Annotated in this window: 50 protein-coding genes (2 of these 50 running past the window's edge); 37 read left to right on the top strand and 13 right to left on the bottom strand. The window is 71.5% G+C overall.

The window, feature by feature from the left end; all coding sequences use genetic code 11:
• The 6 genes from uvrB to aroQ all read left to right on the top strand — a co-directional run.
• Positions 1-145, top strand: partial view of an excinuclease ABC subunit UvrB gene (gene uvrB, locus AB852_RS21055; RefSeq protein WP_073790862.1) — the 3' portion only. Its footprint begins 1985 nt before the window's first position; 145 of the gene's 2130 nt are visible here — the last part of the coding sequence; its start codon lies beyond the left edge, outside the window; the stop codon is at positions 143-145.
• 215 nt (positions 146-360) lie between these two features.
• Positions 361-990 carry a TerD family protein gene (locus AB852_RS21050; protein ID WP_073790859.1) on the top strand — a complete coding sequence of 210 codons (630 nt, stop codon included), beginning with the start codon at positions 361-363 and terminating at the stop codon, positions 988-990.
• 115 nt (positions 991-1105) lie between these two features.
• A complete protein-coding gene (locus AB852_RS21045) occupies positions 1106-3202 on the top strand; it encodes a TerD family protein (RefSeq protein WP_073790856.1) in 2097 nt (698 codons plus the stop codon).
• A gap of 310 nt (positions 3203-3512) precedes the next feature.
• Complete coding sequence (locus AB852_RS21040) at positions 3513-4499, top strand: TerC family protein (RefSeq protein ID WP_073790854.1); 987 nt, start codon at positions 3513-3515, stop codon at positions 4497-4499.
• A gap of 223 nt (positions 4500-4722) precedes the next feature.
• Complete coding sequence (locus AB852_RS21035; RefSeq protein ID WP_073790852.1) at positions 4723-5823, top strand: calcium:cation antiporter; 1101 nt, start codon at positions 4723-4725, stop codon at positions 5821-5823.
• A gap of 154 nt (positions 5824-5977) precedes the next feature.
• Entirely contained in the window at positions 5978-6445 is a 468-nt protein-coding gene (gene aroQ / locus AB852_RS21030) for a type II 3-dehydroquinate dehydratase (RefSeq protein ID WP_073790850.1), read from the top strand.
• A gap of 7 nt (positions 6446-6452) precedes the next feature.
• On the opposite strand, the gene AB852_RS21025 is transcribed toward aroQ, so the two are convergent.
• Positions 6453-7109, bottom strand: a complete 657-nt coding sequence (locus AB852_RS21025; protein WP_073790848.1) for an MBL fold metallo-hydrolase — start codon at positions 7107-7109, stop codon at positions 6453-6455.
• Between the two features lie 111 nt (positions 7110-7220).
• On the bottom strand, positions 7221-7907 hold the full coding sequence (locus AB852_RS21020; RefSeq protein WP_073790846.1) for a maleylpyruvate isomerase family mycothiol-dependent enzyme: 687 nt from the start codon (positions 7905-7907) through the stop codon (positions 7221-7223).
• A 240-nt stretch (positions 7908-8147) separates the two neighbouring features.
• On the opposite strand from AB852_RS21020, the gene uvrA reads away from it, so the two are divergent.
• Positions 8148-11270 carry an excinuclease ABC subunit UvrA gene (gene uvrA, locus AB852_RS21015; RefSeq protein WP_073791642.1) on the top strand — a complete coding sequence of 1041 codons (3123 nt, stop codon included), beginning with the start codon at positions 8148-8150 and terminating at the stop codon, positions 11268-11270.
• A gap of 82 nt (positions 11271-11352) precedes the next feature.
• Here uvrA and AB852_RS21010 read toward each other — a convergent pair whose 3' ends face one another.
• Positions 11353-12282 carry a carbohydrate kinase family protein gene (locus AB852_RS21010; RefSeq protein ID WP_073790844.1) on the bottom strand — a complete coding sequence of 310 codons (930 nt, stop codon included), beginning with the start codon at positions 12280-12282 and terminating at the stop codon, positions 11353-11355.
• Positions 12283-12507: 225 nt separating this feature from the next.
• On the opposite strand from AB852_RS21010, the gene AB852_RS21005 reads away from it, so the two are divergent.
• Positions 12508-12939, top strand: coding sequence for a Rieske (2Fe-2S) protein (locus AB852_RS21005; protein WP_073790842.1), 432 nt, complete (start codon positions 12508-12510; stop codon positions 12937-12939).
• Positions 12940-12998: 59 nt separating this feature from the next.
• Here AB852_RS21005 and AB852_RS21000 read toward each other — a convergent pair whose 3' ends face one another.
• On the bottom strand, positions 12999-13952 hold the full coding sequence (locus AB852_RS21000) for a hypothetical protein (RefSeq protein ID WP_073790840.1): 954 nt from the start codon (positions 13950-13952) through the stop codon (positions 12999-13001).
• 227 nt (positions 13953-14179) lie between these two features.
• Here AB852_RS21000 and AB852_RS20995 point away from each other — a divergent pair, with 227 nt between their 5' ends.
• The 14 genes from AB852_RS20995 to pgi all read left to right on the top strand — a co-directional run bounded on the left by AB852_RS20995 (position 14180) and on the right by pgi (position 32292).
• Positions 14180-14938: a papain-like cysteine protease family protein gene (locus AB852_RS20995; protein ID WP_073790838.1), complete on the top strand. Its 759-nt coding sequence runs from the start codon at positions 14180-14182 to the stop codon at positions 14936-14938.
• Positions 14939-14943: 5 nt separating this feature from the next.
• Positions 14944-15798: a hypothetical protein gene (locus AB852_RS20990; protein WP_073790836.1), complete on the top strand. Its 855-nt coding sequence runs from the start codon at positions 14944-14946 to the stop codon at positions 15796-15798.
• A 238-nt stretch (positions 15799-16036) separates the two neighbouring features.
• The gene (uvrC, locus tag AB852_RS20985; protein WP_073790834.1) at positions 16037-18373 is read left to right on the top strand and encodes an excinuclease ABC subunit UvrC; all 2337 of its coding nucleotides are present in this window, start codon (positions 16037-16039) and stop codon (positions 18371-18373) included.
• Complete coding sequence (gene rapZ / locus AB852_RS20980) at positions 18370-19443, top strand: RNase adapter RapZ (RefSeq protein ID WP_079184815.1); 1074 nt, start codon at positions 18370-18372, stop codon at positions 19441-19443. Before uvrC ends, rapZ begins: the two co-directional genes overlap by 4 nt.
• Positions 19440-20492 (top strand): gluconeogenesis factor YvcK family protein, encoded by a 1053-nt coding sequence (locus tag AB852_RS20975; protein WP_073790832.1) that lies wholly within the window; start codon positions 19440-19442, stop codon positions 20490-20492. Before rapZ ends, AB852_RS20975 begins: the two co-directional genes overlap by 4 nt.
• Positions 20483-21472 (top strand): DNA-binding protein WhiA, encoded by a 990-nt coding sequence (gene whiA, locus AB852_RS20970; protein WP_073790830.1) that lies wholly within the window; start codon positions 20483-20485, stop codon positions 21470-21472. Before AB852_RS20975 ends, whiA begins: the two co-directional genes overlap by 10 nt.
• A 187-nt stretch (positions 21473-21659) precedes the next feature.
• Complete coding sequence (locus AB852_RS20965) at positions 21660-24620, top strand: M14 family metallopeptidase (protein WP_073790828.1); 2961 nt, start codon at positions 21660-21662, stop codon at positions 24618-24620.
• Between the two features lie 290 nt (positions 24621-24910).
• Complete coding sequence (gap, locus tag AB852_RS20960) at positions 24911-25921, top strand: type I glyceraldehyde-3-phosphate dehydrogenase (RefSeq protein ID WP_073790826.1); 1011 nt, start codon at positions 24911-24913, stop codon at positions 25919-25921.
• 183 nt (positions 25922-26104) lie between these two features.
• Complete coding sequence (locus tag AB852_RS20955; RefSeq protein WP_073790824.1) at positions 26105-27316, top strand: phosphoglycerate kinase; 1212 nt, start codon at positions 26105-26107, stop codon at positions 27314-27316.
• Positions 27317-27323: 7 nt separating this feature from the next.
• A complete protein-coding gene (tpiA, locus tag AB852_RS20950; RefSeq protein WP_073790822.1) occupies positions 27324-28106 on the top strand; it encodes a triose-phosphate isomerase in 783 nt (260 codons plus the stop codon).
• A 185-nt stretch (positions 28107-28291) separates the two neighbouring features.
• Entirely contained in the window at positions 28292-28528 is a 237-nt protein-coding gene (gene secG, locus AB852_RS20945; RefSeq protein ID WP_178391092.1) for a preprotein translocase subunit SecG, read from the top strand.
• A gap of 205 nt (positions 28529-28733) precedes the next feature.
• On the top strand, positions 28734-29069 hold the full coding sequence (locus tag AB852_RS20940; protein ID WP_073790820.1) for an RNA polymerase-binding protein RbpA: 336 nt from the start codon (positions 28734-28736) through the stop codon (positions 29067-29069).
• Between the two features lie 203 nt (positions 29070-29272).
• Positions 29273-30535 (top strand): MFS transporter, encoded by a 1263-nt coding sequence (locus AB852_RS20935; protein ID WP_073790818.1) that lies wholly within the window; start codon positions 29273-29275, stop codon positions 30533-30535.
• 104 nt (positions 30536-30639) lie between these two features.
• Positions 30640-32292 carry a glucose-6-phosphate isomerase gene (pgi, locus tag AB852_RS20930; RefSeq protein WP_073790816.1) on the top strand — a complete coding sequence of 551 codons (1653 nt, stop codon included), beginning with the start codon at positions 30640-30642 and terminating at the stop codon, positions 32290-32292.
• A 91-nt stretch (positions 32293-32383) separates the two neighbouring features.
• Here pgi and pgl read toward each other — a convergent pair whose 3' ends face one another.
• Genes pgl through tkt form a run of 5 tightly spaced genes read right to left on the bottom strand, consistent with a single transcriptional unit; the run spans position 32384 to position 39054 of the window.
• On the bottom strand, positions 32384-33169 hold the full coding sequence (gene pgl / locus AB852_RS20925) for a 6-phosphogluconolactonase (RefSeq protein WP_073790813.1): 786 nt from the start codon (positions 33167-33169) through the stop codon (positions 32384-32386).
• On the bottom strand, positions 33166-34269 hold the full coding sequence (gene opcA / locus AB852_RS20920) for a glucose-6-phosphate dehydrogenase assembly protein OpcA (RefSeq protein ID WP_073790811.1): 1104 nt from the start codon (positions 34267-34269) through the stop codon (positions 33166-33168). Before opcA ends, pgl begins: the two co-directional genes overlap by 4 nt.
• Positions 34266-35798: a glucose-6-phosphate dehydrogenase gene (gene zwf, locus AB852_RS20915; protein WP_073790809.1), complete on the bottom strand. Its 1533-nt coding sequence runs from the start codon at positions 35796-35798 to the stop codon at positions 34266-34268. The genes opcA and zwf overlap by 4 nt, the downstream gene beginning before the upstream one ends.
• 4 nt (positions 35799-35802) lie before the next feature.
• Positions 35803-36921, bottom strand: coding sequence for a transaldolase (gene tal, locus AB852_RS20910; RefSeq protein ID WP_073790807.1), 1119 nt, complete (start codon positions 36919-36921; stop codon positions 35803-35805).
• Positions 36922-36963: 42 nt separating this feature from the next.
• The gene (gene tkt, locus AB852_RS20905; protein ID WP_073790805.1) at positions 36964-39054 is read right to left on the bottom strand and encodes a transketolase; all 2091 of its coding nucleotides are present in this window, start codon (positions 39052-39054) and stop codon (positions 36964-36966) included.
• Between the two features lie 634 nt (positions 39055-39688).
• On the opposite strand from tkt, the gene AB852_RS20900 reads away from it, so the two are divergent.
• The 4 genes from AB852_RS20900 to AB852_RS20885 all read left to right on the top strand — a co-directional run bounded on the left by AB852_RS20900 (position 39689) and on the right by AB852_RS20885 (position 44618).
• The gene (locus AB852_RS20900; RefSeq protein WP_073791633.1) at positions 39689-40630 is read left to right on the top strand and encodes a heme o synthase; all 942 of its coding nucleotides are present in this window, start codon (positions 39689-39691) and stop codon (positions 40628-40630) included.
• Between the two features lie 1046 nt (positions 40631-41676).
• Complete coding sequence (locus tag AB852_RS20895) at positions 41677-42048, top strand: hypothetical protein (RefSeq protein WP_073790803.1); 372 nt, start codon at positions 41677-41679, stop codon at positions 42046-42048.
• A gap of 135 nt (positions 42049-42183) precedes the next feature.
• Positions 42184-43515, top strand: coding sequence for a type I glutamate--ammonia ligase (locus AB852_RS20890; protein WP_073790801.1), 1332 nt, complete (start codon positions 42184-42186; stop codon positions 43513-43515).
• Positions 43515-44618, top strand: coding sequence for an amidohydrolase family protein (locus AB852_RS20885; protein WP_073791631.1), 1104 nt, complete (start codon positions 43515-43517; stop codon positions 44616-44618). Before AB852_RS20890 ends, AB852_RS20885 begins: the two co-directional genes overlap by 1 nt.
• 9 nt (positions 44619-44627) lie before the next feature.
• Here the strand turns inward: AB852_RS20885 and AB852_RS20880 are convergent, their stop codons facing one another.
• From AB852_RS20880 to AB852_RS20870, 3 genes are all read right to left on the bottom strand, one after another.
• Positions 44628-45632, bottom strand: a complete 1005-nt coding sequence (locus AB852_RS20880) for a COX15/CtaA family protein (RefSeq protein WP_073791628.1) — start codon at positions 45630-45632, stop codon at positions 44628-44630.
• 78 nt (positions 45633-45710) lie between these two features.
• Positions 45711-46526 carry an ABC transporter permease gene (locus AB852_RS20875; RefSeq protein WP_073790799.1) on the bottom strand — a complete coding sequence of 272 codons (816 nt, stop codon included), beginning with the start codon at positions 46524-46526 and terminating at the stop codon, positions 45711-45713.
• The gene (locus AB852_RS20870) at positions 46523-47455 is read right to left on the bottom strand and encodes an ABC transporter ATP-binding protein (protein ID WP_073790797.1); all 933 of its coding nucleotides are present in this window, start codon (positions 47453-47455) and stop codon (positions 46523-46525) included. The genes AB852_RS20875 and AB852_RS20870 overlap by 4 nt, the downstream gene beginning before the upstream one ends.
• Before the next feature lie 251 nt (positions 47456-47706).
• Here AB852_RS20870 and AB852_RS20865 point away from each other — a divergent pair, with 251 nt between their 5' ends.
• The 8 genes from AB852_RS20865 to AB852_RS20830 all read left to right on the top strand — a co-directional run bounded on the left by AB852_RS20865 (position 47707) and on the right by AB852_RS20830 (position 54395).
• Positions 47707-48552, top strand: a complete 846-nt coding sequence (locus AB852_RS20865; RefSeq protein WP_073790795.1) for a helix-turn-helix transcriptional regulator — start codon at positions 47707-47709, stop codon at positions 48550-48552.
• The gene (gene sufB / locus AB852_RS20860) at positions 48549-49970 is read left to right on the top strand and encodes a Fe-S cluster assembly protein SufB (protein WP_073790793.1); all 1422 of its coding nucleotides are present in this window, start codon (positions 48549-48551) and stop codon (positions 49968-49970) included. Before AB852_RS20865 ends, sufB begins: the two co-directional genes overlap by 4 nt.
• A gap of 87 nt (positions 49971-50057) precedes the next feature.
• Positions 50058-51239 carry a Fe-S cluster assembly protein SufD gene (gene sufD / locus AB852_RS20855; protein ID WP_073790791.1) on the top strand — a complete coding sequence of 394 codons (1182 nt, stop codon included), beginning with the start codon at positions 50058-50060 and terminating at the stop codon, positions 51237-51239.
• Entirely contained in the window at positions 51236-51553 is a 318-nt protein-coding gene (locus tag AB852_RS20850; protein WP_073790789.1) for a non-heme iron oxygenase ferredoxin subunit, read from the top strand. Before sufD ends, AB852_RS20850 begins: the two co-directional genes overlap by 4 nt.
• Before the next feature lie 7 nt (positions 51554-51560).
• On the top strand, positions 51561-52325 hold the full coding sequence (gene sufC, locus AB852_RS20845) for a Fe-S cluster assembly ATPase SufC (protein WP_073790786.1): 765 nt from the start codon (positions 51561-51563) through the stop codon (positions 52323-52325).
• Positions 52322-53590, top strand: coding sequence for a cysteine desulfurase (locus tag AB852_RS20840; RefSeq protein ID WP_446749966.1), 1269 nt, complete (start codon positions 52322-52324; stop codon positions 53588-53590). The genes sufC and AB852_RS20840 overlap by 4 nt, the downstream gene beginning before the upstream one ends.
• A gap of 14 nt (positions 53591-53604) precedes the next feature.
• On the top strand, positions 53605-54063 hold the full coding sequence (gene sufU / locus AB852_RS20835; RefSeq protein WP_073790782.1) for a Fe-S cluster assembly sulfur transfer protein SufU: 459 nt from the start codon (positions 53605-53607) through the stop codon (positions 54061-54063).
• Positions 54060-54395 carry a metal-sulfur cluster assembly factor gene (locus tag AB852_RS20830; RefSeq protein WP_073790780.1) on the top strand — a complete coding sequence of 112 codons (336 nt, stop codon included), beginning with the start codon at positions 54060-54062 and terminating at the stop codon, positions 54393-54395. Before sufU ends, AB852_RS20830 begins: the two co-directional genes overlap by 4 nt.
• A 187-nt stretch (positions 54396-54582) precedes the next feature.
• Here the strand turns inward: AB852_RS20830 and AB852_RS20825 are convergent, their stop codons facing one another.
• Positions 54583-56256: an MFS transporter gene (locus tag AB852_RS20825; protein ID WP_245876859.1), complete on the bottom strand. Its 1674-nt coding sequence runs from the start codon at positions 56254-56256 to the stop codon at positions 54583-54585.
• Between the two features lie 194 nt (positions 56257-56450).
• On the opposite strand from AB852_RS20825, the gene AB852_RS20820 reads away from it, so the two are divergent.
• The 3 genes in view from AB852_RS20820 to dapD are tightly spaced (at most 58 nt apart) and all read left to right on the top strand, a layout consistent with a single transcriptional unit that may run on beyond the window.
• Entirely contained in the window at positions 56451-56771 is a 321-nt protein-coding gene (locus tag AB852_RS20820; protein WP_073790778.1) for a DMT family transporter, read from the top strand.
• Positions 56771-57304: a TetR/AcrR family transcriptional regulator gene (locus AB852_RS20815; protein ID WP_073790776.1), complete on the top strand. Its 534-nt coding sequence runs from the start codon at positions 56771-56773 to the stop codon at positions 57302-57304. The genes AB852_RS20820 and AB852_RS20815 overlap by 1 nt, the downstream gene beginning before the upstream one ends.
• A gap of 58 nt (positions 57305-57362) precedes the next feature.
• Positions 57363-57671, top strand: the start of a protein-coding gene (gene dapD / locus AB852_RS20810; RefSeq protein ID WP_073790774.1) for a 2,3,4,5-tetrahydropyridine-2,6-dicarboxylate N-succinyltransferase. Its footprint extends 681 nt past the window's final position; the window shows 309 of its 990 coding nt (coding positions 1-309); the start codon lies at positions 57363-57365; the stop codon falls past the right edge of the window.

Raw genomic sequence — 57671 nt, 5'->3', positions numbered from 1 at the left:
ACTGGCTCAGCAGATCGAGGAGATGACCGCGCGGATGCGCGCCGCCGCGGCCGATCTCCAGTTCGAGATCGCGGCACGGCTGCGCGACGAGGTGTCGGAGATGAAGAAGGAACTGCGGCAGATGAAGGAGGCCGGACAGGTCTGAGGCGACCGGCCGATCGGCTGCGACCGGCGGTACGCACGGGGCCGCCGCGACGCGTGCGCGGCCCCGTGCGGGGGCTCCTTCCGCCGCCCCCGGACGGTGTGTTGCAAGACCGACACAAACGCGTACCGCGGGACGGCGATGTCGGTGCCCGTGCGTAGGGTGCTGCCACACCGCGTGCACGCGGGAGCAGGGGACAGTCCGAGAGGGGACAGCGCGTGACGGTCAACATGACCAAGGGCCAGGCCATCAGCCTGCACAAGAACGACGGGGGCGCCCTGACCGCGGTGCGTATGGGCCTCGGCTGGCAGGCCGCGCCGCGCCGCGGTCTGTTCGGTACCCGCACCCGTGAGGTCGACCTCGACGCGTCGGCGATCCTCTTCGCCGACAAGCAGCCCGTCGACGTGGTCTTCTTCCGCCATCTCGTCAGCGACGACGGCTCCGTGCGGCACACCGGCGACAACCTCGTCGGCGGCGCCGGACAGGGCGGCGACGACGAGGCCATCGTCGTGGACCTCCAGCGGCTGCCCGTCCATATCGACCAGATCGTGTTCACGGTCAACTCGTTCACCGGCCAGACCTTCTCCGAGGTGCAGAACGCCTTCTGCCGGATCGTCGACGAGACCAACGGCCAGGAGCTCGCCCGCTACTCCCTCGACGGCGGCGAGTCCGGTGGTCCGGTCAAGGTCGACAAGGGCTCGTCGGCCACCACCTGGCAGCGCTCCACCGCGCAGATCATGGCGAAGGTGCACCGCTCGGGCTCCGGCTGGCAGATGACCGCCATCGGGCAGCCCGCCAGCGGCCGCACCTTCCAGGACCTCATCCCGGCGGTCCTGCCGCATCTGTGACCCACCGGGCGGGCACCGCCACCGGCGCCCGCCCCTCGTACACACCCCGGGCGACCGCCCGGTGGCACCAGCCGCCGCGACCCTGTCCGGCGGCCCGACCAGGGGGACAAGGGCGATGACGGCCGAACTGGTCCGGGGGCAGAACCACCCCCTCAACCGGACCCGTCTGGAGATCCGGGTATCGGTCGGCGGACCGGTCGTGGCCGGAGCGACGCTCTGCGACGACGAGGGCGGGGTGCTCGGCACGGAGTGGGTCGCCCACCCCGGCGCCCCCTGTCTGCCCGGTCTGGAGGTCCCCCGGCAGGCCGCCCCCGACCACCGGCTGGCCCTGGACCTGGCGGCGCTGCCCGACCCCGTCGGCCGGGTCCACGTCCTCCTCGCCCTGCCCCCGGGCGCCGACGGACCCGTGCACTTCGGAGCGCTGCCCGCCCCCTTCCTCGCACTCAGCGGCCCGGACGGCAGCGAGCTCGCCAGCTACACCGTGACCGGCCTCGACGCCGAGTCCGCCGTCGTCGCGCTGGAGCTGTACCGACGGCAGGGCGTCTGGAAGGTCCGCGCGGTCGGCCAGGGCTACGCGGGCGGCCTCGTCGCCCTCCTCGCCGACCAGGGCCTGCCCCAGGCCGCACAGCTCGCCGCCGCCATCCACGAGGCCGTCGCCCGCCCGGCCGCCCCGGTCCCGCCACACACCTCCGGCGCGGCACGGCTGCGGACCGGGGCCACGGACAGTGCCACCGCGCCACCCGGCCCGGGAGCCGGTCCCGCCGACACGCGGCCCGCCACCCCGCGCGCGGGAGCCGGGGCATCCCAGCCACCGGCCGACCCCTCACCGCCCCCGCCCGTCCGCCGTACCCGGCCCGAGGCGTCCCGTCCGGAGCCCGCCCGCCCGGAGCCCGCGCCGTCGGAGCAGGTCCGGACCGCCGGACCCACCGACCCGGCGCCCGCCGGTGAACCGCCGCACCCGGCCGCCCGGACGGAGCCACCGGGCGGCGGACCCATCGACTACACCCATCGCGGCCGCACCACCGACATACCCCCGCCCCCCGCGCCGACCGGGCCCCCGGCCCGCCCGGGGGAGCCCGCCGGGCCTGTCGCGGGCGACGCGACCGGCTGGTCCCTGGAGGAGCGGCTCTACAACCAGGTCTGGGGCATGTTCGAGGACCTGGCGCGCAGCGCGTCGGCCTACCGCAGCGCCGTCGACTTCGCCGACTCCCGCCGCGAACAGGAACTCGACAAGGCGCTCTCCGATCCGCGCAGCCGTATCGGCGGCGCGGGCGACAAGGCCCGGGAAGCGGCCCGCGCCAAGTACACGGACCTGGTCGGCCGGGCGCGAGCCGTCCTCGACCGCGATCTCGACCAGCTCACCGCCGAGGCCGCCGTGGTGGAGCCCGCGCTCCCGGCGGCGTGCGCGAGCTGGGACAACCCGGTGTGGCACGCCTACCGCGTCCCCCTGGAGGCCCCGATGGCGCTGCGCCTGGGCGACCTCCATCTGCCCGAGGGCGACCCCCTGCGCATCCCCATGCTCGTCCGGCTCCCGCTGGAACGCGGCCTGTGGATCGACAGCGGGCGCGGCTCCGACGGCGCGGCCACCGTCCCCGACGGCGAGCGGCTGAAGCGGCTCGCCCTGGACTCGGCGGTCGGCCACACCGCCCGGCTGCTCGCCGTCCACCCGCCCGGCGACTTCGCCGTGCACCTCATCGACGCGGCGGGTGCCGGTGCTGCCGCGCTCGCCCCGCTGGTCGACGCCGGGGTCCTCGCCGCACCCGTCGCGCGCGGCGGCACCGGGGTCGCCCGGACCCTCGGCCATCTCACCCGGCGGGTGGACCTGGTCCAGATGGCGCTGCGCAGCGAGGCCGTGGACTCCCTGCCCTCCGACATCGACACCGCGCAGCATCTGCTGATCGTCAACGACTTCCCGCACGGCTTCGACGACCGCGCGGTGACCCAGTTGCGGTATCTCGCGGACGAGGGGCCTGATGTCGGGGTCCATCTGATGATGGTCGCCGACCGTGACGACGCCACCGCGTACGGTCCGCTGCTGGACCCGCTGTGGCGGTCGCTGCTGCGGCTCACCCCCGTCCCCGACGCGCACCTCGCGGACCCGTGGGTGGGACACACCTGGACGTATGAGCCGCCACGGATTCCAGCCGGCAGCGCGATCCTGTCCGAGGTGCTCGCACAGGTCGCCGCGGGCCGCCGCGCCTGGGACCGCTGAGGGACCCCGGTCGCGGCTCCGACCGGCGGTCGGAACGCCTCCGAAGTTGACCTAAATGCGCATCTGACCAGGTGACTTGGCTCTCACTTTACCCTTTTCTTTACCGTCCTTTGGGGGGTCGGGTACTCTGGTGCACGCGGAGGGGAGTACTCCCTAATCTGCGACGTGCCCGTCAATACGGAACCAACTGGTTCCCGGGGCGTCGGCCCGAGGCGGTACGGGACGCACCACGCCCCGCGTCCTTCGGGTGGAAGAGACCTCCGGCAGCGGACGACGCTGGAACCTGCCGTTACGTACTGCCGGAGGCGCAGTGGATGTTTCCTTGACCCTATGGGTCGTCACGATCGCGGGCCTGTGTGCCCTTATCGCGGCCGATTTCTTCATCGGCCGCAAGCCCCACGACGTATCGATCAAAGAAGCCGGCATCTGGACGATCGTCTGGGTCGTGCTCGCCGTCCTCTTCGGTGTCGGTCTGGCGGTCTTCGGCGGTGGCCAGCCCGCGAGTGAGTTCTTCGCGGGATACATCACCGAGAAGTCGCTGAGCGTCGACAACCTCTTCGTCTTCGTCCTGATCATGGCGAAGTTCGCGGTCCCGACGCAGTACCAGCAGCGGGTCCTGCTCATCGGTGTGCTGATCGCACTCGTGCTCCGCGCGGGCTTCATCGCCGCCGGTGCCGCGATCATCACCAACTTCTCCTGGGTCTTCTACATCTTCGGTGCCTTCCTCATCTACACCGCCTGGAAGCTGATCCAGGAGGCCCGCGCGGGCCAGGAGGACGACGACTTCGAAGAGGACCGCCTGATCAAGGCGCTGGAGAAGCGTTTCGGTGTCGCCGACCGCTACCACGGCACCAAGCTGTGGATCGTGGAGAACGGCAAGAAGGTCATGACGCCGATGCTGGTCGTCATGCTGGCCATCGGCACCACGGACATCCTGTTCGCGCTGGACTCCATCCCCGCGATCTTCGGCCTCACCCAGGACCCGTACATCGTGTTCACGGCGAACGCGTTCGCGCTGATGGGTCTGCGCCAGCTGTACTTCCTCATCGGCGGACTGCTCAAGAAGCTGGTCCACCTGAGCTACGGCCTGTCGGTCATCCTCGGCTTCATCGGCATCAAGCTCGTGCTGCACGCGCTGCACGAGTCGGGTGTCCATGTACCGCAGATCTCCATCCCGGTCTCGCTCGGCGTGATCTGCGGTGTCCTCGTCATCACGACGATCACCAGCCTGATCGCCTCGAAGAAGCAGGCACAGGCCGAGGCCGAGGCCTCGGACCACCAGGGCGTCGACCTCTGATCCCCTGGCCGGTGGGCCCCGCCCACCGGCCGCCGCGGGACCAGGACCCCCCGACAGGCCACCGACCCTCCCGGTCGGTGGCCTGTCGGCCGTTCCGGGGCCCGCCACCGGTCCCGCGGAGCGCCGCGCCGACCCCGGACCGGGGCGCCCGCACCCCGCCGGGAAGCGGGCGCGCCCGTCGGCCGGCATGCGCGCCGACGACCCCTCTGGAACCATCGGAGCCATGATCGTTCGGCTCGGGGCCCTCGCAGCACGCTGGACGGCGGTCGTGCCCGTCCTGTCCGTGGTCCTCCTCGCCCTCACCTGGGGACGCGACATGCCCAGCGGCATCGTCGCCCTCGTCACCGTCGTCCTGGCCCTGGCCGTCCTCGCCGCCGTCCACCACGCGGAGGTCGTCGCCCACCGGGTCGGGGAACCCCTCGGCTCCCTCGTCCTGGCCGTCGCCGTCACCATCATCGAGGTCGCGCTGATCGTGACCCTGATGGCCGACGGCGGGGACAAGAGCGCCACGCTCGCCCGGGACACCGTCTTCGCCGCCGTGATGATCACCTGCAACGGCGTCGTGGGCGTCAGCCTGCTCGCCGCCTCGCTGCGCCACCGGGTGGCCGTGTTCAACCCCGAGGGCACCGGCGCGGCCCTGGCCACCGTCGCCACCATCGCCACGCTCAGCCTGGTCCTGCCGACGTTCACCACCAGCAAGCCCGGCCCCGAGTTCTCCACCTCGCAGCTCACCTTCGCCGCCGTGGCCTCGCTGACCCTGTACGGGCTCTTCGTCGCGACGCAGACCGTACGGCACCGGTCCTATTTCCTGCCGATCACCCGCAACGGTGAGGTCATCGACGCCGAGGACGACATCGACCGCCCCACCACACGCACCACCCGGATCAGTCTCCTGATGCTCGCCCTGGCCCTGATCGGGGTCGTCGGCCTCGCCAAAGGGGTCTCCCCGACCATCGAGTCGGGCGTCGACGCGGCCGGGCTGCCGCACGCCGTCGTCGGCGTCATCATCGCGCTGCTGGTCCTGCTGCCCGAGACGATTGCCGCGCTGCGCGCCGCCCGCAGGGACCGGGTCCAGATCAGCCTCAACCTCGCCCTCGGCTCCGCGATGGCCAGCATCGGACTCACGATCCCCGCCGTGGCCGTCGCCTCCCTGTGGCTGTCCGGGCCCCTGGTCCTCGGGCTGAGCGCGACCCATATGGTGCTGCTCGCGCTGACCGTCGCGGTCGGCACCCTCACGGTGGTGCCGGGCCGCGCGACCCCGTTGCAGGGCGGCGTCCATCTGGTGCTGTTCGCCGCGTACCTCGTACTCGCGATCAATCCCTAGCGGACAGCGGCGGGCCGGACCTGTCCGCTATGGCCGGGCGCGCCGCAGGCAGGACCGGGAGAGCGTCCCAGGGTGGTGGCAACCGCCTCCGCCGCGCCCCGGGGCACCGTGATAGACCTCCCCTGACGCGCCCGTACCGACCGGAGGCCCCGCCATGACCAGCCACGCCCGTTCCCTCGCCACCGCGCCGATCATGGTCCTGAACGGGCCCAATCTGAACCTGCTCGGTCAGCGTCAGCCGGAGATCTACGGCAGCGCCACCCTGGCCGATGTCGAGGCCCTGTGCGCGCGGACGGCGGCGGCCCACGGGGGCACCGTCGACTTCCGGCAGTCCAACCACGAGGGGGAACTGGTGGACTGGATCCACGAGGCCCGGCAGCGGCACACCGGCATCGTGATCAACCCGGCCGCGTACTCCCACACCTCCGTCGCCCTGCTGGACGCGCTGAACACCTGTGACGGCCTGCCCGTGGTGGAGGTGCACATCTCGAACATCCATCAGCGCGAGCAGTTCCGGCACCACTCCTATGTGTCGCTGCGCGCCGACGGGGTCATCGCGGGCTGCGGGGTGCAGGGGTACGCCTTCGCGGTCGAACGGGTCGTGACCCTGGCCGCCAGCTAACCGGTCCCTACCAGCCGCGCGCCCGCCACTGGGGCAGCTGCGGACGCTCGGCGCCCAGGGTGGTGTCCTTGCCGTGCCCCGGGTAGACCCAGGTCTCGTCGGGCAGGGTGTCGAAGATCTTGGTCTCGACGTCGTGCAGGAGGCTCGCGAACGCCTCCGGGTCCTTGCGGGTGTTGCCGACACCGCCGGGGAAGAGGCAGTCGCCGGTGAATACGTGCGGGTGCCCGTGCGGGTCGTCGTACACCAGGGCGATCGAGCCGGGTGTGTGGCCCTTCAGATGCGCGGCACGCAGTTCCACCTGTCCCACGCGCAGGGTGTCACCGTCCGCCACCGGGACATCGGTGGGCACCGGGATGCCCTCGGTGTCGTAGCGGCCCGCGTAGGTGCGCGCGCCGGTCGCGGCGACGACCTCGGCGAGCGCCTGCCAGTGGTCGGCGTGCCGGTGCGTGGTCACCACGGCGGTGATCCCGTCCGCGCCGATCAGTGTCAGCAGGGTTCGGGCGTCGGCGGCGGCGTCGATCAGCAACTGCTCGTCCGTCGCGCGGCAGCGCAGCAGATACGCGTTGTTCTCCATGGGTCCTACCGCGACCTTGGAGATCATCAGGTTCCGCAGTTCGTGCACATCCGCAGGTCCGCCGACCTTGACCACTCCGCTGTACGTCATGGGGGCCAGCCTACTCAGCGGCCCCCGGCCCCGGGAGGGCGCCGGAGCGGCTGTGGAGCGGCCGGGACCGGGTAGGCCGGCGCTCCGGGTGCCCGGCGCCCTCGGAGCGTGTCAGAGGGGCGGCAGAAGCGGCAGAGGGCCGCCCGTGACGGTCAGGGCGGCGCCGTCGCGGCGGCCCGCGAGCCAGCCGACCAGGTCGGCCTGCCGGCCGGTCACGGTGAGCGGGGTGCCGCCCTGGTGCCCGGTGCGGACCAGCCGTCCGTCGTCCTGCCGGATCAGGACCGCCGGTACGGATTCGAGGCCCCGGAAGCGTTCCGCGAGGAAGTTGATCTCCTGCTGGACGAATCCGGCGGGCAGGTCCTCCAGCTCGTAGCCGATACCGAGGTCCACATGGTGCAGTTCCACCTCCACCAGACGCCGGAAGGGGAGGCGGGAGGCGCTGTCCGTGACGCCGTTGCGCAGTTCCACCGTGCGGGACCAGTCCGCCGGGATCTGGGCCGCCACCGCCAGACGGGTGGAGCTCTCCCGGACGTCCTTGAGGTGGGTCCCCAGGTCGCGGTCGGCGTCCCGCTCGATGTCGGAGTCCCTGGCCCCGGCGCTCGGGTACATCGGATGGCCCCCGAGGACGTTCACCAGTGCGTCGGCGTTGCGGGCCAGGTGGGCGAGGACGTGGCCCCTGCTCCAGCCCGGCAACCGTGACGGCTCGGCCAGCGACGCGTTGTCCAGACCGTTGGCCGCGCTGAGCAGCCGTTCGGTCGCTTCACGTACAGCTGCCAGGTCGCGTACATGATCATTCATGGTCGTCACGATATCCCCGCCACTCGATCGGGTGAAGGTGGCACACCTGGGCCCTAAATCGAATGCACGTGCTATAAGCTCGGTTCAGGCATCGGGCATGCTTGGTAGTCGGGGACCACGGCGCAGCCGGTCCCGCCCAGCAGAAGCAGAACCCGCCCATCGCTGACGGCGGCCCTCATGAGTCCGGGAAGGACGGGGGCGCCGCTCCTGTCGCTTCACTCTAGAAAGGTGCGGACCGGCGTGGCCGACCGTCTCATCGTCCGTGGTGCCCGCGAGCACAATCTGAGGAATGTCTCGCTCGATCTGCCACGCGACTCGCTCATCGTCTTCACGGGTCTGTCGGGCTCGGGCAAGTCCTCGCTCGCCTTCGACACGATCTTCGCCGAGGGCCAGCGGCGCTACGTCGAGTCGCTGTCCTCGTACGCCCGGCAGTTCCTCGGCCAGATGGACAAGCCCGACGTCGACTTCATCGAGGGCCTGTCCCCGGCGGTCTCGATCGACCAGAAGTCCACCTCGCGCAACCCGCGCTCCACGGTCGGCACGATCACCGAGGTGTACGACTACCTCCGGCTGCTCTTCGCGCGGATCGGCAAGCCGCACTGCCCCGAGTGCGGGCGGCCGATCTCCCGGCAGTCCCCGCAGGCGATCGTGGACAGGGTCCTGGAGCTGCCCGAGGGCAGCCGCTTCCAGGTGCTGTCGCCGCTCGTGCGGGAGCGCAAGGGCGAGTTCGTGGAGCTGTTCGCGGACCTCCAGACCAAGGGCTACAGCCGCGCGCGGGTCGACGGCGCGACGATCCAGCTCTCGGAGCCGCCCACCCTGAAGAAGCAGGAGAAGCACACCATCGAGGTGGTCGTCGACCGCCTCACCGTCAAGGACAGCGCCAAGCGGCGGCTCACGGACTCCGTGGAGACCGCGCTGGGGCTCTCCGGCGGCATGGTCGTGCTGGACTTCGTGGATCTCCCCGAGGACGACCCCGAGCGCGAGCGCATGTACTCGGAGCACCTCTACTGCGCCTACGACGACCTGTCGTTCGAGGAGATGGAGCCCCGTTCCTTCTCGTTCAACTCGCCCTTCGGCGCCTGCCCCGATTGCAGCGGCATCGGCACCCGTATGGAGGTCGACCCGGAGCTGATCGTCCCCGACGAGGACAAGTCGCTCGACGAGGGCGCGATCCACCCCTGGTCGCACGGCCACACCAAGGACTACTTCGCGCGGCTGGTCAACGCCCTGGCGGACGCCCTGGGCTTCCGTACGGACATCCCCTTCGCGGGGCTGCCGCAGCGCGCCAGGAAGGCCCTGCTCAACGGCCACCGCACCCAGATCGAGGTCCGCTACCGCAACCGCTACGGCCGTGAGCGGGCCTATACGACCGCCTTCGAGGGCGCCGTGCCGTTCGTGAAGCGGCGGCACAGCGAGGCGGAGAGCGACACCAGCAGGGAGCGCTTCGAGGGCTATATGCGCGAGGTGCCCTGCCCGACCTGCGAGGGCACCCGTCTCAAGCCGATCGTGCTGGCCGTCACCGTCATGGACAAGTCGATCGCCGACGTGGCCGCGATGTCGATCAGCGACTGCGCGGAGTTCCTCGGCGGGATGAAGCTGAACGCCCGGGACAAGCAGATCGCCGAGCGCGTCCTCAAGGAGGTCAACGAACGGCTCCGGTTCCTGGTCGACGTCGGGCTGGACTATCTGTCGCTGAACCGCGCGGCGGGCACCCTGTCCGGCGGTGAGGCCCAGCGCATCCGGCTGGCGACCCAGATCGGCTCCGGCCTGGTGGGTGTGCTGTACGTGCTGGACGAGCCGTCCATCGGGCTGCACCAGCGTGACAACCACCGGCTGATCGAGACACTGGTGCGGCTGCGGGACATGGGCAACACCCTGATCGTGGTGGAGCACGACGAGGACACCATCAAGGTCGCGGACTGGGTGGTGGACATCGGCCCCGGCGCGGGTGAGCACGGTGGCAATGTCGTGCACAGCGGCCCCCTGGCCGATCTGCTGACCAACAGCGAGTCGATCACGGGCACGTATCTGTCCGGGAAGAAGTCCATCCCGCTGCCCGATGTGCGCCGCCCGGTGGACCCCACCCGCCGGCTCACGGTCCACGGCGCCCGTGAGAACAACCTGCGCGACATCGACGTGTCGTTCCCGCTGGGTGTGCTCACCGCTGTCACCGGTGTGTCGGGCTCGGGCAAGTCGACCCTGGTCAACGACATCCTGTACACGCATCTGGCGCGCGAGCTGAACGGCGCCCGAAGCGTCCCCGGGCGGCACACGCGCGTGGAGGGCGACGACCTGGTCGACAAGGTCGTGCATGTCGACCAGTCCCCGATCGGCCGTACCCCGCGCTCCAACCCGGCCACGTACACCGGTGTCTTCGACCATGTGCGCAGACTCTTCGCGGAGACCACGGAGGCGAAGGTGCGCGGCTACCAGCCGGGCCGCTTCTCCTTCAACGTCAAGGGCGGTCGCTGCGAGAACTGCTCCGGCGACGGCACCATCAAGATCGAGATGAACTTCCTGCCCGATGTGTACGTCCCGTGCGAGGTCTGCCACGGAGCGCGTTACAACCGGGAGACGCTGGACGTCCACTACAAGGGCAAGTCCATCGCCGAGGTGCTGGACATGCCCATCGAGGAGGCCCTCGGCTTCTTCGAGGCCGTTCCCGGTATCGCCCGCCACCTGCGGACGCTGTTCGAGGTCGGCCTCGGGTACGTCCGTCTCGGTCAGCCCGCGCCGACCCTGTCCGGTGGTGAGGCGCAGCGGGTGAAGCTCGCCAGCGAGCTCCAGAAGCGGTCGACGGGCCGCACGGTGTACGTCCTCGACGAGCCGACCACAGGTCTGCACTTCGAGGACATCAGCAAGCTGATCACCGTACTGTCCGGGCTGGTCGACAAGGGCAACACGGTCATCGTCATCGAGCACAACCTCGATGTCATCAAGACGGCCGACTGGGTCGTGGACATGGGCCCCGAGGGCGGCAACGGCGGCGGACTCGTCGTCGCCGAGGGCACCCCCGAGGAGGTCGCCGGGGTACCGGCCAGCCACACGGGCAAGTTCCTCCAGGGCGTCCTCGTCCCGCAGGAGCTCACGCCCCCGGCCCGCAAGCGCACGGCGAAGACCCCGGCGGCGAAGACCCCGGCCGTGAAGGCGCCCGCGGCGAAGCGGACGGCCACGAAGCAGACCGCGGCGAAGACGACCGCCAAGGCCACCGCCACCAGGACGACCGCCGCGAAGACGACGGCGGCGAAGCCGGCCACCGCCAAGAAGGCCCCGGCGGCGAAGAGCACGGCCGCCAAGAAGGCGACGGCCGTCAAGAAGGCCCCCGCGAAGCGGGGTTCGACCGCGGCGGCCCGTAAGAGCTGACCCGGTACGACGGCCCGGGGGGTGACACCCGACGCCCGGGTGGTGACACCCGTGAAGCCCCGCATCGCACCGGTGCGGGGCTTCACGCGGTCCCGGAGCCGGGCCCGTCGTCCAGTTCCCGGGCCCACGGGGGCTGCGCGCCCGGCCGGGAGCAGGTGATCGCGGCGGCCCGCGCCGTACGCGTGAGGACATCCCGCCACCGCCGCGCCGACAACGCCGCGACACCGGCGGCGGACAGCGCGTCATGGGCCGCCAGCAGATGCAGCAGGGCGGCACCCGCGGTGTCCCCCGCGCCGATCGTGTCGACCACGTCAACCGGGTGGGACGGCACACTCAGCTCACCACCGTCCCGGGTGTGCACCGTCAGCCCCGCCGCGCCCCGGGTCAGGACCACCGCGCGGGGGCCCGCCGCGAGCCATTCCCGTGGAGTGCCCCCCAGCCAGTCGGCGTCCTCCACGGACAGCTTGAGCACCGTCACGGACGGCAGCCAGGACCGGAACCGCGCGCGGTACGCGTCGGCGCCCGGGACGAGGGCCGCCCGGATGTTGGGGTCCAGCAGCGTGAGGAGCCCGCGCGCGTGGGCCCGCCGCAGCAGCGCCTCGTACGCGCTCGCGCCCGGCTCCAGCACCAGGGAGCAGGTGCCGAAGGCCACCGCGCGCGTCCCGTCCGGCAGCGCCTCGGGCGCCGTGAACAGCCGGTCGGCCGTGCCGTCCACGTAGAAGGTGTACGAGGCGGAGCCGTCCTCACCCACGGACGCGAGCGCCAGGGGTGTCGGCTCCGGGCCCCGCTGGACGGACGACACGTCCACGCCCGCCTCCCGCAGCCCCTTGAGCAGCGCTTCGCCGTAGCCGTCCGTGGCGACCCGCGACAGGAACGCGGTGGGGGAGCCGAGCCGTCCCAGCGCCACGGCGGTGTTGTACGGCCCGCCGCCGGGCCGGGGCAGCAGCGGCGCCAGCGCGTCGGGCCGCTCCGGTACGAGGTCGATGAGGGCTTCTCCGGCGACGACGATCACTGTGGTCCCTTCCGCCGCTCCCGGGTGACGGGTCCCCCTCCCGTCCGGACGGCACGATGTGTGCGGGGTGGCGACCCCGACCGCAGGGTACGTGGGCCCGCCGGCCGCCGGGTTCCCTCCCCGTCACCCCCGCCGGACGGGCCGGGTCGGGGCCGGTAGGGTCGTCCCCGATATCGTCCGACCGGGTGGAATCCGGCCTGACCAGCACGAACCCATGGAGACGCCATGTCAGCGCACCCGACGCCGAGCCGCCGCGCCCTGCTCCAGGGAGCCGCGGCCATCCCGGTGGTCGGACTCGGTCTCGCCGCCTGCTCCACCGAGGGGAGCGGCCGCGCGGCCACGGCCACCCCGACGGCGCCCGTCGACCTGGGCCCCGAAGGGCAGGTCGCGAAGGGCACGACCAGGCTGTTCAAGGACCAGAAGGTGGTCGTCACGCGCGCGCGTGACGGTGCCCTCACCGCGTACGGCAGTGTGTGCACGCACGCCGCGTGCCCGATCAACAAGATGGAGGGCACCACCTTGATCTGCCCGTGCCACGGCAGCCGTTTCGACGCCACCTCGGGTGAGGTGCTGAAGAGCCCGGCCACGGTGCCGCTGCCCCAGGTGCCGGTCCGGGTCGAGAACGGACGACTGGTCGCCGGGCCCACCGAGGCCTGACAGCGACGGCGGCGACAACGGCCGACCGGGGCCCGACCGACCGGGGCGCGACCGGCCGGTCAGTCCCAGTCCCAGTCGATGCCCAGCAGCCCGGCCCGCACCTGCGGCTCCACGAAGTGCACACAGCGGTGGCGGCCGTTCAGGTCCAGCTCGTGGCGGGCCTGGCGCGGGGCCGCCGCCGAGTGCTGGACGAACCGGTGGGAGCGCACCGGCAGCGCCTCCTCCGCGAACCGCACCTGGAGCAGGTACTGGCCGCCCGCGAAGCTGAAACCCCGCACGTACTCCTGGGAGGCGCCCGCGGTGCCGTCCTCGAAGGCGTAGCGGAACACATGGGTGTCACCCGCGCGCAGCCGGGTGTCGAACAGGAACTCGGCCACCAGGACGCCGGTGGCGCCGTGCCAGCGGACCCGGCCCGTACGGCAGTTCTCCAGCGCGCCGACCGTCACCCGCTCCGGCGCGCAGCCCGGGTCGCCGTGATGGATGGCGACATAGCGGTCGACGCCGTCCTTGTGCGCGCGCACCACATGGTGGGACTCCCGGCCGAGGAGTTCGCGCCGGGCGCCGATGCTGACCCGCTCGTGGTGCCCGATCGTGTGCAGCCCTCCGTCGAGCGGGGACCCCAGCTCGCCGAGCAGCCGCTCCAGCACGCCCGACGCCTCCACCAGGGACCGGTAGGTGCGGGCCGCCGGGCGCCGCGGCCCGCCGACGCCCCCGGGCTGCGCCAGCAGCCGGATCAGGGACTCCTCGGGCAGTTCGAGGATCTCCTCCAGGGCGCGGACCGCGCGCAGCGACTCCGGGCGCTGCGGGCGGCGGGCGCCCTGCTGCCAGTAACTCAGGCTCGTCACCCCCACCTTGACGCCCTGGCGCGCGAGATGGTGCTGGACCCGCTGGAGCGACAGGCTGCGCGCGGCGATCGCGGCCCGCAGGGCGGCGTGGAAGGGCCCCGCCCGCAGCGCGGCGTCCAGTTCCTGTTCCTCGGCGGGAGCGTTCGACGGGGGTGTGCCGTGCCGCATCAGGAGGGCCTCTCTGTGAATGTCCACAACGGCTCCACGGGCCGTTGACGCTGGTGCCGGGGGTGGCCTGGTCGCCGTCCCTGGCTTGTTCACATCGGTGTGCCCCCGTTCACGGACTCACGTCATCCCGCATTGAATCGTGTTGACCTGCACCGGACAACACTTGATGCTCATCCCAGCGTCCGGACGCGCTCCTCCAGTCACCCCACCCCCACGGGAGGATCGCGATGCGCCACAGACATCCCCGTACCCACCGAACCCGACGGCCCGCGCTGCTCGCGGCGACGGCCGCCGCGGCGGCCCTGGCCGCCCTCACCGCGCCCATGGCCTCCGCGGCACCCGTCCCGGGCCCGTCCGCGGTCTCCTGGCAGCAGGCGGGCCCCACGGCCCCGCTCGGCACCGCCGGGACCCCCATGGCCCCCTCCCATGCCCAGACGGCCCCGTCCGAGGTCGGCGTCCCCGGCACCCGGCCGGGACCGGCCGGCCCCGGTGACGTCTCCGCACTCGCCACCAAGCGGCTGAACATCACCATGCAGGCCCAGCAGAAGACCAACTGGTGCTGGGCGGCGGCGGGCAACACCATCGCCGCCTGGTACGGCCGCTCCTACTCGCAGAACCAGTTCTGCAACGCCGCCTTCGGCCGGTCGCAGAACAGCACGTGCCCCAACTCGCAGGCCACCCTGGGTGATGTCCAGACCGGTCTGCGCTGGACCGGCGTCAGTCCCGGCTCCTATGTGAACGGCTGGCTCCGCTACCCGGCCCTCCAGACCGAGATCAACGCCGACCGGCCCGTCGAGACCCGCATCCAGTGGTCCGCCGGCGGCGGCCATATGCACGTCCTGTACGGCTACGACGACTCGGGCAGCTGGGTGTACTGGGGCGACCCGTGGCCCAGCAGCAACCGCTACAGCTGGGCGTCGCACTCCTGGTACGTCAACAACAACACCTTCAGCTGGACCCACTCCCTCTACCGGATCGGGGCGTGAGAAGCGTGCGACCCACGACACGACACCTGACCCCGGCCCGCACCCTGTCGCGCGCCGCCCTCACCGTCACCGCCGCCGCCCTGCTCACGGGGCTCGCGGCGCCCACGGCAGGCGCCGACCCCGACCCCTCGGCGGCGAGCCGGGCGGCCGCGGACAAGGCGGCCACCGCACCGGCCGCCATGGAGACCCTCACCCGCTTCTTCGACCGGGACGGCACCCGCGCGCGGGTGGCCGGTGAACCGCGTGTCGACGGGGAGGCGGTACCCGTGTACCACCTGTCCCGGGACTTCGCCGCGGGCAAGCGGGGCGCGCCGATCGCGGTACCCGTCCACCACGCGAGCCGCGCGGTGTCCGCCGACGGCCGTACGGCGTCCCTGTGGACGGCCCGTCACGAGGGCGTGTGGCAGGTGGTGAACATCGCCACCGGTGACGACGAGACCCGCTACACGGCTCTGGGCGAACGGAGGCTGCCCGGGGGGACCGTGTTCCAGGAGCCGCAGATAGGCGCCTGGTTCGTGCAGCGCGACGCGCGCGTGGTGCCTCTCGACAAGGAGGCGCGCACCGCGGTGGGCACCGACGGCACCAGTCTGAACGCCTACCGTGACCGGGTACGGCGTGCGTACGGCGACAAGCTGCCGGGCTCCGCCTACGCCAAGTCCGGCAAGGCGGGCGGCTACGGACCGGCCCAGCAGGACACCCGCCCGGACGCCGGTGCCGGGGCACCCGCGCGGGCGGCGGCCCCGGACGACCCGCTGAACGTCTCCGTCGCGGTGGCCTCGGGCGCGGCGGGCGTGGGTCTGCTCGCCACGCTGCTGTGGGCGGGTGCCGCGCTGCGGCGGCGCGTGCCTCCCGGCCGCTGACCGGCGTCCCGGGGCGTGGATGAGGCCCGCCCCCCTCCACGCCCCGGGACGGCACGCTGCCGGGGCCCCGCGGGAACCACACACCGCCCGCGGGGGCCCCGGCCGGGCGCCACGGGCCCCGGGCGGGCCGGTGCGGCACCGGAGGACCCCGGTGCCGCACCGGCCCGTACCCGTGCCCGCACCCCGGGGCAGGGCCGTCGGGGCACGGCTGTCGGTGGCCGCAAGTAGGGTGTGAGACATGGCCGACCCCTCCAGCTATCGCCCCAAGCCGGGACAGATCCCCGACTCGCCGGGGGTCTACAAGTTCCGTGACGAGCACCTCCGGGTGATCTACGTCGGCAAGGCGAAGAGCCTGCGCCAGCGGCTCGCGAGCTACTTCCAGGACCTCGCGGGTCTGCATCCGCGTACCCGCACGATGGTCACCACGGCCGCGTCCGTGGAGTGGACGGTGGTGTCCACCGAGGTCGAGGCCCTCCAGCTCGAATACTCCTGGATCAAGGAGTTCGACCCCCGGTTCAACGTCAAGTACCGCGACGACAAGAGCTACCCCTACCTCGCGGTGACGATGAACGAGGAGTTCCCCCGCGTCCAGGTGATGCGCGGTCAGAAACGCAAGGGCGTACGGTACTTCGGGCCGTACGGGCACGCCTGGGCGATCCGGGACACGGTCGACCTGCTGCTGCGGGTCTTCCCGGTACGGACCTGCTCGGCGGGCGTCTTCAAGAACGCCGCGCGCACCGGCCGCCCCTGTCTCCTCGGCTACATCGGCAAGTGCTCCGCGCCCTGCGTCGGCCGGATCAGCCCCGAGGACCACCGCGAACTGGCCGACGAGTTCAGCGACTTCATGGCCGGACGCACCGGCACGTACATCCGCCGCCTGGAACAGAGCATGACCGACGCCGCCGAGGAGATGGAGTACGAGCGGGCCGCCCGGCTGCGCGACGACATCGGGGCGCTGCGCAAGGCGATGGAGAAGAGCGCGGTCGTCCTCGCGGACGCCACCGACGCGGATCTGATCGCCCTCGCGGAGGACGAGCTGGAAGCGGCCGTGCAGATCTTCCATGTGCGCGGCGGCCGGGTGCGCGGCCAGCGTGGCTGGGTCACCGACAAGGTCGAGGCGGTCACCACGGGTGACCTGGTGGAGCACGCCATCCAGCAGCTCTACGGCGAGGAGAGCGGTGACGCCGTGCCCCGCGAGGTCCTCGTCCCCGCGCTGCCCGACCCGGCGGAGCCGGTCCAGGAGTGGCTGACCGGCCGCCGGGGGGCGAACGTCTCGCTGCGGGTGCCGCAGCGCGGCGACAAGAAGGCCCTCATGGAGACCGTCGCGCGCAACGCCCAGCAGTCCCTCGTGCTGCACAAGACCAAGCGCGCCTCCGACCTCACCACCCGCTCGCGCGCGCTGGAGGAGATCGCCGTCGCCCTGGAGCTGGACAGCGCCCCGCTGCGTATCGAGTGCTACGACATCTCGCACTTCCAGGGTGACGACGTGGTCGCCTCGATGGTCGTCTTCGAGGACGGTCTCGCCCGCAAGAGCGAGTACCGGCGGTTCCAGATCAAGGGCCGCGCGGGGGACACCCAGCTCTGGCACGGCGAGGGCCAGGACGACGTCCGCTCCATGCACGAGGTGATCACCCGCCGTTTCCGGCGCTATCTCCAGGAGAAGGAGCGCACGGGGGAGTGGACCCAGCCGCCCGACCCCGCCGACGCGGAAGCCACCGTGCCCGCCGGCCCGACCGCGCCCGGCGGCCTCCCTGTGTCCGACGGCCCGGCCGCGCCCGGTGAGCTCGCGCCGTCCGCCGACCCGGCTGCGGACACCGGCACAGGCACCGACCCGGCCGCGGACACCGGCACCGCTGACCCCACCGCACCGGCCCCGTCCGCCGCCCTGACCGAGCCCGCCGCGCCCACGGCACCCGACGCTGCCACGGCCCCCGCCGCCCCCGCCGAGGACGCCCCGCCCGTCGTCCTGCGGGCCGACGGCACGCCCGAGGCGCCCCTCGGCCCCACCGACGACGACGGGCGGCCCAAGCGCTTCGCGTACCCGCCGCAGCTCGTGGTGGTCGACGGCGGACAGCCGCAGGTCGCCGCCGCCCGGCGCGCGCTGGACGAGCTGGGCATCGACGACATCGCCGTCTGCGGGCTCGCCAAGCGCCTCGAAGAGGTGTGGGTGCCCGGCGAGGACGACCCCGTGATCCTGCCCCGCACCAGTGAGGGCCTGTATCTGCTCCAGCGGGTGCGGGACGAGGCCCACCGCTTCGCGATCACCTATCAGCGGGCCAAGCGCGCCAAACGCTTCCGCGCGGGCCCGCTGGACGACGTCCCCGGCCTGGGGGATGCCCGCAAGCAGGCCCTGATCAAGCATTTCGGTTCGGTGAAGAGGCTCCGGTCGGCCACAATCGACGAGATCTGCGAGGTGCCCGGCATAGGCCGCAAGACGGCCCTGACGATCGCCGCGGCCCTCGCGGAAGCGGCTCCGGCCGCACCCGCCGTGAACACGGCGACCGGAGAGATCATCGAAGACGAGGAACCCGTGTCCGCGGGCACCTCGGACAACCGACGGGGGCAGGAGCCATGACCGATCGACACGCACACGACGCCACGGGTGACACGGACGCCACAGGTGACGGGGCGGACACCACGTCCGCCCCGGGTGACGGCGGCGAGCGGGGCACCACCGACGGCCCCGCGGCCCAGGGCGAGCACGGCGAGCACACAGAACCGGACAAAGACGGAGCACAGGTGAGTACGGGCGCGACGATCGACACCCCCGGGGTCCCCGAGGCGGCCATTCCCGAGCTGGTGATCATCTCGGGGATGTCCGGCGCGGGCCGCTCCACCGCGGCGAAGTGTCTGGAGGACCTCGGCTGGTTCGTGGTCGACAACCTGCCGCCCGCGCTGATCCCCACCATGGTGGAGCTCGGCGCCCGCTCCCAGGGCAACGTCGCCCGGATCGCCGTCGTCGTGGACGTCCGCGGCCGGCGCTTCTTCGACAACCTCCGCGAGTCCCTCGCCGACCTGGAGTCCAAGCACGTCACCCGGCGCATCGTCTTCCTGGAGTCCTCCGACGACGCCCTGGTCCGCCGCTTCGAGGGCGTGCGCCGCCCGCACCCCCTCCAGGGCGACGGCCGGATCGTCGACGGCATCGCCGCCGAACGCGAACTCCTGCGCGAGCTGCGCGGTGACGCCGACCTGGTGATCGACACCTCCAGCCTGAACGTCCACGAGCTGCGCGCCAAGATGGACGCCCAGTTCGCGGGCGAGGAGGAGCCCGAGCTGCGGGCCACCGTGATGTCGTTCGGCTTCAAGTACGGGCTGCCCGTCGACGCGGACCTCGTCGTCGACATGCGCTTCCTGCCCAATCCGCACTGGGTCCCCGAGCTGCGTCCCTTCACCGGGCTCAACGAGGAGGTCTCGGCCTACATCTTCAACCAGCCCGGTGCCAAGGAGTTCCTGGACCGCTACGCCGAGCTGCTGCGGCTCATCGCCGCCGGGTACCGCCGCGAGGGCAAGCGCTATGTGACCATCGCCGTCGGCTGCACCGGCGGCAAGCACCGCTCCGTCGCCATGTCGGAGAAGCTCGCCGCACGGCTGGCCGCCGAGGGCGTCGAGACCGTCGTCGTCCACCGGGACATGGGACGCGAATGACCGGGCGCACACTCCGGTTGCGCCGCTTGGGCCGCACCACCCCCCTCCGTCCGGGTGAAAAGCCCGAGCGGGTCCGCCGCCGCGGCGCACAGCCCAAGGTCGTCGCCCTCGGCGGCGGCATGGGCCTGTCCGCGTCCCTCGCCGGACTGCGCCGGATCACCGGCGATCTCACCGCCGTGGTCACCGTCGCGGACGACGGCGGCTCCAGCGGCCGTCTCCGCGATGAGCTGGGCGTTCTTCCCCCTGGGGACCTCCGCAAGGCGCTCGCCGCGCTGTGCGGGGACGACGACTGGGGGCAGACCTGGGCCCGGGTGATCCAGCACCGTTTCCAGTCCGGTGGCGAGATGCACGGACACGCCGTCGGCAATCTGCTGATCGTCGCCCTGTGGGAGCAGCTCGGCGATCATGTGCTCGCGCTGGACCTGGTGGGCAAGCTGCTGGGCGCGCAGGGCCGTGTACTGCCCATGTCGGCGGTGCCGCTGGAGCTGGAAGCCCTGGTCAGAGGGCATGACCCGGATCGTCCCGATGACGTGGACACGGTCCGTGGACAGGCCACCGTGGCGCTCACCCCCGGTGAGGTGCAGTCGGTGCACCTGGTGCCCAACGATCCGCCCGCCGTACCGGAGGCCGTGGGGGCCGTCCTGGACGCCGACTGGGTGGTCCTGGGGCCCGGTTCATGGTTCTCCTCGGTGATCCCGCACCTCCTGGTGCCGGAGCTGAGGGACGCCCTGACCGAGACGAAGGCGCGCCGGGTGCTCGCGCTGAACCTCGCCCCCCAACCCGGAGAAACCGAGGGGTTCTCCCCGCAGCGTCATTTGGAGGTTTTGGGACGACACGCCCCTAAACTCGCCCTGGACGTGGTGCTCGCCGACGAGGCCGCCGTGCCGGACCGTGACTCGCTCGCCGAAGCCGCCCAGGGCTTCGGGGCCACGGTCGAACTGGCCCCGGTCGCCCGGACCGACGGCAGCCCCAGGCACGATCCGGAGCTGTTGGCCGCCGCGTACGACCGTATTTTTCGGATGCATGGAAGGATCGGCCCATGGCGATGACGGCAGCGGTGAAGGATGAGATTTCCCGGCTTCCCGTCACCCGGACCTGCTGCAGAAAGGCGGAGGTCTCGTCGATCCTGCGGTTCGCGGGCGGGCTGCACCTGGTCAGCGGACGCATCGTGATCGAGGCGGAGCTGGACACCGCGATGGCGGCCCGCCGGCTCAAGCGGGACATCCTGGAGATCTTCGGGCACAGCTCGGAGCTGATCGTGATGGCGCCCGGCGGGCTGCGCCGCGGCTCGCGGTTCGTGGTCCGCGTCGTCGCGGGCGGTGACCAGCTCGCCCGGCAGACGGGCCTCGTGGACGGCCGCGGCCGTCCCATCCGGGGGCTGCCGCCGCAGGTGGTCTCCGGGGCCACCTGTGACGCCGAGGCGGCATGGCGCGGGGCGTTCCTGGCGCACGGCTCGCTCACCGAGCCCGGCCGCTCCTCGTCGCTGGAGGTGACCTGCCCCGGACCGGAGGCGGCGCTGGCGCTGGTCGGGGCGGCCCGTCGGCTCCAGATCGGGGCGAAGGCCCGTGAGGTGCGCGGGGTGGACCGGGTCGTCGTCCGGGACGGGGACGCGATCGGTGCCCTGCTGACCCGTCTCGGTGCCCATGAGTCGGTCCTGGCGTGGGAGGAGCGGCGGATGCGGCGCGAGGTGCGCGCCACCGCGAACCGCCTCGCCAACTTCGACGACGCCAATCTGCGGCGGTCCGCGCGGGCCGCGGTGGCGGCGGGCGCGCGGGTGCAGCGGGCGCTGGAGATCCTCGCGGACGAGGTGCCCGAGCATCTGGCGGCGGCCGGCCGGCTGCGGATGGAGCACAAGCAGGCGTCGCTGGAGGAGCTGGGCGCGCTCGCCGACCCGCCGCTGACCAAGGACGCGGTGGCCGGGCGTATCCGGCGGCTGCTGGCGATGGCCGACAAGCGCGCGTCCGACCTGGGCATCCCGGGGACGGAGTCCAATCTCACCGAGGACATGGCCGACAACCTGGTCGGCTGAGCAGCCGTTTCTCTTCCCTGAGCCCGGCGGGGTGCCGGGGAGCCGCGTGACCGTACGTGGCTCCCGTGCCCCCGCCGGGTTCTCGCTTGCCGTGAGAAAGGCTGAAAACACTCCATTGACATGATCATGAAGGGCGGTGAGCCTGGCACGCGCCCACAAAAGTGCAGGACCACCACCAGGGGTACAGATGAGACGAAGAGCGAGAGCGATCCTCGCGACGGGCGCGTTGTTCCTCGGCGGACTCACCGCCGCACCTCTCGGCCAGGCCGGGGCGCTGGAGCGGACCGCGCCGGCCGCGACGGACGACGCGGAGGCCGTCAAGGTCTTCGAGGCGGACGTCACCCGCGAGCAGATACCGCTCCTCCTGAAGGCCGGCCAGGACGCCCACGAGCTCTCCGAACGGGCACCCGAGCGCGGCACCGCGCGCGTCGAGCTGTACCTCACCGACCGCCAGGCCCGGAATCTGGAGGGCCAGGGCGTCGACGTCACCGAACGCCAGGTCTCCGCCGCCGCGGAGCGACGCGTCGCCGCGGCGGGCGACGGGGTGTACCGCCCGTACAGCGGACCGGGCGGGCTCAAGGATGAGATCGTCCGCACCGGGCAGGCCCACCCGGGGCTCACCAAGGTCGTCTCCATCGGGAAGTCCCAGGGCGGCCAGGACATCCTCGCGGTGAAGGTCAGCAAGGGCGCCCGCACCACCAAGGACGGCGCCCGGCCCGCGACCCTGTACATGTCGAACCAGCACGCCCGGGAATGGATCACCCCGGAGATGACCCGGCGGTTGCTGCACCACTACCTCGACAACTACCGCAGCGACAAGCGGATCAAGAAGCTGGTGGACACCACCGAACTGTGGTTCGTGCTGTCCGCCAACCCCGACGGCTACGACTTCACCCACGCCGCCGACGGTGAGCGCCAGTGGCGCAAGAACCTGCGCGACATCGACGGCGACGGCCGGATCACCGCGGGCGACGGCGTCGACCTCAACCGCAACTTCCCCTACAAATGGGGCTACGACGACGAGGGCTCGTCCCCTGCGCCCTCCTCGGAGACCTACCGCGGCGCGAGCCCCGGCTCCGAGCCCGAGACCCGGGCCATCGACCGCTTCCAGAAGCGCATCGGCTTCGAGTACGGCGTCAACTACCACTCCGCCGCCGAACTGATCCTCTACGGCGTCGGCTGGCAGGTGGCCACCAACACCCCCGACGACGTCCTGTACAAGGCCCTCGCAGGCACCCCCGAGAAGCCCGCGATACCCGGCTACCGCCCCCAGGTCTCCTCCGAGCTGTACACGACCAACGGCGAGGCCGACGGCCACGCGGGCAACGTGAACGGCATCGCGATGTTCACCCCCGAGATGTCGACCTGCCAGACCATCTCGCAGCGCTACCCCGACGACGCCTGGAACGCCCAGGACTGCGCCTCCGTCTTCACCTTCCCGGACGACGAGAAGCTGATCCAGGAGGAGTTCACCGCCAACCTGCCCTTCGCGCTCGCCGTGGCGGAGACCGCGTCCCGCCCCGACCGTCCCGTGTCCGTCACCGGGATCGACGCCCCCGACTTCACCCCGCACCCCTTCACCACGTCCTACGCGCGCGGGGCCGACCAGGAGGTCGCCGTCACCGCCCGCAAGTCCGTGCGGGACAAGGAGCTCAACTACCGGATCAACGGCGGCCGGACGCACGACGAGGACCTGCGCGGCTGGAAGGGCGGCGAGACCTTCGGCGGCGAGGACAACCTGTACTTCGACGAGTACCGCGCGCGGATCGAGGACGCCCGCCCCGGTGACCGGGTCGAGGTCTGGTTCACCGGCCGCACCCGTTCCGGCAAGGTCGCGAGCGAACCCTTCACGTACACGGTCGCCGAGCGCCCCAGGGCCTCGGTCCTCGTGGTCGCCGAGGAAGGCGCCGCCGCCACCCAGACGGCCTCCTACGTCGCCGCGCTCAAGGCCAACGGCCGATCCGCCGCCGTCTGGGACGTCGCCACCCAGGGCGTCCCGCACGCCCTCGGTGTGCTGGCGCACTTCCCGTCCGTCGTGCACTACACCGGCGCCGTCACCCCCGGCGCGCCCACCCAGCTCGCGCTGCGCGCCTACCTCAACGAGGGCGGCAAGCTGATCGAGTCCGGCGAACGCGCGGGCGGCAACGTCAACCTGGGACGCGCCTCCTCCAACGACTTCGCCCAGTACTACCTCGGGGCGTACGAGCGGCTGACGGCGCCCGGGGTCACCTCGTTCACCGGTGAGGGCGCGCTCAGCGGCACCGGGACCCCGCTCGCCGGGGCCGCGGGCAACCCGCTGGACGCCCCCAGCCGCTATCTCGTCACGTCCGACTCGCTGCCCGCGGCGCAGTTTCCGCAGTTCCGCAGCGCTCCGGCGGGCGGCTACCCGGGGCTCGTCAACCCGTACGCGCCGCAGACCGGCCAGGGCATGGCCTCGGCCGTCCACGACGACCGGGACTGGAAGCGGCTGACCCGCACCGTCGACCTCACCGGGGTCTCCGCCGCCGACGCCCCCGAACTGCGGACGGCGCTCAACTGGAACGTCGAGAACCGCTACGACCATGTGCTGCTGGAGGCGCACACCGAGGGCGCCGACGACTGGACGACGCTCCCCGACAGGAACGGCGCCAGTTCCACGGACGCGCCCGTCGAGTGCGAGGCCGGGTACTTCGTCAACGGGCACCCGTTCCTGCGGCATTACCTGACCCTGGGGGCCGGTGCCTGCGCGAACACCGGCACCACGGGCTCGTGGAACAGCTTCACCGGCTCGTCCGGCGGCTGGAAGCAGGTCGCGTTCGACCTCAGCGCCTACGCGGGCAAGAAGGTCGAGCTGTCGCTGAGCTACGTCACCGACCCGGGCAGCGGTGAGCGCGGCGTCTTCGCCGACCAGGCTCAGCTCGTCGTCGGCGGCATCGCGCGGGACACCGAGGGCTTCGAGGCGTCGCTCGGCACCTGGAGCGTCGCCCCGGCCCCGGCCGGCAGCCCCACGGTGACCGGCGACTGGGCCCGCACCGGTGAGCTGTACCGCTCGTACGCGGCCGTCACCGCGCGTGACAGTGTGCTGCTGGGCTTCGGCTTCGAGCATGTGCCCGGCGCGGCCGAGCGGGCCGCCCTGATGGGCAAGGCGCTGGCCTCCCTGCGGCGCTGACCGCCCCCGGGAGGCCCGGGGCCGACCGTCGGCCTCCCGGGCCGCCCGGAACGCCTCCCAGGCCCCTCACGGACCCGTCACGGGCCCGTGAGGGGCCTCCGTGTGCGCCGCGGGCCCCGGCGACCCGCGGCGGACCGTCCCGCTACCCGCCGGTACGGCCCGCCGCGCCGCGAACCGGTAGCTCGATGTCACCCCGGGGAGCGGGGAGAGGTAGGGTCGGAGTTGGTCGGGGACATCCCATACAACTGCCGGGCGTCGAACCCCGGCGCACCTAACGAGGAGATCGGTTCGTGACGATCCGCGTAGGCATCAACGGCTTTGGCCGCATCGGTCGTAACTACTTCCGCGCGCTGCTGGAGCAGGGTGCAGACATCGAGATCGTGGCTGTCAACGACCTGGGTGACACCGCGACCACCGCTCACCTGCTGAAGTACGACACCATTCTCGGCCGTCTCAAGGCCGACGTGTCGCACACCGCCGACACCATCACCGTCGACGGCCGCACCGTCAAGGTTCTCTCCGAGCGCAACCCGGCCGACATCCCCTGGGGTGAGCTGGGCGTCGACGTCGTCATCGAGTCGACCGGCATCTTCACCAAGAAGGCCGACGCCGCGAAGCACATCGCCGGTGGCGCGAAGAAGGTCCTCATCTCGGCTCCGGCCAGCGACGAGGACATCACCATCGTGATGGGCGTCAACCAGGACAAGTACGACCCGGCGGCGCACCACGTCATCTCGAACGCGTCCTGCACCACCAACTGTGTGGCGCCGATGGCCAAGGTTCTCGACGAGAACTTCGGCATCGTCAAGGGCCTGATGACCACGGTCCACGCGTACACCAACGACCAGCGCATCCTGGACTTCCCGCACAAGGACCTGCGCCGCGCCCGCGCCGCCGCCGAGAACATCATCCCGACGACGACCGGCGCCGCCAAGGCCACCGCCCTGGTGCTCCCGCAGCTCAAGGGCAAGCTGGACGGCATCGCGATGCGCGTCCCGGTCCCCACGGGCTCCGCCACGGACCTGGTCGTCACGCTCCAGCGCGAGACCACCAAGGACGAGGTCAACGCCGCGTTCAAGAAGGCCTCCGAGGACGGCGCCCTCAAGGGCTTCCTGGCCTACACCGAGGACGCGATCGTGTCCTCGGACATCGTCGGCGACCCGGCGTCCTGCATCTTCGACTCCTCCCTGACCATGGTCCAGGAGGGCAACACGGTGAAGATCCTCGGCTGGTACGACAACGAGTGGGGCTACTCCAACCGTCTCGTCGACCTCACGGTCTTCGTCGGCGAACAGCTCTGAACCCGTTCCCGCCACGGCAGGCACCCCGATGTGAGTGACAGGGCTCGGGCGGCGCGAGGAAGCGCCGCCCGAGCCCTGTCACGTCCACACGCCCCGAGCGGAGCCGGTACGGGCTCCGCAGCGACTCCCGGGGCCGCGCAGAGCCCCGAGAGCCTTGAGAGCCCTTTTTCTAGGAGTCCACTCATGAAGACGATCGACGAACTCCTCGCCGAAGGCGTCGACAACAAGCGTGTCTTCGTCCGCGCCGATCTGAACGTGCCGCTCGCCGAAGGTGTCATCACCGACGACGGCCGCATCCGCGCCGTCCTGCCGACGATCCAGGCCCTCGTCGGAGCCGGTGCCAAGGTCGTCGTCGCGTCCCACCTGGGCCGCCCCAAGGGCGCCCCGGACCCCGCCTTCTCGCTGCTGCCCGCCGCCGAACGCCTCGGGGAGCTGCTCGGCGCGCCCGTCGCCTTCGCGCAGGACACCGTCGGCCCCGCCGCGCACGGCGCCGTGGACGGCCTCCAGCCCGGCCAGGTCGCCGTCATCGAGAACCTGCGCTTCAACCCCGGCGAGACCAGCAAGGACGACACCGAGCGCGGCGAGTTCGCCGACCGTCTCGCCGCCCTCGCCGATGTCTACGTGGGCGACGGCTTCGGCGCGGTCCACCGCGGCCACGCCTCCGTCCTGGACCTCCCGGCCCGGCTGCCGCATTACGCGGGCTATCTCATCGCCACCGAGGTCGGCGTCCTGAGGAAGCTCACCGACGAGGTCCAGCGGCCCTACGCGGTCGTCCTCGGCGGCGCCAAGGTCTCCGACAAGCTCGGGGTGATCGACCACCTCCTGGAGAAGGCCGACCGCATCCTGATCGGCGGCGGCATGGTGTACACCTTCCTCAAGGCCCAGGGCCACGAGGTCGGGACCTCGCTGCTCCAGGAGGACCAGGTCCCGGCCGTCCAGGACTACCTCAAGCGGGCCGAGGCCAACGGCGTGGAGTTCGTGCTCCCCGTCGACGTCGTGGTCGCCCCCGCGTTCCCCGACCTCAAGGCCAAGGCCCCGACCCACCCGGCCACCGTCACCGTGGACGCGATCCCGGCCGACCAGCAGGGCCTGGACATCGGCCCGAGGACGGCCGCGCTGTACGCGGAGAAGCTCGCCGACACGGCCACCGTCTTCTGGAACGGCCCCATGGGTGTCTTCGAGCACCCCGACTACGCCGAGGGCACCAAAGTGGTCGCCCAGGCCCTGCTCGACTCACCGGCCTTCACGGTCGTCGGCGGCGGCGACTCCGCCGCGGCCGTACGCATCCTGGGCTTCGACGAGCAGGCATTCGGACACATCTCGACCGGTGGCGGCGCCTCCCTCGAATACCTTGAGGGCAAGACGCTCCCCGGCCTCGCCGCACTGGAGAACTGAACCTTCCATGACGAACCAGACCCGTACGCCCCTGATGGCGGGCAACTGGAAGATGAACCTCAACCACCTTGAGGCCATCGCCCATGTCCAGAAACTCGCCTTCGCCCTCGCCGACAAGGACTACGACGCGGTGGAGGTCGCGGTCCTGCCGCCCTTCACCGACCTGCGGTCCGTGCAGACCCTCGTCGACGGCGACAAGCTGAAGATCAAGTACGGCGCCCAGGACATCTCGGCGCACGACTCCGGCGCCTACACCGGCGAGATCTCCGGCCTCATGCTGGCCAAGCTGAAGTGCTCGTACGTCACCGTCGGCCACTCCGAGCGCCGCCAGTACCACGCCGAGACCGACGAGGTGTGCAACGCCAAGGTCAAGGCCGCCTACCGGCACGGGCTCACCCCGATCCTCTGCGTCGGTGAGGGCCTCGACATCCGCAAGGCCGGCCAGCAGGTCGAGTACACGCTCGCCCAGCTCGACGGCGGACTGAAGGACCTCCCGGCCGAGCACGCCGAGTCGATCGTGATCGCCTACGAGCCCGTCTGGGCGATCGGCACCGGCGAGGTCGCCACGCCCGAGGACGCCCAGGAGGTGTGCGGCGCGATCCGCGGCCGGCTCGCCGAGCTGTACTCCCAGGACCTCGCGGACAAGGTGCGCATCCAGTACGGCGGCTCCGTCAAGGGCGGGAACGTCGCCGCGATCATGGCGCAGCCCGATGTCGACGGCGCTCTCGTCGGAGGGGCCGCGCTCGACTCCGACGAGTTCGTCAAGATCGTCCGCTTCCGCGACCAGTGAGTATGCGCTAGCGGCGATCCGTCGTACTCTTGCGGGGGCCGACGGCCTGGAAAGTGAGCATGGCGTCCGGCACCGGGCACCGGGAAACAGCCCGGGAACCGGCCGCGACGGCGCTCACCAGGTACGCTTCGGCCCTCGCGTCGTCCATCAAGATCCGAGGGAAGACCCCGGAAAGGGAGTTCGCTGTGGTTTTGGGGTTCTCGATCGCCCTGATCGTCTTCAGCCTGCTGATGATGCTGCTGGTGCTGATGCACAAGGGCAAGGGCGGCGGTCTGTCGGACATGTTCGGTGGCGGCATGCAGTCGTCGGTCGGCGGCTCCTCGGTCGCCGAGCGCAACCTTGACCGCATCACCGTTGTGGTCGGCCTGCTGTGGTTCGCGTGCATCGTCGCGCTCGGCATCATGATGAAGCTCAACAACTGAGCCTCGTAGCCTTTCGTACACAGCGCACGTCGAGCCCCATGTAGGGTCCGCGTCCTCGGACGCGGCCTATCATGGGGCTTGCGTCTAGGCGTGGGGTGCAACTCCCCTCACTGGACGCGCGTTGGGCCTTACGTAGACTGAGGCGCCCGCGGCGAAGCGTTACGCCGACTCGCTTCGCGGCACCATCACGCAGGGAGTTACGACCGTGGCAAGTGGCAACGCGATCCGAGGAAGCCGGGTCGGTGCGGGGCCGATGGGCGAGGCCGAGCGCGGCGAGTCCGCGCCACGGCTGCGCATCTCCTTCTGGTGCTCGAACGGGCACGAGACGCAGCCGAGCTTCGCCAGTGACGCGCAGGTCCCCGACAACTGGGACTGCCCGCGGTGCGGCTTTCCGGCCGGACAGGACCGGGACAACCCACCGGCTCCACCGCGGACCGAGCCGTACAAGACCCATCTCGCCTATGTCCGTGAGCGACGCAGCGACGCGGACGGCGAGGCGATCCTCGCCGAGGCGCTCGCCAAACTCCGCGGCGAGATCTAGCAGTTGGCGATCCGGCCGGACACCCTCGGGTGTCCGGCCGGACCGCGTTTCCCCAGCCGCGCACCACCGCCGCCCGTCCCCGCCCGCATCAGCGCAACGGCCCCCGTACTCCCGGGGGCCGTTCGCGTTCCCGCAGGTCAAGGGCGTTGTCAGTGGCGGGGGTTAGCGTGGGAAACCGGTGATCGACGTATCGGGGGGCAGGGGTGGCGGCGGTACAGGCGGTGGCGGCGGACGGGAGCGTCGTCGGATGGCGCGGCGGCTTCGGACGGCTGTGGACGGCCGCGGTGCTCTCCAAGTTCGGGGACGCGCTGCGCGCCGCCGCGCTGCCGCTGCTCGCCGCCGGCCTCACCGACGAGCCGCTGCTCGTCGCCGCGGTCACCGCCTGCGGCTATCTGCCGTGGCTGGTGTTCGGGCTGCTCGGCGGCGCCCTCGCCGACCGGGTGGACCAGCGGCGCGCCATGGCGTGGGTCGATGCCCTGCGCGCTTTGCTGATGGCGGCGTTCGCGGTCGCCGTCGCCCTGGGACATGCCTCGATCGGGTTGCTGATCGCCCTCGCCTTCACCCTCACCACCCTCCAGACCCTCTTCGACAACGCGGCGACCGCCCTGCTGCCCTCCCTCGTCGGTCCACGCGGACTCGCCGGCGCCAACGCCCGTCTGATGACCGGTCAGCAGCTCGCGGGCGGCCTCGTCGCCACCCCGCTCGTGCCGCTGCTGCTGACCTTCGGCGCCGCCGCGCCCTACGCCGCCGACGCCGTGACCTACCTGGTGGGCGCGGTACTGCTCGCGACCCTGCGGGTGCCCCGGCCCGCCGCTCCGCCCCGTCCCTCGGGCAGCACCCTGCGCGAGGAGATCGCCGAGGGCCTGCGCACCCTGTGGCGGGACAAGGCGCTGCGCTTCCTGTGCGCGTCGACCGCTTTGAGCAACATCGGTATGGGCGCCCTCGTCGCCACCCTGGTCCTCCACGCGACCGGCTGGCTGGGCACCGGCGAGGGGGGCTACGCGGCGGCGATGACCGGGTACGCGGCGGGCAGCTTCGCCGGCGGGTTCCTCGCCCGCCGGATCGGCGACCGGCTCGGCCGGATACGCGCGGTCCTGCTCGCCGGGACCGCGCAGGTCCTCGCGCTCGTCGTGGCGGGTACGGTGCGCAGCCTCGTCGCGCTGGTCGCCGCCCTCGCGGTGCTCGGCCTGATGGGCATGGTCTGGAACGTCAACCAGGTGACGCTCACCCAGGAGCGGACCCCGCGCGGCGCCCTCGGCCGGGTCAGCGCCGCGTTCCGCACGGTGAGCATCGGCGTGGCCCCGGCCGGTGCGCTGCTCGGCGGGGTGATCGCCTCCGCCTGGGGGCTCAACACCCCCGCCCTGCTCGCGGCGGCGGTGTTCGCGGCGGCCGTCCTGCTGCTCGTCCCGGTCGCCCGGGCCGCGCCCGCCGGGCCCGCCGACACCGCCCCGGCCGGTGGCGGCTGAGCGCCGTCCGCCGGCGTCCCTGATCAATTAGGTTGGAGGAGGCCCGCGCGGCGTCGGCGCGTCACGCACCCCAGGCGATGGCAGAGAGAAGGACGAAGTCCGAGATGAACGCAGAAAGCCGTACCAGGCTCGACCGGACACCCGAGTGGACCGCTCTGGTCAAGCACCGGGAGGAACAGGACGGAGTGGGTCTGCGCGAGCTGTTCGCGGCGGACCCGGAGCGCGCCGCCCGCTACACCCTCCAGGTCGGTGACCTCCATGTCGACCACTCCAAGCACCTGGTCACGGACGAGACCCTGAGACTGCTGCGCGACCTCGCCCGGGCGACGGACGTCGAGGGCCTGCGCGACGCCATGTTCCGCGGCGACAGGATCAACACGACCGAGGACCGCGCCGTGCTGCACACCGCGCTGCGCGCGCCCCGGGGCACGGTCGTCGAGACCGGCGGGGAGGATGTCGTCCCCGGGGTGCACGCCGTCCTCGACCGGATGGCCGCGTTCTCCGCGAAGGTCCGTTCGGGGGAGTGGACCGGGCACACCGGCAAGCGCCTCACGAACATCGTCAACATCGGTATCGGAGGCTCCGACCTGGGGCCCGCGATGGCGTACGAGGTGCTGCGCTCGTTCACCGACCGGGAGCTGACCGTCCGGTTCGTCTCCAACGTCGACGGCGCCGATCTGCACGAGGCCGTCCGGGACCTGGACCCGGAGCGGACGCTGTTCATCGTCGCGTCCAAGACGTTCACCACGATCGAGACCATCACCAACGCGACCTCGGCCCGTGACTGGCTCCTCACCGGGCTGAACGCCGGTCAGGAAGCCGTCGCCCGGCACTTCGTGGCGCTGTCGACCAACGCCGGGAAGGTCGAGGACTTCGGTATCGACACGGCGAACATGTTCGAGTTCTGGGACTGGGTCGGCGGGCGCTACTCCTTCGACTCCGCGATCGGGCTGTCCCTGATGATCGCGATCGGCCCGGAGCGCTTCCAGGAGATGCTCGACGGCTTCCACACCGTCGACCGGCACTTCCGTGAGGCCCCGGCCGAGGAGAACGTCCCGCTGCTGCTCGGGCTGCTCGGCGTCTGGTACGGCAACTTCCACGACGCCCAGTCGCACGCGGTGCTGCCGTACTCGCACTATCTGGCGAAGTTCACCGCGTACCTCCAGCAGCTGGACATGGAGTCCAACGGCAAGTCGGTCGACCGGGACGGTGAACCGGTGAGCTGGCAGACCGGTCCGGTGGTGTGGGGCACACCGGGGACGAACGGGCAGCACGCGTACTACCAGTTGATCCACCAGGGCACCAAGCTGATCCCGGCGGACTTCATCGGCTTCGCGGAGCCGGTCGCCGACCTCGCGCCGGGTCTCGCCGCTCAGCACGACCTACTGATGGCCAACTTCTTCGCCCAGACCCAGGCCCTCGCCTTCGGCAGGACACCCGACGAGGTCCGTGCCGAGGGCGTGCCGGAGGAGCTGGTCCCGCACAAGACGTTCCGGGGCGACCACCCGACCACCACGATCCTCGCGAAGGAGCTCACGCCGTCGGTCCTCGGCCAGCTCATCGCGCTGTACGAGCACAAGGTGTTCGTCCAGGGCGCCGTGTGGAACATCGACTCGTTCGACCAGTGGGGTGTCGAGCTGGGCAAGGTGCTCGCCAAGCGGGTCGAGCCCGCGCTCACCGACGGCGCCGAGGTCCCCGGTCTGGACGCGTCCAGCAAGGCGCTGGTCGCCAAGTACCGCGAGCTGCGCGGACGTTGACACGGCTGTGCCGGGCGCCCATGGGACGGGCGCCCGGCACAGAAGCGTGACCCGGGTACGGGGCGAGGCGCCCCGTACCCGGTCCGCCGGCCTACGGGGAGGCGGGCGGGTACAGCTCGCGGGGCAGTCGCGAGGCGGCGGCCGAGTCCAGCAGCCACAGCGTCCGCGCCCGGCCCCGGGCCCCGGCGGCCGGGGCCTGGATCTCCCCCGCGCCGGACAGGGCGATGGCCGCGGCCTCCGCCTTGTCCTCGCCCGCCGCCAGCAGCCACACCTCACGGGCGGCCCGGATCGCGGGCAGGGTCAGGGAGATCCGGGTGGGCGGCGGCTTGGGCGCCCCGTGCACCCCGACCACGGTCCGTGTCGTCTCCCGTACCCCGGGCAGCTCCGGGAAGAGCGAGGCCACATGGGTGTCCGGCCCGACGCCCAGCATCAGCACATCGAAGGCCGGCACCGGACCATGGTCCTCGGGTCCCGCCGCGGCGGCCAGTTCGGCGGCGTACTCGGCCGCCGCCGCGTCCACCCCGTCGGCGCCATGGGGGCCGTCCGACGCGGGCATCGGGTGCACCCGCTTCGGGTCGAGCGGCACCGCGTCCAGCAGGGCCGCCCGGGCCTGGGTGGCATTGCGCTCGGGGTCGCCCTCGGGCAGATAGCGTTCGTCGCCCCACCACAGGTCCAGCCGGGACCAGTCGACGGCGTCCCGGGCGGGCGCGGCGGCCAGCGCGGCCAGCACGCCGTTGCCGTTGCGTCCGCCGGTCAGCACGACCGACGCGGAGCCGCGCGCGGACTGGGCGTCCACGATCCGCGTGATCAGCCGGGCCGCGGCGGCCTGCGCCATCAGCCCCTTGTCGCGGTGGACGACGAGCTGGGGTGTGCTCATGTGTCCGTCGCCTTCTTGGCCGGGGCCGCCTTCTTCGTGGCGGAGCCCGGGGCCTTCGCGGACGGCTGACGACCGCTCGCGGCCTTCTTCGCGGAGCCGCCCTCACCGGCCGGTCCCCCGGAGGCCTTGGCGGGGCCCGCGGCGGACCCGGAGGCACGCTCACCGGCCACGCCCGAGTCCGCGAGCCGGTCGACCCCGAACCGCAGCGCGGACTCGTAGGTGTCGTCCGGGTCGAGCCGCCGCAGTTCCTCCGCGATCAGCTCGGCCGTCTCCCGTCGCTTCAGCGCCACCGCGCGGTCCGGCTGCCCGTCGATGGACAGCGTGGCGAGCGAGCCGTCCGGACGGTCCAGCCCGATCGGCCCGCGATCGGTCATCAGCCGTACGGCGGTCAGTCCCGGGCCGTTGGAGTGGGAGCGGGTCACGGGCGCGTCCAGCCGGTCCGCGAGCCACATCGCCAGCAGCTCCACGCTCGGGTTGAACTCCTCGCCCTCGACCTCGGCGCCCGTCACGTCGCAGGCGACCTGGTCGAGCGCGGCGGCCAGCATCGACCGCCACGGGGTGATCCGGGTCCAGGACAGGTCCGTGTCCCCGGGGGCGTAGGTCTCGGCGCGGGCCGCGAGCTCCTGGATCGGGCGCTCGGTGGCGTACGCGTCGGTGATCCGGCGCTGGGCCAGCGAGCCCAGCGGATCGCGCGCCGGGTCGGAGGGCGCGTTGATCGGCCACCACACCACGACGGGCGCGTCCGGCAGCAGCAGCGGCAGGACGACCGACTGGGCGTGTCCGACCACCTCGCCGTACAGCCGCAGGACCACCGTCTCGGCGGTGGCCGCCTCCGCGCCCACCCGGACCTCGGCGTCCAGCCGGGAGGTGGTGCGGTCCCGCGGGGACCGCGACACCCGGCGGATGACCACCAGGGTGCGCGAGGGGTGCTCGCGGGACGCCTCGCTGGCCGACCGCAGCGCGTCGTAGGCGTTCTCCTCGTCGGTGACGATGACGAGGGTGAGCACCATGCCGACGGCGGGGGAGCCGATCGCGCGGCGTCCCTCGATCAGGGCCTTGTTGATCTGGCTGGCCGTGGTGTCCGTGAGATCGATTTTCATGGCCGACGCCAGCTCCGTCCGTCTCGTGCGAGCATTTCGTCCGCCTCGGCGGGCCCCCAGGTACCGGAGAGGTACTGCGCGGGAGTGCCGTGCGCGTCCCAGTACTGCTCGATCGGGTCGAGGATGCGCCAGGACAGCTCGACCTCCTCCGTACGGGGGAAGAGGTTCGAGTCGCCGAGCAGGACGTCGAGGATCAGCCGCTCGTACGCCTCCGGGCTCGACTCCGTGAACGACTCGCCGTAGGCGAAGTCCATGGAGACGTCCCGGACCTCCATCGAGGTGCCCGGCACCTTGGAGCCGAAGCGCATGGTGACGCCCTCGTCCGGCTGGACGCGGATGACCAGCGCGTTGTGGCCCAGCTCCTCCGTCGCGGTCTGGTCGAAGGGGGAGTGCGGGGCGCGCTGGAAGACCACGGCGATCTCCGTGACCCGGCGGCCGAGCCGCTTGCCGGTGCGCAGATAGAAGGGGACCCCCGCCCAGCGGCGGTTGTCGATCTCCAGCTTCACCGCGGCGAAGGTGTCGGTCTTCGACCTGGGGTCGATCCCGTCCTCCTGGAGATAGCCGATCACCTTCTCCCCGCCCTGCCAGCCCGCCGCGTACTGTCCGCGGACCGTGTCGGCGCCGAGGTCCTGGGGCAGCTTCACCGCGCTGAGGACCTTGGTCTTCTCGGCGGCGAGCGCGTCCGCGTCGAAGGAGGAGGGCTCCTCCATCGCGGTGAGCGCCAGCAGCTGGAGCAGATGGTTCTGGATGACGTCCCGCGCGGCGCCGATGCCGTCGTAGTACCCGGCCCGGCCGCCGATCCCGATGTCCTCGGCCATGGTGATCTGTACATGGTCGACGTACGACCGGTTCCAGACGGGCTCGAAGAGGGTGTTGGCGAAGCGGAGCGCCAGGATGTTCTGGACGGTCTCCTTGCCGAGGTAGTGGTCGATCCGGAAGACCTGCTCCGGGTCGAAGACCTCGTGGACGAGCGCGTTGAGTTCCTTCGCGGACGTCAGGTCGTGACCGAACGGCTTCTCGATCACCGCCCGCCGCCAGGACCCCTCCTGCGGATCGGCCAGCCCGTGCTTCTTGAGCTGCTTGACGACCTTGGGGAAGAACTTGGGCGGCACCGACAGATAGAAGGCGAAGTTGCCTCCGGTGCCCTGCTCCTTGTCCAGCTCCGCGATGGTGGCGCGCAGCTGGTCGAAGGCGTCGTCGTCGTCGAAGTTTCCCTGCACGAAGCGCATCCCCTGGATGAGCTGCTGCCAGACCTCCTCACGGAAGGGGGTGCGGGCGTGCTGCTTGACGGCGTCGTGGACCTCCTGGGCGAAGTCCTCGTCCTGCCACTCGCGGCGGGCGAACCCGACCAGCGAGAAGCCCGGTGGCAGCAGCCCCCGGTTGGCGAGGTCATAGACGGCAGGCATCAGCTTTTTCCGGGACAAATCGCCCGTAACGCCGAAGATCACCAGGCCCGACGGCCCCGCGATACGCGGGAGCCGTCGGTCCGCGGCGTCACGAAGCGGATTGGCTCCGTGTGCGGGTGTCAAGGTTTCAGCCCTCCGAAGGGGCGAGGCGCTTGAGCTCTGCCTCGGTCGACTTGAGCAGATCGTTCCAGGACGCCTCGAACTTCTCGACGCCCTCTTCCTCCAGCAGGTTCACCACGTCGTCGTACGCGATCCCGAGCTTCTCGACCGCGTCGATCTCGGCGCGCGACTGCTCGTAGGTCCCGGCGATGGTGTTCCCGGTGATGGAACCATGGTCGGCGGTGGCCTCCAGGGTCGCCTCCGGCATGGTGTTCACGGTCCCCGGGGCGACCAGGTCGTCGACGTACAGGGTGTCCTTGTACGCCGGGTCCTTGACGCCCGTCGAGGCCCACAGCGGACGCTGCTTGTGCGCGCCCGCCCTGTCCAGGGCCTGCCAGCGGTCCGAGGAGAAGACCTCCTCGTACGCCTCGTAGGCCAGCCGCGCGTTGGCCAGGCCCGCCTTCCCGCGGGCCGCCTTCGCCTCGGGGGTGCCCAGCGCGTCCAGCCGCTTGTCGATCTCGGTGTCCACCCGGGACACGAAGAACGACGCCACCGAACGGATCTTGCTCAGGTCCAGGCCCGCGGCCTTCGCCTTCTCCAGACCCGCCAGGTACGCGTCCATCACCTCGCGGTAGCGCTCCAGCGAGAAGATCAGCGTGACATTGACGCTGATCCCGAGGCCGATGACCTCGGTGATCGCGGGCAGGCCCGCCTTCGTCGCCGGGATCTTGATGAGCGTGTTCGGCCGGTCCACCAGCCACGCGAGCTGCTTCGCCTCGGCGATCGTCGCGCGGGTGTGGTGCGCGAGACGCGGGTCGACCTCGATCGACACCCGGCCGTCCTGGCCGCCCGTCGCGTCGAACACCGGACGCAGCACATCGGCCGCGTTCCGGACATCCGCCGTGGTGATCATCCGTACGGCCTCGTCCACGGTCAGCTTGCGCGCCGCGAGATCGCTGAGCTGCGCCTCGTAGCCGTCGCCGCCCGAAATGGCCTTCTGGAAGATCGACGGGTTGGTCGTGACGCCCACGACGTGCTGCTGGTCGAGCAGCTCGGCGAGGTTGCCGGACGTGATCCGCTTGCGCGACAGGTCGTCCAGCCAGATCGCGACGCCTTCGTCGGAGAGGCGCTTGAGTGCGTCCGTCATGGAAATTGCATCTCCTACTTGATCATTGTTCGTCTGTGTGCGTCAGCGCTGGGCGTCGGCCAGGGATTCCCGCGCCGCGGCCTCGATCGCCTCGGGGGTGAAACCGAACTCGCGGAAGAGGACCTTGCCGTCCGCCGAGGCACCGAAGTGCTCCAGCGAGACGATCCGTCCCGCGTCACCGACGAAGCGGTGCCAGGTCAGCCCGATACCCGCCTCGACCGCGACCCGCGCCTTCACGGACGGCGGCAGCACCGAGTCCCGGTACGACCGGTCCTGCTCCTCGAACCACTCCACGCACGGCATCGACACCACACGGGTCGGCACCCCGGCGGCCTGGAGCCGCGTCCGCGCCTCCACCGCCAGATGCACCTCGGAGCCCGTACCGATCAGCACGACCTCCGGGGCGCCGCCCTCGGCGTCGAAGAGGACATAGCCGCCCTTGGCGGTGTCCTCGTTCGACTCGTACGTCGGCACGCCCTGGCGGGTGAGCGCCAGACCGTGCGGGGCGCCCACACCGAACTCCTTGGTGTACCGGCGCAGGATCTCCCGCCACGCGAGCGCGGTCTCGTTGGCGTCGGCCGGCCGGACCACGTTCAGTCCGGGGATCGCCCGCAGCGAGGCCAGGTGCTCGACCGGCTGGTGCGTCGGGCCGTCCTCGCCGAGACCGACGGAGTCGTGCGTCCACACATAGGTCACCGGCAGATGCATCAGCGCGGACAGCCGCACCGCGTTGCGCATGTAGTCGGAGAACACCAGGAACGTCCCGGCGTAGATCCGGGTGTTGCCGTGCAGCGCGATGCCGTTCATCTCCGCGGCCATGGAGTGCTCACGGATACCGAAGTGGATCGTCCGGCCGTACGGGTGCGCCTCGGGGAGCGGGTTGCCCTCCGGGAGGAACGACGAGTTCTTGTCGATCGTCGTGTTGTTCGACCCGGCGAGGTCGGCGGAGCCGCCCCACAGCTCGGGGATCACCGCGCCGAGCGACTGGAGCACCTTGCCGGACGCGGCGCGGGTGGCGACACCCTTGCCCGTCTCGAACACCGGGAGCTTGTCCTCCCAGCCCGCGGGCAGCTCACCGGCGGCGATCCGGTCGAAGTCGGCGGCCCGCTCGGGGGAGGCGGTGCGCCAGGCGGCGAAGCCCTTCTCCCACTCGGCCTTGGCCTCGCGGCCCCGGTCCAGGGCGCCACGGGTGTGCGCGAGGACCTCGTCGGCGACCTCGAAGGTCTGCTCCGGGTCGAAGCCGAGCACCCGCTTGGTCGCGGCGATCTCCTCGTCACCGAGCGCCGAGCCGTGGGCCGCCTCGGTGTTCTGCGCGTTCGGCGCGGGCCACGCGATGATCGAGCGCATCGCGATGAACGACGGACGCTCCGTCTCCGCCTTCGCGGCCTGGATCGCCGTGTACAGCGCCCGCGGGTCGAGGTCGCCGTCCGCCTTCGGCTCGACGCGCTGGACATGCCAGCCGTACGCCTCGTAACGCCCGAGGGTGTCCTCGGAGACCGCGGTCTCCGTGTCGCCCTCGATCGAGATGTGGTTGTCGTCCCACAGCATGACCAGGTTGCCGAGCTTCTGGTGCCCGGCCAGCGAGGACGCCTCGGCGGAGATGCCCTCCTGGAGGCAGCCGTCACCGGCGATCACGAAGATGTGGTGATCGAAGGGCGAGGCGCCCGGGGCGGCCTCGGGGTCGAACAGGCCACGCTCGTAGCGGGCGGCCATCGCCATACCCACGGCGTTGGCGACACCCTGGCCGAGCGGCCCGGTCGTCGTCTCCACGCCGACCGTGTGGCCGTACTCCGGGTGCCCCGGGGTCTTCGAGCCCCAGGTGCGGAACGCCTTGAGGTCATCCAGCTCCAGACCGAAACCGGCCAGGTACAGCTGGGTGTAAAGGGTCAGGGACGAGTGCCCCGCGGAGAGGACGAACCGGTCGCGGCCGGTCCAGTCGGCGTCGGCCGGGTCGTGCCGCATCACCTTCTGGAAGAGGGTGTACGCGGCCGGGGCAAGGCTCATCGCCGTACCCGGATGGCCGTTGCCGACCTTCTGTACGGCGTCGGCGGCCAGGACACGGGCGGTGTCCACCGCACGCTGGTCCAGTTCGGTCCAGTCCAGTTCGGTGGTGGTGGTCGGCTTGGTGCTCACCCTGGGTCAGGGCTCCTTCCGAGAATTCAGGAACATGAAGACATGTCTGGCATTTCTTGCGTATCGCGGATATCTGGATACCCGCGACGACGCTGATGCCGGTGTGTCCGAGCGCTCACCGGCCGCTGTCGAGCCTACCGCTGTAGATGACGTGCACTTATTCGAGTCATTTCCAGACTGCCGGGGCCCGACGCGCTTCGCCTGTCGGGGCGCCCCCCGAGTGCACCCGGCCGATCGGCGGGGGGCGGCGGTCCGCCCGCGAGCCCCCTGTCCGGAGCGCGCGCGGACGGGCGCCGCCCTGCTCGGGTGAGCGCCCCCACGCCTCTCCGGACAGCACCCGATCCGGCCGTCCGGCGCGGGACCGGCATGACGCGACGGACGATCCTCGCCCCTTCCCGCGACCGTCCCCGAAAGGCCGCGCCGGGCGCTCCCACGGCTGTCCCCCGGTCGGCCCCGGACGCCCTTGCGAAGGGTGAACCCCGAGGTCGGAGAGGTCCTCCGGAGCACTCCCCAACACGGCCCACCCCCGCGAAGGGCGAGGTAAGGCCAACGTCTACAGTGGCGTGGTACGCGTGAGCCTTTACCGGGACTTCACACCCGGTGGCTTGCTTTGATGTCTCTGTCAGGGGTGTACGTGACGGCCGTTGAATCCCGTCCGGCGGGACTGCTCGGTACGAGCCGGGGTCACCGGCCGCTGCGAGCCCGGGTCATGGCTTTCGTGGCGCTGACCAAGCCGCGGATCATCGAACTGCTGCTGATCACCACGATCCCCGTGATGTTCCTGGCCCAGCAGGGTGTGCCCGATCTGAAGCTCGTCCTGCTGACGACGCTCGGCGGCTATCTGTCCGCGGGCGGCGCCAACGCGCTCAACATGTACATCGACCGCGACATCGACGCCCTCATGGAGCGGACGGCCCAGCGGCCCCTGGTCACCGGAATGGTCTCGCCCCGCGAGACGCTCGTCTTCGGCCTCACCCTCACCGTCGTCTCGACCCTGTGGTTCGGCTTCTTCGTCAACTGGCTCTCCGCGTGGCTCGCCCTCGGAGCTCTGCTCTTCTACGTCGTCGTCTACACGATGATCCTCAAGCGGCGTACCTCCCAGAACATCGTCTGGGGCGGGATCGCCGGATGCATGCCGGTCCTGATCGGCTGGTCCGCCGTCACCAACTCGCTGTCCTGGGCCTCCGTCGTCCTGTTCCTGGTCATCTTCTTCTGGACGCCGCCGCACTACTGGCCGCTGTCGATGAAGGTCAAGGACGACTACGCGCGCGTCGGTGTGCCGATGCTGCCCGTGATCGCGTCCAACAGGGTCGTCGCCCGGCAGATCGTGCTCTACAGCTGGGTGATGGTCGGGGTCTCGCTGCTGCTCACCCCTCTCGGGTACACCGGGTGGTTCTACACCTCGGTCGCGCTCGCCGCGGGCGGATGGTGGCTGTGGGAGGCCCACGCGTTGTTCGCCCGGGCGAAGAGCGGGGTCACCGGCGGGAAGCTCAAGGAGATGCGGCTGTTCCACTGGTCGATCACCTATGTGTCCCTGCTCTTCGTCGCGGTCGCGGTGGACCCCTTCCTCCGCTGAACCCTTTCCGGGTGGGCCGCAGCAAAACCCCCCGGAGCCCCCTCGTACGCGCCGCCTCCGGCCGCGCCCCGGGGTCCCCTGTGCTGGACGTACTTGTTCCCGTGCGGGTCGTTCGTGGGGTGCGCAGTTCCCCCGCGGGTCGCCTTCGCTCGCGCTTCTGAGGTCCGTCCGGCGGGGCGCACTTCGTTCCTGTGCCGTCGCTCGGTGGGTGCGCAGTTCCCCGCGCCCCTGGATGCTGCCCCCTTGCGGTCGCTGTTCGGGTGCGGGCCCGCCCTCGTCTTTGCGCAGTTCCCCCGCGGGTCGCCTTCGCTTGCGCTTCCCAGGTCCGTCCGGCGGGACGCACTTCGTTCCTGTGCCGTCACTCGTGGGTTTCGCGCAGTTCCCCGCGCCCCTGGATGCTGCCCCCTTCCGGTCGCTGTTCGGGTGCGGGTCCGCCCTCGTCTTTGCGCAGTTCCCCGCGCCCCTGGGGTCGCGCCTCTTGCGGTAGCCGTTCGGGTGCGGCTGGCCCTTGGTTGCTCGCGCAGTTCCCCGCGCCCCTTTGGGGGCGCCCAACTGGGGCTGTTCTCCGTCTGCGGGGACGGGGTTGGACCATCCTCCTCGTGCAGTCGCGCTGCTGCGGGAGGGGGTGGGCGGGAATCTCTGCTCGCAGACTCCGATGCTCTTCAGTAGGACCACACGTACGTCGTACCGAGCGTGTCGGATCGAGGACGGAGAATCCCGACCGGCCCCGACCCGAAGAACAAGCAGAACGCGCCCAAAGGGGCGCGGGGAACTGCGCAAGAACGAGAACCGGCCCGCACCCGACGAGCGACAGCAAGAGGCAGCATCCAGGGGCGCGGGGAACTGCGCAAAAGACGAGGGCGGACCCGCACCCGACGAGCGACAGCAACGGGGCAGCATCCAGGGGCGCGGGGAACTGCGCACCCCCCGGGCGACGGCACAGGAACGAAGTGCGTCCCGTCGGACGGACCTGGGAGGCGCAAGCGAAGGCGGCCCGTGGGGAAGGCCACGTTCCCCCCGCCCCTACCCGTCGGTAGGCTCGGCTCATGGCAGAGACGCAGCCCACCCCGGCCCCCGCCCCCGCGGCACCGTCCCCCTCCGGTCCGGCCGACAGGCCACCCCGGCGGACGGCACGCCTCGTCAAGGAGATCCGTACCTTCGCCGAGGCGCACGGCGGAGCCGGGGCCCAGATCGCCTACCTCGGCCGCAAGGGCGCCCGTATCGTCCTCGTCGGTGACGACGGCCGATGGGGCGATCTCGTCGCCCCGTCCATGACGGTCGCGGAGGATGCCGTACGCCGGTCGGGCGTCACCGTCCACGAGTCCTTCGACGGCGAGTTCGCCGCCAAGGTCCGCACCGGTCCCTACGAGTGGTCCCGCATGGCCGGAATCCAGCTGGGCGGCCCGCGGAACACATGACTCCCGGCCACCGGGCCCCGCACTCCCGGCCAACCCCGCCCCGCCGGCCCACCGGCCCCGCACAACTCCCTCGCGTCGCCCGCGTTAAGTGGGAGAAGGTGGCAGAGGTCAACGCGTGAGGCGAGGAGTCGGGTCATGGGTGCCAGCGACAGGCGGACGGCGGCGGACGGGGAAGCGGAGGCCAGGGCGGCGCAACTCGCGGCCCGAGGTGTCGAGATGGTCGCCATGACCATCGTCGACAACGCGGGGATCTGCCGGGCCAAGACCTTCCCGCTGGCCCGGCTCCCCCAGGTGGCCGAACGGGGCGTCGGCATGGCCCCCTGCTTCGATGTGTACACCTCCGCCGACCGGATGGTCACCTCGCCGCATCTGGGCGGCCCGGACGGCGACCTGCGGCTCTTCCCCGACCTGGACCGGCTCGTCCCGCTCACCGCGCAGCCCGGCTGGGCCTGGTCGCCCGCCGACCGCTACGAGCAGGACGGCCGGGTCTACGCCTCCTGCCAGCGGCTGTTCGCCCGCCGGATGGCGGACCGCGCCGCCGCCCTCGGACTGCGGCTGTCGATGGGCTACGAGACGGAGTGGACCCTGCGGCGGCCCGACGGCAGCTGCCCCACCACCGGCCCCGCGTACGGGATGAGCCGGGTCGTGGAGCTGTCCGACTACGGCCGTGACCTCGTCCGCGCCCTCGACGAACAGGGCGTGCGCGTCCTCCAGTTCCACCCCGAGTACTCGCCCGGGCAGTTCGAGGTCTCCACCGCCCCCGCCGACGGCCCGGTCGCGGCGGCCGACGACGTGGTCCTCGTCCGGGAGACGATCCGCGGGGTCAGCGCACGGCACGGACTGCGCGCCTCCTTCGCCCCCACGTTCCTCGCGGGCGGCGTCGGCAACGGCTGCCATCTCCACCTCAGCCTGCACCGCGGCACCACCGCGCTGCACCGCGACCCCACCGCCCCGTACGGGCTCGCCCCCGACGCGGCGGCGTTCCTCGCCGGCGTCCTGGAGCGGCTGCCCGCGCTGGTCGCCGTCGGCGCGGGCACCCCGGCGAGCGGGCTGCGTCTCGAACCCTCGCGCTGGGCGGGCGCCTACCGCTGCTGGGGCGTCGAGAACCGCGAGGCCGCGCTGCGGCTCGTGCCCGGCGACGGACACGCCGAGCTGAAGTGCTTCGACGCCACCGCCAACCCGTACCTCCTCGCCGGGAGCGTCATCGCCGCCGGACTCGCGGGCGTCGCGCAGGGCGTGAAGCTCCCCGAACCGGTCGTCGGCGACCCGGCCACGCTCACCGGCGTACCCCGGCTCCCGCTTTCGCCGGACGAGGCGATCGGGCAGCTGGAGGCGTCCGATGTGCTGCGCGAGGCCATGGGGGAGGTGCTGTACGAGGCGGTGCTCGCCGTGCGCCGCGCCGAGTCGGAGGACTTCGCGGGCCGCGCCCCGGACGAGATCGCCGCCGGGACCCGGTGGCGGTACTGATGCTGGAGCTGCCGCCGCTGGTCGACCACCACTGCCACGGGGTGCTGCGCGGCGACCTCGGCATCGGCTCGTTCGAGGCGTTCCTGTCCGAGTCCGACGCGCCCGCCGCGCCCGGCACCAGCTTCTTCGACACCCAGACCGGCTTCGCCGTCCGCCGCTGGTGCCCCCCGCTGCTCGGCCTCGACCCGCACGCGCCGCCCGCCCGCTATCTCGCCCGGCGCCGTGAACTCGGCGCGTACGAGGCGGGCCGCAGACTCCTCGGGGACACCGGCATCGGGATGTTCCTCGTCGACACCGGGCTGCCCGGCGATCTCACCGGACCCGAGGAACTCGCCCGTACCGCGGGCGGCCGGTCCCGGGAGATCGTCCGGCTGGAACATCTCGCCGAGCGGGTGGCGGACACCTCCGGCGGCGCGGCGTCGTTCGTCACCGATCTCGCACAGGCGCTGCACGGTGCCGCGCGGACCGCCGCCGGGTTCAAGTCGGTCGCCGCCTACCGGTACGGCCTCGGGCTGGCCCCCGAACCGCCGACCGCCCCCGAGGTGCTGCGGGCCGCCGGACAGTGGCTCACCGGCCGCCGCCCGGCCGGCCGGCTCACCCACCCCGTGCTGCTGCGGCATCTGCTGTGGAGCGCGGTCACCACCGGACTGCCCCTGCAACTGCACACCGGCTTCGGCGACCCCGATCTGCGGCTGGACCGCGCGGACCCGCTGCTGCTCACCGACTTCGTGAAGGCCACCGCCGGACGCGGCTGCGACCTGGTGCTGCTGCACGGCTACCCGTACCACCGGGGCGCGGGATATCTCGCGGCCGTGTTCCCGCACGTCTACGCGGACATGGGCCTCGCCCTCACCCACACCGGCGCCCGCGCGCGGGACGTCCTCGCGGAGATGCTGGAGCTCACCCCGTTCGGCAAGCTCCTCTTCTCCACCGACGGCTACGGTCTGCCGGAGCTGTACGTCGTGGGGACCCGGCTCTTCCGCACGGCGCTCGGCGAACTGCTGGGCGCCTGGGTGCGTGAGGGTGCCTGGTCCCGCGCCGACGCGCGGCGGGTCGCGGGACTGATCGCCGCCGGGAACGCCCGGCGCGTGTACGACCTGTGAGTCCTGGCGTCAGACGGCCGTGAACTCGGGATCGGCCTGGGCGGGCACCCGTACCGTCTCCTCGGGCCGCTCCCGCAGGGCCAGCAGCACCCGCAGGGTGGCGATCCACACCAGGCACGAGCCGAGCATATGGGCGCCGACCAGCACCTCGGGCAGATCGGTGAAGTACTGGACGTACCCGATGGCGCCCTGGGCCATCAGCACCACGAACAGCTCCCGGGTGCGCGCCAGCGGGCCCTTCGGCGCGTCGACCGCCTTCAGCACGAACCACAGCGCGAACGTCAGCGACACCACGACCCACGCGAGGACCGCGTGCAGCGTGGTGACCATCTCCCAGTCGACGTCCATCCGGGGCACATCGCTGGAGTCGCCCGCGTGCGGTCCCGCACCGGTCACCACCGTGCCGACGGCGATCAGCAGTCCGGTCACCACGACCATCACCCAGACGAGCTGCTGGACGGCCTTGCCGACCAGCGGATGCGGGACGCCGTCGCCCTCATGGGTGCGCTGCCACATCACCGTGGCCACCGCGATCAGCGCGGTCGACAACAGGAAGTGCGCGGCGACGGTGTACGGGTTGAGGCCGACGAGGACAACGATGCCACCGAGCACGGCGTTGCCCATGACCAGCCAGAACTGCGCCCAGCCCAGCCGGGTGAGGCTGCGGCGCCACGGCTTCTGCGAGCGGGCGGCGACGATCGCCCAGCCGACCGCCGCGCACAGCACGTACGTGAGCAGCCGGTTGCCGAACTCGATGTATCCGTGCAGACCCATCTCGCTCGTCGCGGTCAGGGAGTCGTCGGTGCACTTGGGCCAGGTCGGGCAGCCGAGGCCGGAGCCCGTGAGCCGGACGGCACCGCCCGTGACCACGATCACGACCATCATCACCAGCGACGAGAGCGCGGCGCGCCGGACCGTCGCGGTGGTGGGGGTCCAGCGTGCGGCGATGTAGGCCAGCGGGTTGCGCGCGGCTTGAGCGAGCTCGGCTCGGGTCACTTTTGGCACGCGCACCATCGTAAGCGGCAGCTTGTGCACGGCTTCACGAGGGGGACGGTCCGGCCTGGCGGGTCTTGTTCCCGGCCCGTTCCCGGCTCATTCCCAGCGGAAGAACCGTGCCGCCGCCCCGAGTCCGAGGACGGCCCAGACGGTGAGTGTCCCGAGATCGGCCCAGGGCATCCCGGCCCCGTCCCGCAGGACGTCCCGCAGCCCGTCGGACAGTGCCGCGATCGGCAGCAGTTCCAGCACCGCGCGGGAGGCCTCCGGGAAGCGGTCCAGCGGGACCACCACCCCGCCGCCGACCAGCAGCAGCAGGAACACCAGGTTCGCGGCGGCCAGCGTCGCTTCCGCCTTGAGGGTGCCGGCCATCAGCAGTCCGAGGCCCGAGAACGCGGCGGTGCCGAGCACGAGCAGCAGCAGCACGGTCAGCGGATTGCCCTCGGGCGACCAGCCGAGGCCGAACGCGATGGCGGTGAGCAGCGCCACCTGGAGCACCTCGACCACCAGGACGGACAGCGTCTTCGCGGTCATCAGGCCCCAGCGCGGCAGTGGGGACACGGCCAGCCGCTTGAGCACCCCGTAGCGCCGTTCGAAGCCGGTGGCGATGGCCTGGCCGGTGAACGCCGTGGACATCACCGCGAGTGCCAGTACCCCGGGCGCGAGGAAGTCGACGGGTTCGCCCGCGCCGGTGTCCACGATGTCGACCGAGCTGAACAGGGCGAGCAGCAGCGCCGGGATGATCACCGTGAGCAGCAGCTGTTCGCCGTTGCGCAGCAGCATCCTGGTCTCCAGGGCGGCCTGCGAGGCGATCATGCGGGCCAGCGGGGCGCTGCCCGGACGGGGGGTGTGGGTGCCGCGGCCCGCCGGGGCGCCGACGGGCACCCCGGGGGTGGTGTTGGTCCGGGCGGTCATGAGCGCAGCTCCCTGCCGGTCAGTTCCAGGAAGACGTCTTCCAGGGTGTGCCGCTCCACCGAGATCCGGTCGGGCATCACCCCGTGCTGGGCGCACCACGAGGTGACGGTGGCGAGCAGATGCGGGTCGATGTCGCCGGTCACGCGGTACGCCCCCGGGCTCAGCTCGTCGGCCCGGCTTCCGACGGGGAGCGCCTTCAGCAGGGAGACGAGGTCGAGTCCGGCGCGTCCGGAGAAGCGCAGGGTGTTCTCGGCGCCGCCCCGGCACAGCTCGTCGGGCGAGCCGTGGGCGATGACCTTGCCCGCGTCGATGACCGCGACATCGTCGGCGAGCTGCTCGGCCTCGTCCATGTGGTGGGTGGTGAGGACGACGGAGACCCCGTCGGCGCGCAGTTCCCGCAACAGGTCCCAGGTCGCGCGGCGGGCCTGCGGGTCGAGTCCGGCGGTGGGCTCGTCGAGGAAGACCAGCTCCGGGCGGCCCACGACGGCCATGGCGAGGGCGAGGCGCTGCTGCTGGCCGCCGGACAGCCGCCGGTAGGTGGTCCGGCCGCAGCCGCCGAGGCCGAGCCGGTCGATCAGGGCGGGGACGTCGAGGGGGTGCGCGTGGAGTCCCGCGACATGCCGCAGCATCTCTTCGGCGCGGGCGCCGGAGTACACACCACCCGACTGGAGCATCACCCCGATCCGGGTCCGCAGGTCCGCGGCCTGGCGGACCGGGTCGAGCCCGAGGACCCGTACGGTTCCCGCGTCCGGGCGGCGGTAGCCCTCGCAGATCTCCACGGTGGTGGTCTTCCCGGCGCCGTTGGGTCCGAGCACGGCGGTGATCCCGGCCTCGGCGACCAGGTCGAGCCCGTCGACGGCGGCCCTGGGGGATTTCTTTCCGTACCGTTTCACCAGTCCGTGGACCTGGAGGACGGGCTCGCTTCGCATGGGTCGGAAGTCTAGGGAGCGGCCCGGGGTGCCGGGGCCACCGGGGTGACCCGCCGGGGCCGGTACGCCGCGCCCGGTCCGGTTCCGGACCCGGGCGGCGGGGGAGCGGGGGCCGGGGAGCGCGGGGCCGGTGGCGTGGCGGGTCCTTTAGCAGACCGACCCCGGTTAGGTAACCCTTAGTGACCAAGGCCACCGTGCCCGCTGACCTGGGTTGCTTGTCCGGGCTCGGGGATTTACGCAACAATGGCGTTGTGAAATACGTCGGCGAGGCCCGGGTGACTCCGCAGGGAGGCCCTCAGGAGGAGTCCGCGACCGGTGAGCGTTCCACACGCAACCGGGTCGCGCGCTCCATCCTGGACCACGGCCCGTCGACCGTGGCCGACCTCGCGGGCCGCCTCGGCCTCACCCAGGCCGCCGTCCGCCGCCACCTCGACGCACTCGTCACCGACGATGTCGTCGCGGCGCGCGACCAGCGGGTCTACGGGGCCCGTACCCGGGGCCGGCCCGCCAAGGTGTTCGCCCTGACCGAATGCGGCCGGGACGCCTTCGACCAGTCCTACGACGAGCTCGCCTCCGAGGCACTGCGCTGGATCGCGCGGGCCGCCGGTGGCGGAGCCGCCGGTGAGGCCGCGGTCGCCGCGTTCGCGCGGGACCGGATCGAGTCCCTCGCCGAGACGTACCGGGCCGCGGTCGAGGCCGCGCCCCCGGACAAACGTACGGAGGCCCTGGCGAAGGCCCTGACCGCCGACGGGTACGCTGCTACGGCGCGAAGCGCGCCCGGTCGGCAGCGCGGCGAGCAGTTGTGCCAGCACCACTGCCCGGTCGTCCATGTCGCGGAACAGTTCCCGCAGCTCTGCGAGGCCGAGACCGAGATCTTCTCGCGGCTGCTCGGGACCCATGTCCAGCGACTGGCGACCATCGCCCACGGCGACGGCGTCTGCACCACGTACATCCCGAACGTGCCGGCCGCCCCCGAGGGGCCGGACGGGACGGAACCGCGGGAACCACCGCGGGCGCCGCACCAGGCATCACCCAAGACAGCGCCCCGAACAGCGCGAGACCCATCAGCAAGCACGGCCGGGAGGAACCCCGCATGACTCTCCCCACGGAGACCGCCCACCCCGAACTCGATGGCCTTGGCACGTACGAATACGGCTGGGCCGACTCCGACGAGGCCGGTGCCGCGGCGAAGCGCGGTCTCAACGAGGACGTCGTCCTGGACATCTCCGGCAAGAAGAGCGAGCCGGAGTGGATGACCAAGCTCCGCCTCAAGGGGCTGCGGCTGTTCGAGAAGAAGCCCATGCCCAGCTGGGGCTCGGACCTGTCCGGGATCGACTTCGACAACATCAAGTACTTCGTGCGTTCCACGGAGAAGCAGGCGGAGTCCTGGGAGGACCTGCCCGAGGACATCAAGAACACGTACGACAGGCTCGGCATCCCCGAGGCGGAGAAGCAGCGCCTGGTCGCCGGTGTCGCCGCGCAGTACGAGTCCGAGGTCGTCTACCACCAGATCCGTGAGGACCTGGAGGAGCAGGGCGTCATCTTTCTCGACACCGACACCGCCCTCAAGCAGCACCCGGAGCTCTTCAAGGAGTACTTCGGCACGGTCATCCCCGTCGGCGACAACAAGTTCGCGTCGCTGAACACGGCCGTGTGGTCCGGCGGCTCGTTCATCTACGTCCCCAAGGGCGTCCATGTCGAGATCCCGCTCCAGGCCTACTTCCGGATCAACACCGAGAACATGGGCCAGTTCGAGCGGACGCTGATCATCGTCGACGAGGACGCCTACGTCCACTACGTCGAGGGCTGTACCGCGCCGATCTACAAGTCGGACTCCCTGCACTCCGCGGTGGTCGAGATCATCGTGAAGAAGGGCGCCCGCTGCCGTTACACGACCATCCAGAACTGGTCGAACAACGTCTACAACCTGGTCACCAAGCGCGCCGTGGCCTACGAGGGCGCGACCATGGAGTGGGTCGACGGCAACATCGGCTCCAAGGTCACCATGAAGTACCCGGCCGTCTACCTGATGGGCGAGCACGCCAAGGGCGAGACGCTGTCCATCGCCTTCGCGGGCGAGGGCCAGCACCAGGACGCGGGCGCCAAGATGGTCCACATGGCCCCCAACACCTCCTCGAACATCGTCTCCAAGTCGGTGGCCCGGGGCGGTGGCCGCACCTCCTACCGCGGTCTGATCGAGATCGGTGAGGGCGCGCCCGGCTCCAAGTCGAACGTCCTGTGCGACGCGCTGCTCGTCGACACGATCTCCCGTTCCGACACCTACCCCTACGTCGACGTCCGCGAGGACGACGTCTCCATGGGGCACGAGGCGACCGTCTCCAAGGTCTCCGAGGACCAGCTCTTCTACCTGATGAGCCGCGGCCTCACCGAGTTCGAGGCCATGGCGATGATCGTGCGCGGCTTCGTCGAGCCGATCGCCAAGGAGCTCCCCATGGAGTACGCCCTTGAGCTGAACCGGCTGATCGAGCTCCAGATGGAGGGCGCGGTCGGCTGACCCCGGCCGCCCCGCCGTCCCGGGGGTCCGGCCCCCGGACCCCCGCAGCGTCACGTCTTATCCCAGAAAGCGAGCACTACGACAGCCATGGCTGAGGCTCAGAATCTCCCGGTGGGGTCCACCACCGCCGGCGCCATCGCGGTGGCGGCCGAGTCGACCGTCGCCACCCGCATGAGCGCGCCCCCGTCCTTCGACGTGGCGGACTTCCCCGTGCCCCACGGCCGTGAGGAGGAGTGGCGGTTCACGCCGCTCGACCGGCTGCGCGGACTGCACGACGGCACCGCCGTCGCGACCGGCTCCGTCAAGGTCACCGTCGAGGCCCCCGAGGGTGTCGTCGTCGAGACCGTCGGCCGTGACGACGCGCGCCTCGGCCGGGCCGGCACGCCCGTCGACCGGGTCGCCGCGCAGGCGTACTCGTCCTTCGAGACGGCGTCCGTGATCACCGTCCCCAAGGACACCGTCCTCACCGAGCCGGTGCGGATCGCGGTCCACGGCGAGAGCGGTACCGCGTTCGGCCACCAGGTCGTCGAGCTGGGCGCCTTCGCCGAGGCCGTGGTCGTCGTCGACCACACCGGTGACGCCGTCCTCGCCACGAACGTCGACTACGTCCTCGGCGACGGGGCCAAGCTCACCGTCGTCTCCGTGCAGGACTGGGACGACGAGGCCGTCCACGTCGCCCAGCACAACGCGCTGATCGGCCGGGACGCCCTGTTCAAGTCGGTCGTCGTCACCTTCGGCGGGGACCTCGTACGTCTCCACCCCCGGGTCGCCTACGCGGGCACCGGTGGTGAGGCCGAGCTGTTCGGTCTGTACTTCACCGACCGGGGCCAGCACCAGGAGCACCGTCTCCTGGTCGACCACAACACCCCGCACTGCAAGTCCAACGTCGTCTACAAGGGCGCGCTCCAGGGCGACGGCGCGCACGCGGTGTGGATCGGCGATGTGCTGATCGAGGCCAGGGCCGAGGGCACCGACACCTACGAGATGAACCGGAACCTCGTCCTCACCGACGGCGCCCGGGTCGACTCCGTGCCGAACCTGGAGATCGAGACCGGTGAGATCGTCGGCGCCGGACACGCCTCCGCCACCGGCCGCTTCGACGACGAGCAGCTCTTCTACCTGATGGCCCGCGGCATCCCCCAGCAGGAGGCCCGCCGTCTCGTGGTGCGCGGCTTCTTCGCCGAGCTGGTCCAGCAGATCGGCCTGCCCGACGTCGAGGAGCGGCTGATCACCCGGATCGAAGAGGAGCTGGAGGCGTCGGTCGCATGACGTTCGTACGCGCCTGCGGAGTGAGCGAGCTGGAGGACGACACCCCGAAGAGGGTGGAGCTCGACGGCACGCCGGTCTCGGTCGTCCGTACCGAGGGCGAGGTGTTCGCCATCCACGACATCTGTTCGCACGCGAACGTCTCCCTCTCCGAGGGCGAGGTGGAGGACTGTCAGATCGAGTGCTGGCTGCACGGCTCCAGCTTCGACCTCCGCACCGGCAAGCCGTCCGGCCTTCCCGCGACGCGCCCTGTTCCCGTATACCCCGTAAAGATCGAAGGGGACGACGTGCTCGTCTCCCTTTCCCAGGAGTCCTGAGGCACCCATGGCAACGCTTGAAATCCGAGACCTGCACGTCACCGTCGAGGCCGACAACGCCACGAAGGAGATCCTCAAGGGCGTCGACCTGACCGTGAAGCAGGGCGAGACGCACGCCATCATGGGCCCCAACGGCTCCGGCAAGTCGACCCTCGCCTACTCGCTGGCCGGTCACCCCAAGTACCAGATCACCGGGGGCACCGTCACCCTCGACGGCGAGGACGTCCTGGAGATGTCCGTCGACGAGCGGGCCCGCGCCGGCCTGTTCCTCGCGATGCAGTACCCCGTCGAGATCCCCGGCGTCTCCGTCTCCAACTTCCTGCGCACCTCCGCCACCGCCATCCGCGGTGAGGCCCCCAAGCTGCGGACGTGGGTCAAGGAGGTCAAGGAGACCATGCAGCGGCTCCACATGGACCCGGCCTTCGCCGAGCGCAACGTCAACGAGGGCTTCTCCGGCGGCGAGAAGAAGCGCCACGAGATCCTTCAGCTGGAACTGCTCAAGCCGAAGATCGCGATCCTCGACGAGACCGACTCCGGCCTCGACGTGGACGCCCTGCGGGTCGTCTCCGAGGGCGTCAACCGCGTCCGCGGCACCGGCGAGGTGGGCACCCTCCTCATCACGCACTACACCCGCATCCTGCGGTACATCAAGCCCGACCAGGTCCACGTCTTCTCGGGCGGACGCATCGTCGAGTCCGGCGGCGCCGAGCTCGCCGACAAGCTGGAGAACGAGGGCTACGAGGCTTACGTGAAGGGTGGCGCATCCGCGTGACTGTGGCCCGACAGGGGCTCTCCGGCCTCCTCGACACCGAGGCGATCCGCAAGGACTTCCCGATCCTGGACCGGGTGATCCACGGCGACAAGAAGCTGGTGTACCTGGACAACGCGGCCACGTCCCAGACGCCGCGCCAGGTCCTCGACGTGATCTCCGAGTACTACGAGCAGCACAACGCGAATGTGCACCGCGGTGTCCATGTGCTGGCCGAGGAGGCCACCGCGCTGTACGAGGGCGCGCGTGACAAGGTCGCCGCGTTCATCAACGCGCCCAGCCGCGACGAGGTGATCTTCACCAAGAACGCCTCCGAGTCGCTGAACCTCGTGGCCAACATGCTGGGCTGGGCCGACGAGCCCTACCGGGTGGACCACGAGACCGAGATCGTCATCACGGAGATGGAGCACCACTCCAACATCGTCCCGTGGCAGCTGCTCTCGCAGCGCACCGGCGCGAAGCTGAAGTGGTTCGGCCTCACCGACGACGGCCGTCTCGACCTGTCGAACATCGAGGAGGTCATCACGGAGAAGACGAAGATCGTCTCCTTCGTGCTGGTCTCCAACATCCTCGGCACGGTCAACCCGGTCGAGGCGATCGTGCGCCGTGCCCAGCAGGTCGGCGCGCTCGTCCTCATCGACGCCTCGCAGGCCGCTCCGCACATGCCGATGGACGTCCAGGCGCTCCAGGCGGACTTCGTGGCCTTCACCGGCCACAAGATGTGCGGTCCGACCGGTATCGGGGTGCTGTGGGGCCGCCAGGAGCTCCTGGAGGACCTGCCCCCGTTCCTCGGCGGCGGCGAGATGATCGAGACGGTGTCCATGCACTCCTCGACCTACGCGCCCGCCCCGCACAAGTTCGAGGCGGGCACCCCGCCCATCGCGCAGGCGGTGGCGCTGGGCGCGGCCGTCGACTATCTCGACGCCATCGGGATGGACCGGATCGCGCAGCACGAGCACGCGCTCACGGAGTACGCCGTCAAGCGGCTCCTGGACGTGCCCGACCTGCGGATCATCGGCCCCACCACGGCCGAGGACCGCGGCGCCGCGATCTCGTTCACACTCGGTGACATCCATCCGCACGACGTGGGCCAGGTCCTCGACGAGCAGGGCATCGCCGTCCGCGTCGGTCACCACTGCGCGCGGCCGGTCTGTCTGCGCTACGGAATTCCTGCGACCACGCGGGCGTCGTTCTATCTGTACTCCACGCCGGGCGAGATCGACGCTCTGATCGACGGCCTGGAGCACGTACGGAACTTCTTCGGCTGAGGGGCTCTGGGATCGTGAAGTTGGACTCGATGTACCAGGACGTCATCCTGGACCACTACAAGCACCCGCACGGGCGTGGTCTGCGGGACGGTGACGCCGAGGTGCACCACGTCAACCCGACGTGCGGTGACGAGATCACGCTCCGGGTGAGGTACGAGGGACGGCGGATCGCCGACATCTCGTACGAGGGGCAGGGGTGCTCGATCAGTCAGGCGAGCGCCTCGGTGCTGAACGACCTGCTCGTCGGCAAGGAGCTCGACGAGGCCCAGAAGATCCAGGGCGTCTTCCTGGAGCTGATGCAGTCCAAGGGCCGCATCGAACCGGACGACGCCATGGAGGAGGTCCTGGAGGACGCGGTCGCGTTCGCCGGGGTCTCCAAGTACCCGGCACGGGTGAAATGCGCCCTGCTGAGCTGGATGGCCTGGAAGGACGCGACGGCCCAGGCTTTCGCGGAGGAGGCGAGGAGCGCATGAGCGACAACGAGACACTGATGAAGCCCGCGTCGGAGGAAGAGGTCCGCGAGGCACTCCTCGACGTGGTCGACCCCGAGCTGGGGATCGACGTGGTCAACCTGGGGCTGATCTACGGCGTCCATGTGGACGACGCGAACATCGCCACCATCGACATGACGCTCACCTCGGCGGCCTGTCCGCTGACCGACGTCATCGAGGACCAGGCGAAGTCGGCCACCGAGGGCATCGTCAACGAGCTGCGCATCAACTGGGTGTGGATGCCGCCGTGGGGCCCCGACAAGATCACGGACGACGGCCGTGAGCAGCTTCGGGCGCTGGGCTTCAACGTCTGACCGCTGCTCGAACACCGTTCGATCGCCCTTCGGGTGCCGCTCGGACACCGCCGAGCACCCCCGGCCACCCGTACCGGGCCTCGGCACACGCGCTTCACCCGGCCCCACCGGACACCTCCGGTGGGGCCGCGTGCTGTCCCATGGGTACCGGGGACGGTGTCCCTGTCCCCACGGGTGCCGGACGGTGTCAGACGCCCCGGCCGGCGGGGGTGGCCGGGGTCTCGGGTGCCGGGTCCTGATCCGCCGCCGCCGTCCCCTCCGTCGTCGGGCGGGCCCCGGCCCTGGCCTTCGCCCTCCCGTCGGCCGTGGCGGCGCGGGCGGTGAAGGTGCCCGTCGCGCAGATCACCGCGAAGCCGAGCAGGGTCCAGCGGGCCTGGCCCAGCGGTGCCGGTCCGCCCACCGCGACCAGCACCCCGGCGACCGCCGTACCGAACGCCGTGGCCAGCGAGGTCACCGTCGCGATGGCCGCCGCCGCCCGGCCGCCCTCCCCTGGATCGGCGGTGGACGTCATCGCGGCCACGGACAGATGCGGGTACGCCGCCCCGATCCCCGCGCCCGCAAGGAACAGCACCGGGACCCAGACGGCCACCAGCGCGAGCGGCGCGTCCGCGCGCTGGAGCAGCCCGAGGACCGCGAGCCCCGTCGCCAGGATCACCGGTCCGGCGACCAGCAGCCGCCGCACGGTCCCGGCGCGGGTCACCGACGAACTGGCGATCTGGGTGAGCGACCAGCCCAGTGACACCGCCGCGCCGAAGAATCCGGCCGCGAGCGGCGGGAGCCCGCCGAGCCGCTGGCCGAACAGCGGGACGAACGCCTCCACCGCCACCCCGAAGGACAGCAGCGCGAGCGTCAGGTACACCCACTTCAGCGGGGAGTCCGACCGGTAGGTCGCGGCGGGGAACACCCGTACCGGACCGCGCCGCTCGTACGCCACGAACGCGGCCGTCAGCACCAGCGCCGCGGCGATGCCCAGGGCCATCGCCCAGGCCCGCTCCAGGACAGCGGTCACGCTCACTGCCGTGGTCGCGGCGGTGACCAGCGCGAGCGACCCGAACGGCACCGGGCCCGGTGTATCGCTCCGGCCACCGCGCGGGACCACCCGGACCACGGCGGCGCAGCACACCGCCGCGACCACCGCCATCAGCGCGAACGCCGTCCGCCAGGAACCGAACTGCGCGAACAGCCCGCCGAGCGCCGGACCGGCGAAGTTCCCGACGCCGTACATCGCGGACATCAGCGCGTTGCCCCGGGTCCACAGCCGCCGGGGCAGCGCCGTACGGATCACGGCGAAGCCGAGGCCGGACAGCAGTCCGCCGCCGAGTCCCTGCACGGCCCGCCCCACCAGCAAGGTCGGCATCCCCGGACTCACCGCGCAGACCAGCGACCCCGCGAGGAACAGGGCGAAGCCCGTGACATAGGCGCCGGTGTTCCCCCAGCGGGCCAGCGACCGGCTCACCAGCATCGTCGCGATCACCATGGCGACCAGGTAGACCGTCATGCCCCAGGCGTACAGCCGCTCACCGCCGATGTCGGCGACCGTGGTCGGCAGCAGGCTGGACGCGAGATAGATGTTGACCGCGCCGACGAGCACCCCGGCCGCCATCACCAGCGCGGCGCCCCGGTGCTCGGGCCCCAGCAGTTCCCGCCAGCGGGGCGGGGCGTCGGCAGCGGGGGTGGGGGCGGCGGAAAGGGCGGGTCCCGGCGGTGCGGAGGAGGGGCGGGCGCGGTGGCGGCCGGCGGGGGCGCCGTGGTTGTCGGGGCCGGCGGTGGTGTCGGGTCGGGCGCGCCCATCGTGGCGGTCGGGTCCGCCGGGTCCGCCGTGGTTGTCGGGGCCGGTGTTCCGGCCGTTCGGGGGAGTCATGTATTCGAGCGTTCCATTGAAGGAACCCCGGAGACTTCGCCCCCGAATCAGGCGGCAGGGACCTCGCTGAACTGGGGGTTTCGTCGTTCCGATCGGGATCGGGTCTCCAGTCGCGGTGCGGGGTGCCGGGGTCCGCCGGTGCCGGGGAGCGCCGATGTGTACGGCCGTACCCATCGATAGGTACACTCGTACACATGGGATATCTGTTCCTCGCCGGTGCCATCGCCGCCGAAGTCGTCGCGACCACCTCGATGAAGTACAGCGAGGGGTTCAGCAGACTGTGGCCGTCCGTGATCACCACGATCGGCTACGTCATCGCGTTCACCCTGCTCGCGCAGACCCTCAAGACCGTGCCGGTCGGCTCGGCGTACGCGATCTGGGCCGGGGTGGGCACCGCGGTGATCGCCGCGATCGGGATGCTCTTCCTCGGGGAGGCCCTGACCGCCTTCAAGGTCGCGGGCATCGCCATGGTCATCGGCGGCGTGGTCCTGCTCAACATGGGCGGGGCCCACTGATGGCCCGCCGGTACGACCCCGAGCGGCGGCAGCGGATCATCGACGCGGCGATCCGGGTGGTCGCGGACCAGGGCATCGGCGGCCTCAGCCATCGCACGGTGGCCGCCGAGGCGGACGTACCGCTCGGCTCGACCACCTACCACTTCAGCACCCTGGACGAACTGACCGTCGCCGCGCTGCGCCAGGCCAACGAGAACGGCTCGGCGTTCTTCGCGGAGCGGCTCGACGGGGGCGGCGATCTCGCGGCGGACGTGGCGCGGGCGATCGGCGAGTGGATCGCCCGGGAACGCCGCTGGGTGGAGGTGGAGTACGAGCTGTATCTCGCGGCGCTGCGCAGACCCGCGATGCGGCCGGTCGCCGCCGAATGGGGACGCGAATTCGTCGAGCGGCTCACCGCGCGGACCGACCCCGTCACCGCGAAGGCGCTCGTCGCACTGGTCGACGGGATCTGTCTCCAGGTCCTGCTGACCGGCGCGGACTACGACGAGGAGTACGCCCGCGAAGCCCTGTCCCGGGTGGTCCGCGCACCCTGACCCGGGCCGTACGGGCCGCCATTGGCCCAGCCGCCCCCCGGCCGGTTAGGTTGCACTCATGACCGACACGACTGCTGTACGCACCACCGGCGCCGTCGCCGCCGGGCTCGCCACCGTCACCTCCGACGGCGCCGTCCTCGACACCTGGTTCCCCGCCCCCGTCCTCGACGCCGGACCCGGCCCGGCCGGCACCGAGCGGCTGAGCGCCGAGCGCGCCGCGGAACTCCTCGGCGAGGGTGCCGCGCGAGCCGTCGGCACCGACGCCCGCCGCGGGGTCGAGGTCATCGCCGTCCGTACGGTCATCGCGTCCCTCGACGACAAGCCGCTCGACGCGCACGACGCTTATCTGCGGCTGCACCTGCTGTCC

Source organism: Streptomyces uncialis (genome assembly GCF_001905345.1).
Classification (GTDB): Bacteria; Actinomycetota; Actinomycetes; order Streptomycetales; family Streptomycetaceae; genus Streptomyces; species Streptomyces uncialis.
This window is presented reverse-complemented; position numbering and strand designations above follow the sequence as displayed.

Bases quoted from the DNA above. Each gene is read 5' to 3' on its own strand.
- AB852_RS21005 (WP_073790842.1), top strand. From the start codon at position 12,508: ATGTCAGCGCACCCGACGCCGAGCCGCCGCGCCCTGCTCCAGGGAGCC.
- AB852_RS20880 (WP_073791628.1), bottom strand. From the start codon at position 45,632: ATGGTGCGCGTGCCAAAAGTGACCCGAGCCGAGCTCGCTCAAGCCGCG.
- AB852_RS20890 (WP_073790801.1), top strand. From the start codon at position 42,184: ATGGGTGCCAGCGACAGGCGGACGGCGGCGGACGGGGAAGCGGAGGCC.
- opcA (WP_073790811.1), bottom strand. From the start codon at position 34,269: ATGAAAATCGATCTCACGGACACCACGGCCAGCCAGATCAACAAGGCC.
- uvrC (WP_073790834.1), top strand. From the start codon at position 16,037: ATGGCCGACCCCTCCAGCTATCGCCCCAAGCCGGGACAGATCCCCGAC.
- whiA (WP_073790830.1), top strand. From the start codon at position 20,483: ATGGCGATGACGGCAGCGGTGAAGGATGAGATTTCCCGGCTTCCCGTC.
- pgl (WP_073790813.1), bottom strand. From the start codon at position 33,169: ATGAGCACACCCCAGCTCGTCGTCCACCGCGACAAGGGGCTGATGGCG.
- aroQ (WP_073790850.1), top strand. From the start codon at position 5,978: ATGACCAGCCACGCCCGTTCCCTCGCCACCGCGCCGATCATGGTCCTG.
- AB852_RS21035 (WP_073790852.1), top strand. From the start codon at position 4,723: ATGATCGTTCGGCTCGGGGCCCTCGCAGCACGCTGGACGGCGGTCGTG.
- sufD (WP_073790791.1), top strand. From the start codon at position 50,058: ATGGCTGAGGCTCAGAATCTCCCGGTGGGGTCCACCACCGCCGGCGCC.
- AB852_RS21000 (WP_073790840.1), bottom strand. From the start codon at position 13,952: ATGCGGCACGGCACACCCCCGTCGAACGCTCCCGCCGAGGAACAGGAA.
- AB852_RS20875 (WP_073790799.1), bottom strand. From the start codon at position 46,526: ATGACCGCCCGGACCAACACCACCCCCGGGGTGCCCGTCGGCGCCCCG.
- AB852_RS21020 (WP_073790846.1), bottom strand. From the start codon at position 7,907: ATGAATGATCATGTACGCGACCTGGCAGCTGTACGTGAAGCGACCGAA.
- AB852_RS20995 (WP_073790838.1), top strand. From the start codon at position 14,180: ATGCGCCACAGACATCCCCGTACCCACCGAACCCGACGGCCCGCGCTG.
- sufC (WP_073790786.1), top strand. From the start codon at position 51,561: ATGGCAACGCTTGAAATCCGAGACCTGCACGTCACCGTCGAGGCCGAC.
- AB852_RS21025 (WP_073790848.1), bottom strand. From the start codon at position 7,109: ATGACGTACAGCGGAGTGGTCAAGGTCGGCGGACCTGCGGATGTGCAC.
- AB852_RS21045 (WP_073790856.1), top strand. From the start codon at position 1,106: ATGACGGCCGAACTGGTCCGGGGGCAGAACCACCCCCTCAACCGGACC.
- rapZ (WP_079184815.1), top strand. From the start codon at position 18,370: ATGACCGATCGACACGCACACGACGCCACGGGTGACACGGACGCCACA.
- tpiA (WP_073790822.1), top strand. From the start codon at position 27,324: ATGACGAACCAGACCCGTACGCCCCTGATGGCGGGCAACTGGAAGATG.
- AB852_RS20965 (WP_073790828.1), top strand. From the start codon at position 21,660: ATGAGACGAAGAGCGAGAGCGATCCTCGCGACGGGCGCGTTGTTCCTC.
- AB852_RS20815 (WP_073790776.1), top strand. From the start codon at position 56,771: ATGGCCCGCCGGTACGACCCCGAGCGGCGGCAGCGGATCATCGACGCG.
- AB852_RS20895 (WP_073790803.1), top strand. From the start codon at position 41,677: ATGGCAGAGACGCAGCCCACCCCGGCCCCCGCCCCCGCGGCACCGTCC.
- sufB (WP_073790793.1), top strand. From the start codon at position 48,549: ATGACTCTCCCCACGGAGACCGCCCACCCCGAACTCGATGGCCTTGGC.
- AB852_RS20870 (WP_073790797.1), bottom strand. From the start codon at position 47,455: ATGCGAAGCGAGCCCGTCCTCCAGGTCCACGGACTGGTGAAACGGTAC.
- AB852_RS20955 (WP_073790824.1), top strand. From the start codon at position 26,105: ATGAAGACGATCGACGAACTCCTCGCCGAAGGCGTCGACAACAAGCGT.
- AB852_RS20830 (WP_073790780.1), top strand. From the start codon at position 54,060: ATGAGCGACAACGAGACACTGATGAAGCCCGCGTCGGAGGAAGAGGTC.
- AB852_RS20825 (WP_245876859.1), bottom strand. From the start codon at position 56,256: ATGACTCCCCCGAACGGCCGGAACACCGGCCCCGACAACCACGGCGGA.
- AB852_RS20975 (WP_073790832.1), top strand. From the start codon at position 19,440: ATGACCGGGCGCACACTCCGGTTGCGCCGCTTGGGCCGCACCACCCCC.
- tal (WP_073790807.1), bottom strand. From the start codon at position 36,921: ATGACGGACGCACTCAAGCGCCTCTCCGACGAAGGCGTCGCGATCTGG.
- AB852_RS20850 (WP_073790789.1), top strand. From the start codon at position 51,236: ATGACGTTCGTACGCGCCTGCGGAGTGAGCGAGCTGGAGGACGACACC.
- pgi (WP_073790816.1), top strand. From the start codon at position 30,640: ATGAACGCAGAAAGCCGTACCAGGCTCGACCGGACACCCGAGTGGACC.
- AB852_RS20820 (WP_073790778.1), top strand. From the start codon at position 56,451: ATGGGATATCTGTTCCTCGCCGGTGCCATCGCCGCCGAAGTCGTCGCG.
- AB852_RS20885 (WP_073791631.1), top strand. From the start codon at position 43,515: ATGCTGGAGCTGCCGCCGCTGGTCGACCACCACTGCCACGGGGTGCTG.